The organism is Amycolatopsis sp. NPDC049159 (genome assembly GCF_040648295.1).
In the GTDB taxonomy this organism is placed as follows: domain Bacteria; phylum Actinomycetota; class Actinomycetes; order Mycobacteriales; family Pseudonocardiaceae; genus Amycolatopsis; species Amycolatopsis pretoriensis_A.
Map to the genome: position 1 here is coordinate 1 of NZ_JBEZDL010000015.1, position 55763 is coordinate 55763.

Sequence of the window (55763 nt, forward strand, 5' to 3'; positions counted from 1 at the left end):
CTACTCGCTATGACAAGTTGGCCATCGTCTATCGATCAGCGGTCGTCCTGCACGCCGTGATCACCTGGACCAAAGCATTGTCAGACACGGCCTAGCTGTCCCGCCCGGACGCCGGCCGGCTCAGTAGCACCCCGGCTCGCCCTGGGTCCAGATCCACACGCACTTCGGCTGCGGCTTGCCCGTCGCGGACGCCTCCGGCGCCACCACCGCACCGAACGCCAGCACCGTCAGCGCCGCCGCGACCACTCCGGTCACCATTCTCTTGATCATGTCGTCCTCCCCGCGAAAGCGATCTCTCTGCTACGTGACAAGTTAGGCGGCGATGTCTTATGCCGGGAGAGCAAGTCCGGCCACTGTCCGGATCCGGTCACGCGGGGCGCGGCGGGTGCGGACGGTGGCCGGTCGGTGGCTCCTCCGCCGGCTCCGGGCTCCCCACCCAGTGCAGGTTGTCCGGTTCGGGCCACCAGCCCGGCGGGGCGGGACGGGCGCCGCCCGTCTCGCCCCACCAGCGTGGTGCCGGTTCGTCTGCCATGCCGGAAGCGCTCGGCTAGGCGCCGAACGGCTGGGCCGACAGCAGCGTCTGCGTCCAGCCCTTCGTGTCGACCGGGTCGGTGCCGAACCCCTGGATGTCCGAGCCGTCGAAGTCGAACGGGTTGTGGTCGTGGTAGCGGTACAGCGCGCCGTCGCGGGTCTGGCCGTAGTACAGGCCGTAGCCCGGGGACACGATCTGGTCGAACGTGCTCCAGCGGTCCGCCAGCGTCGTGCCGGTCCAGGTGTTGTCGGCCGCGATGTGGTACGAGCGCAGGACGCCGGTCGTGCTGATGCCGATGAGCCAGTCGTCGCCGGTGGCGGCGATGGTGCGCATGGTGAACCCGGTGCCGATCACGGCCCGCTGGCCGATCTGGTTGCTCGCGGGCTTGGGCCGGGAAACCACGTAGGACATCAGGGTGCTGCCGGCGATGCCGTAGAGGTGGCCGTGGCCGTCGTAGGTCAGCATGTCGTGCGTCCAGCCGCTGCCGAGCGCGACGGGCGTGCCGAGCTGCAGCGAGTTGTTGTTCGTGATGACGTCGACGCGGTAGAGCACGCCGGCCGGCGAGGTCGCGAGCACGGTGTTGAAGTTCAGCGTGGCCAGCGCCTTGGGCGTGAACCCGAGGTTGTCGCTCGAGACGAGGGTCTTGGTGCGGTCGCCGGTCTGGGAGTTGATGGTGCTGTAGGTCAGCCGCCCGTCGGACAGCGCGCCGTAGACCGACACCGTGGTCGCGGCCGGGCTGCTCAGCTCGTCGACGATGCGCTGCGCGTCCGCGGCCTGCGGCTGGTAGCGGTCGGGGAAGGCGGAGCGCTGGACCCGCTGGCAGACGTCGCCGATCGCGGCCGTGCGCCAGCTGCCGTTCGGGTAGAAGCCTTCCATCACGTCGAGGAACGCGTTGGTGGCCCAGGCCGGGTTGAGCCGCTGCGACTCGGTGCCCCAGGAGTCGAGCTGCTGGAACAGGCCGAGGCTGCTGTGGTCGACCTTCTCGCTGATGTTCTCGACCAGTGATTCGACGATCGTGGTGGTGATCGCGATGACGGCGGCGCGCTCGTCCAGCCCGCGTGCCTGCACGGCGTCGATGACCGCACGGGCGCAGGACACCCGGTACGGCGTCATGTGGCCTTTCAGCGCGCCGGTCAGGACGCTGTTGAGCCGGGTGGCCGACGCGGTGTCGGCGGCGGTCGGGCCGCCGGTGACGCAGGCCGCCGTCGCGTAGGCCGCCAGCTGCTGCATCCGGACGGCCATGGCGTCGGACTCGGTGGTGGCGCTCGCGGCGGTGGCGCCCGCGGTCAGGATGGACAGTGCGGCGAGGCCCGCCGCGATCGCTCTCGTGCTGAGGCGCATCGGAACTCCAGGGTCGGTGGGGCGGTGCCGCGGCCGAGGCCGCGGCACCGCCGGTGAAGGGGGAAGGTCAGGCGCCGGGCGGGGAGACGTAGCCGGAGATCAGCTGCTCCTGCAGGCCGGAACGCGCGGTGTCGGGGTCGATCACCCGGCGCGTCACCTTGTCGCTGACGTTGCCGCCGACGACGGTGAGCGTGCCGTCGGGGTGCACCGCGGTGATCACGTCGACGTGCCCGCCCGTGGTGCCGTTCGGCGGGCCGTAGATGACCCAGTCACCGATCTTCGGGCTGCCGTGCGAGCTGCCGGTCCGCGACTTGAACAGGCCGTGGTCGACACCCCACGAGCCGAGGCCGCGGGCCACCCACGTGCCGCGCGGTACGTCCGCGACGCCGGCCGCCGCCCACGTCCAGGTGGCGAACATCGCGCACCAGTCGTTCGCGCCGTGGTTGCAGCCGTCGTTGTACTTGTCGCAGTTCGCTTCGGTGGTGCCGACCTCACCGGTGGCGAGCGAGGCGATCTTCGAGCGCAGCGGCTTGACCGGGGTGCTGCTGGTGCAGCCGGCCGGGTCGGCCGAGAGCAGGTACTGCGTCCAGCCGCGCGAGGCGACCGGGTCGTTCAGGTGGTAGGCGATGTCCGTGCCGGACCCGTCGGTGGGGTCGTCGTCCTCGTACCAGTACATGGCGCCGTCGGGGTTCTTGCCGTAGTACAGGCCGCCGCCGGGGGAGACGAGGTTTTCGAAGCTCTGCCAGCCGGCGTCGTCGAGCTGCCCGCGGGTGTAGGTGGTGCCGGTCGGCGAAACGGCGTAGCTGATCAGTTGCCCGTCGGACGCGGTCGCGATGAGCCGGTCGTCCCCGGCCGCCGAAAGCGTCTTGAGCGCGAAGCCGCCGCTGCCGATCTCACGGCGCTGCCCGATCTGGTTCACGCCGGGCTTGGGCGCGGAAACGAGGTACTGCAGCAAAGAACCGGCGGAGGTCGTGCCGTAGAGGTGCCCGTGACCGTCGTAGGACAGCAGGTTGTGGGTCCAGCCGTGCTGGAGGTCGATCGGGTCGTCGAAGGTGAGGCTGCCGCTGTTGGTTACGACGTCGACGCGGTAGAGGACACCGGTCGTCGAGGTCACGAGCAGCGTGTTGAAGTTCAGCGTGGCCAACGCTTTCGCGGTGAACCCGAGCGCTTTCGAGGAGACGACGACGTGCGTGATGTTGCCGTTGTCCGGGTCGATCGTGGTGTAGCTGAGGCGGCCGTCGGGCAGGACGCCGTAGACCGAGACCCCACCGGCGCACGACGCGGCGGCGGAGGCGGGAGCGGCGGTCACCGCGGCCGTGGTGAGACCGCTCACCAGCACGAGGAACGCCAGCGCAGCGGCGCGAACTCTGGTTCGGAACATGGGAAAACCCCTCGTAGAAAGGAAGATTGGCGTCGGCCGCGGCCCCGGGAAAGGCGGCTCGACGCGGCAGAGCTTATGAGGGGTTCCGGTGGCAGCGCATGAGCGAATGCGGCCATTGTCCGCATGCGGACACCGGCGTCGCTCAGTCCGCGGGGTGCGCCGACGGGCGTTGTCGCGGCGGCGGTGGGGGCAGCGGCAGGTTCGGGTCGACCTCGATGCCCGCCGCGCGGAGCGAGTCGTCGAGGATGTGCCAGATCCAGCGGGTGAGCAGGTCCGCGAGCTGCGTCTTCGTGATGCCTTCCGGGGCTTCGAGCCACTGCGCGGTGCAGGAATCGACGAGACCGACGACGCCGAAGGACAGGACGCCGGCGATGCGCGTGTCGAGCTGGAACAGCGTCAGGTAGTACTCGAACACCTGGCTGAGCTGGCGCGCGATCACGGTCTTGACGTCGGCGATGGCGTCTTCGCCCTCGCGGCGCCCGGTCTGGGCGTGCAGGATCAGGTAGCGGTACAGGTTTCCGTGGTCGGCCAGCCAGCCGGTGTGGGCGTCGACCGCGGCCGCGATCATTTCCCTGGCGCTGCCCTGGGGTTCCCAAACGGGTTGCAGCGAAGCGGTGATCTCCTCGGCGGCCCGGTCGGCGACGGCCCGCGTCAGGTCGGCCGCGTCGTCGAACTGGCGGTACAGCTGCGGGCGGGCCACGCCGGCGGCCTCGGCGATGTGGGCCGCCGACACGTACGGGCCGTGTTCCTCGATCGCCCGCAGCGCGGCCTCGACGAACTCGCGGCGCCGGCGTTCGCGCTGCCCGGTCCAGCGCGCCGCGCGACCGTCGCCCGCTCGGGAAGACCTCACTTCGAGGAGCGTACCGGGCCGCAGTTAGGGGCTACGCCGTTGTAACTGTTACTTTGTGCGCCATCGAATTACCGAGAGTGCCGAATGGCTGAATCGGAGTGTGCGATGGGCGAGGCCGGCCACGAGGACCTGCCGCCGGATCGGCAGCTGCTCGCCGACTTCCGCGCCGGGAAGCCCGGCGCGGGCGACCGGCTCTTCCGGCGCCACGCGGCGGCGTTGCGCCGGGTCGCGGCGGGCTGGGGCAGACCGCCCGCGGACCGGGACGAACTGGTGGCCCAGGCGTTCACGGGCGTCCTGGCCGTGATCCGCGCCGGCGGCGGGCCGAAGGACCACCTCCACCCGTACGCGGTCGCGACGATGCGCGACCTCGCCGCTCGCTGGAGCCGGGAACGGGCCGAGCCGGCAGGCGCGGCCGGAGCCCGGCCCGGCGACCTGGTCCGGTCCGCTTTCCCCACGCTGCCGGTACGCTGGCGGGTCGTGCTGTGGAGCATCGTGGCCGAAGGCCGCACCCCGGCCGACCTGGCGCCGGTCATGGGCCTCTCGCCGAACGGCGTCGCCGAGCTGGCCGGCCGCGCCCGCGCGGGGCTGCGGCAGGCCTACCGCGAAGCCCGGCAACTCCCCGTACCCCGGACGCCCGCTTGCCAGGAAGCCCTGCGCCAGCTGGAGATCTGGCTGCGCGGTGGGCGGCACGACGGCTGCGCCACGACGGTCGCGGCGCACGTCGCCGCGTGCGCGTCCTGCCGGCGAGCCGGCTGCGAAGAGCTCTTAGAGGTGTCTTTCCCCGCGCGACAGGAACTCCGATGAGCCAAGCGGAAACCACCGACTCGAGCGCGGTGCCGTTGCCGGCCACGCCCATCTTCGACTCGATCGTCGCCGAGGTCGGCCTGCGGTGGGTGGACACCGCGCCGGCGACGGCCGACGTCGCCCCGGTCGAAGGGGACAGCGACCCGGGCGAGCGGGGCCGCCACTCGACCGGGTGGTTCAGCGTCGAGGAATGACCACTCCACCGGTCCGAAGCTGACCTCACCCCGCGCGGGTTACCTCATCCGGCGGATCTTTCGCGCTCCTTGCGTCACGGGCGGCGACCGGCGCCGTCGAATTCCCGAGACCAGCGGGAAGGCGTGCGCAGTGGCCGATCGAGACCACGTCGACGAGATCGACGGAGCCGTCAGGAATCTCCGCGCCCGCTGGCGGATCGCGAGCATCACCAGCGGCTGGCGGTTCCCCAGCGACTGGGCGGTCCCCGAGGTGGACGCGGTGTGCGGCGCGGCACTCTTCCGCGGGGACCTGGCCGGCGCGCTGCGGAACCTGGGCCGCTCGCGCGCGTGGACCGGCGCGGGGCTGGACGAGACGTTGTACGACGTCGCCGCGTTGCACGCCGTGCTGGACCGCGACTCCGACGCCGACGGGCTGGTCTCCGCCGATCCGCACGCGGCGCCGTTCGCCATGCTCCGCGCCGTCGCGGTGGGCTGGGCCGATCTCACCGGCGACGTGCCCGACCGCGGGGCGACCGAGTCGTTCAGCGGCCTGGCGACGGAAGGCTACCTGCGGGTGCGGCTGGGGGAGGTCTACCGGCGCGTCACGCGGATCGACCCCGGCGCGGGGGAGTGGCCCGTGCTGCTCGCGGTCAGCGTCGATCTGTCCACGGTGGACGGCTGGTCCCGCCCGATGGCGATGGTCCTGGTCGCCGACGTCCTCCGCCGCGTCTTCGACAGCGGGGAAACCACCGCTTCGCTCGGCTGCTCGACCGCCGTCGTCCTCGCCGACCGGGAAACCGCGGTGGCGCACCGGATCACGAGCGCGCGCCGCCAGATCGCCGATCGGCTGCGCGGTGATCCACAGCTGGTCACCGCGGCGCACCCGGAGGTCCGGGTGCACCGCCTGCCCGACACGCTGCCCGCGGCACACGACCTGCTGCACCGGATCGCCGGCCGCTGAGACCGCGTTCCCCCGGGCGGGGGATGCGGTCGAAACGGCCCGGTGGCACGTCGTTTCGCTTGCACGGCAGGGATTTCCGGGCGCGAGGTGCCTGCGCGGCGCTCCGGTGCGCAGTGCTAGAGTCGCCGGGCCCGGGAGGTGGCACTCCCGTCGGCCAGGGGGGAACCTGTCTTTCGCTGTTGACCTAAGGATTGCCGGAATGGAAGAACGGGCTGCGCTCCAGGCGGCCTCCCGTCGTCGCATCGCGAACGTCAGCCGCAGCTTGGCGGACGCGCGGCTGGCGGCCGACGACGACGTGGTCCGGGTGCACGCGGCGCGGTTGGAGCACGCCTTCGACCTCGCGCTGCGGTCCACCTTGGACGAAGGGCTGCCGAAGCTGGGGCGTGACGTGATTCCCCGGCCCCGCAAGCTGTAGCCGCGCCGGAATGTCCACTTTGTACGGCTGCGCTCACCCCAGCCGGGCGGCGCGGGTCAGCAGGTGGCGCCGCTCGGGCTCGCTGGTGGTGCGCCGGGCCGCTTCCTGGTAACCGGCGCGCGCCGCGCCGGGGTCGCCGGCCAGCTCCAGCAGGTGGGCCCGGACGGACACGAGGTGGTGGGAGGCGCCGAGGCGCTCGTCGGCCGAAAGGGCGTCGAGCAGGGCCAGCCCGGCCGCCGGTCCGTGCACCTCGGCCACCGCCACCGCCCGGTTGAGCGTCACCGTCGGGTTGGGTGCCACGTGCTCCAGAACCGTGTACAGGGCCAGGATCTGCCGCCAATCCGTGTCGCCGGCGGTCGCGGCTTCGTCGTGGACGGCGGCGATGGCGGCTTGCAGCTGGTACGGGCCGACCGGGCCCTCCGCCAGGGCGCCGGTCACCAGCGCCACGCCCTCGGCGATGGCGACGGCGTCCCAGCGCGTCCGGTCCTGTTCGCTCAGCGGCACCAGCGATCCGTCCGCGGCCGTGCGGGCTTCGCGGCGGGCGTCGGTCAGCAGCAACAGTGCCAGCAGCCCGGTCACCTCGCCGTCGCCGGGGACCAGCCGGTGCAGCTCGCGGGCCAGCCGGATGGCTTCGGCCGTCAGCTCGGCCCGCACCAGCCGCGTTCCCGACGTCGCCGTGTACCCCTCGTTGAAGACGAGGTAGACGACGTGGAGCACGACGCCGAGCCGCGCCGCCTGCTCGGCCGGCGGCGGCAGCGCGAAAACCGCCCCGGCGGCCTTGATGCGCTGCTTCGCCCGGCTGATGCGCTGCGCCATGGTCGCCTCGGGCACGAGGAACGCGCGGGCGATCTCGGCGGTCGACAGGCCGCCGACGGCCCGCAGGGTCAGCGCGATCTGCGACGGCGGCGTCAGCGCCGGGTGGCAGCACAGGAACAGCAGCGTGAGGGTGTCGTCGGGGTACGCCTCGCCGCCGTCGGGCGGGGCCGGCGTGCGGATCGCGTCGGCCTCCTCCCGGCGGCGGCGGGCGGCGTCGCTGCGCACCTGGTCGGCGAGGCGCCGCGACGCCACCGTCACCAGCCAGGCCCGGGGGTTCTCCGGCCACCCCTCGACCGGCCACTGGGTGCTGGCCGCCACCAGCGCCTCCTGGACGGCGTCCTCGCACGCGTCGAAGAGGCCGTAGCGGCGCACCAGCACCCCGAGCACCTCCGGGACCAGCCGCCGGACGGCCTGCCAGCCGGTCACGGTTCGACGTTCGCCTCGTGCATGAGCGGCCGGACCTCGACACCCCAGTAGCGCGCCGACGGGCTGCGCGCCGCGATCTCGAGCGCCCGGTCCAGGTTGTCGCAGTCGATGATCGAGAAGCTGCCCAGGAACTCCTTGGCCTCGGCGTAGGGGCCGTCGGTCACCACCGGTGTCCCGCCGGTGACCCGGACCATCTTGGTGTTCACCTCGTCGGCGACGCCGTACGCGCCGATCAGCTCACCCGACTCGAACAGCTCCTGGTTGAGGGCGTCGGTCTCGCGGATGAGCTCCGCGAGCGTCTCCGCGCCCACCGAGGTGAAGGCTTCCTCGTTGCCGTAGATCAGCAGCATGAACTTCATCGCTCGCTCCTCTCAGCCCCGGCCCGGCCCGACGAGTTCGCCGCCGGCACCGCGGTCGTCCAGCACCAGTTTCGACCGCCCGGCGACGGTATAGCGGATGTGCGTCACGCCGGGCGCGTCGACGACCCGGGCCGGGACCAGCTCGATGCCGTCGTCCGCCCCGAGCCCGAGCCCGGCGTCGAACAGGCGCTGGCCGTCGCCCAGCAGCACGGGGGCGATGTGCAGCTCGAGCTGGTCGAGCAGCCCGGCGGCGAGCACCTGCCGCAGGAGCTCCCCGCCACCGGCGACCGCCACGTCCTTGGCGCCGGCGGCGGCTTTGGCCAGCTCGACGGCCCGCTCGAGCCCGTCGGTGACGAAGGTGAAGGACGTCCCGCCCCGGCGTTCGAGCACCTCCCGCGGCCGGTGGGTGACGACGAAGACCGGCGCCTGGAACGGCGGCTCCTCGCCCCAGGGGACTTCGCCGGCGTCGAACATGCGCCGTCCCATGACGTAGGCACCGGCCGCGGCGAAGGTCTCCGCGACGATTTCGGAGTCGACCGACTGCTCGCCGCCGGCGAAGCCCTGCCGCTCCCGCCAGGCCATGGCGTCGACGGCCCAGCGGGTGACGCGGAAGAAGCCGGGCGCTTCCGGGCCGCCCATCCAGCCGCTCATGTCGCCGGGATCCCGCGGGTCGCGCGGTCCGGTGTAGAAGCCGTCGAGGGACACCGACATCTGGGCGGTCACCTTGGTCATCGTTCGCACCTCTCGTGGGGGCGGCCCGGTTCGGCCGCCGCTGCCCCACAGTCGGAGCCGCCGGCCGGTTCTCGACATGCGCCGCGGAAAAATTTCGCGCGGCCGCGAAATCAGGATGCGGGCAGCTCGACGAGCTGGGTCAACGCACCGGCGTCGGCCGTGCTGTGGCGGGCCGGCTCGGTGAAGAACCGTGCCACGTGGGCGGTCGCGAGGTGGGTCCGGAAGTCGTCGGTGTCGGCGTAGATCTCGTAGAGGTGGAACGCGGCGGGGTCCGCGGCGTCGCGGTAGGACCGGAACTCCCGGCAGCCGGGCTCGCGCCGCACCGCCGCGGTGAGCGTCGTGATCGCGGCGGCGAGGTCGTCCTCGTGACACCGGCGATCTCGGGCATGAACCGCCGGTCGCCGGTGGTCACGGGACCACGACCGGGGTGCCGGGCAGGGCCAGGCGGACGTCGACCTCCGGGGCGATCCGCGCGACGGCGTCGGCGTAGTGCCGCGGGTCCCGGTCGCCCTTGGTGATCATCCGGTCGCCCAGCCGGCCGCTGTGGAAGGAGTAGTGGTGCGGGACGGCCACGGCCGGCTTCAGCGCGGCCGTCAGCCCGGCCGCCTCCTCGGCGTCCATGACCACCTGCCGCAGGTTCATGGGGCGGATGCACAGGCCGTTCGTCGGCAGGATCGCCAGGTCGACGGGGCCGAACCGGTCCGGGATCGTGTCCAGCTCCGGCACGCGCAGCGAGTCGCCGCCGAAGAAGACCGTGCGGCCGCCCGCTTGGAGGACGAACGTGACTTCGTGGACGCCGTGCTTGCCGGGCGTCGCCGTCACGGTCAGGTCGCCGACCGTCGCGGCTTCCCACGCCTCGACGGTGCGGACGTCGCGGAAACCCTTGTCCCGCGCGATCGCCGCGACGGTGCCGGGCCCGACCAGCGGGGTGGCGAGGTCGAAGCCGCCGGCGACCAGTCCGTCGAGGTCGCAGTGGTCGTAGTGCTCGTGGCTGACCACCACGGCGTCGACGCGGCCCAGCGCCTCGACGGTCGAGGCGACCGGTTCGCCCTGGTAGTAGGTCGCGGTCTGGGTGAACCACGGGTCGGTCAGCACGCGGATGCCGCCGAACTCGATCAGCTGGCAGGCGTGCCCGATCCGGGTCACGCGCAACGGGGTGCTCATGGTGGTTCTCCTTGCGAGGTGGGTGGTCAGTGGTTGCCGAGGTCGAGCAGCGCGCCGAGCAGTTCTTCCGGCGTCTCGACCTGCGGCAGGTGGCCGGTGCGGGGGAGCAGGGTGAACACCGACATCGGGATCGCGGCGGCGTAGGCCTTCCCGTACTCGGGGTCGACGATGCCGTCGCTTTCGCCCCAGATGACGTGCACGGGGAGCTCGATCTCCCCGAGCCGCGCGGCGAGCGCCGGGTCCGTCATCGCCGGGCCGGCGTACCCGACCAGCGCGCGCACGTCGGGGCTCGGTCCGGTGCCACCGCCGCTCGGCGGCACCGGGGCCTTGCTCGGGTCGTGGAAGGAATGCGCCCGGATCTCCGCCGGGGCGAGGCCGCTGATGTCGGTCAGCGGGTGGCCCTCGACCTCGATGCCGATCGCGTCGATGATCACCGCGCCACTGACCCGGGGGCTCTTCAGCAGGGCGATTTCGGCGGCCAGCCAGCCGCCGAAGGAGTTGCCGATCACCGTGACGTCGGTGAGGCCGAGCTCGTCGAGCAGCGAGACGTACATCCGGGCCAGCGCGGTGACGTCGGTGAGGCCGTCGGCCTTGGGGGTGCCGCTGAAGCCGGGGTGGGTGGGCAGCAGCACGCGGGAGTGGGTGCGTTCGGCGAGCAGATCGGCGAAGCCGGTCATCGTCGCGACGCCGCCACCGCCGTGCAGCAGCAGGTACGGACGGGTGCGGTCACGGTCCTGGAGGGTCACTTCGCCCAGGTCGAGCGCGTGGGTTTCGGTGCGGGCGGGCCGGAGCGAACCGGCGGCGGGGAGCGTCATGGTTCTCCTTGGTCTGGGCTACCTAAGGAAGCTTATATAAGGTTCCTTAGATAAGCAAGCTGGCCTCGGCTGAATTAGGGTGAGCGCATGAAGTACCGACCCGGTGACGTCTCCCTGGCCGTCAAGCGCCTGCAGTACCGCCACCACCGCGCGTTGAGCCGGGCATTGGCGCCGCTGGGGCTCTCGCTGGTGCAGTGGGACACGCTCCGCCACCTGCACGCCCGGCCGGACGCGTCACTGCACGACCTGGCGGTGCTGACGTTCCAGACCGACCAGTCGTTCGGCTCGCTGGCCACGCGGATGGCGGAGCGCGGCTTGATCGAGCGCGTCCCAGGGCCCGGGCGGGCGGTGCGGCACCGGCTCACGGCGGAGGGTGCGCGGTTGCGAGCCGAGGGGCAGGAGCTCGTGGACGCCGTGGCCGAGGCGTCGTTCCGGGAGTTCTCGCCCGAGGAGCTCGACCAGCTGGGCGATCTGCTGGGCCGCGCGCTGGGCCCCGACCCGACGGCCTAAGTGGCCCCCGGCGCGATCTGCCGGGGCCTGAACCGAGGGGTCGAGTCTCGAACCGTGAGGCTTACGTCCAGCGCGACCGGGCGGCGCGGGCGGCGAACAGCAGGTGCGTTGGTCAAGTCGACGGAGATCTCGCTGACGTCCGGCCGGCCCGGTCAGTCCTTTCGTGCGCCCACCACGGCCAAGCCGGCGAGGAGCAGGATCGCGGCGAGGCCGAGGAAACCGGCGTCCAGGGTGACCGCGGTGGCGATCGAGCCCACCAAGAGCGGGCCGCCGGCGTCGCCGAGTTCGCGGCCGACCTCGGCGGCGCCCATGGTCTGGCCGAGCCGCTCGGGGGGCGTGCGCGCGGCCAGGTGCGCGAAGCCGAGCGGCGTCGCCACGCCCACGCCGGCGCCGACGGCCACCGCCGCCACCAGCACCCCGGCGACGCCGGGAACCGCCGCGGCCACAGCCATCCCGGCCGCGGCCGCGGTGAGGCCGGTGGCCATGCCGACGCCGTCACGCAGTCGTCCCGCGTCCCGGGCGCGGCCCGCCCACGGCTGCACCAGCGCCGAGCACAGCGCCAGCAGCGACACGGCGGTGCCGGTGAGCAGCGGGGTCAGCCCGGCGGCGGCACCCGTGACCGGCAAGAAGCCCACGCCGACCGCCAGCGCCGCGGTCGTGGCCGCGAGTGTCGCGGTCGGCCGGAGGAACGAAGGCGCCCCGAGCCGGCGGGCCAGGTCCAGCACGGTCTGGCGGGCGCGCGGCAGCGGGGGAGCGGCCGGCACGCTCAGTGCCGCCCAGCCGGTGACGGCGAGGGCGAGGACGGCGAGAGTCCCGAACAGCAACGAGAACCCACCGAGGGTGATCAGGACGCCACCGAGCAGCGGGCCGGCGGTGTAGCCGACGCTCTTCCACGCGCCGTACCCGCCGAAGGCCCGGCCTTGCCGCTTGGCCGGGGACAAGCGGGCGACGAGCGCACCGGCGGCGGGGGAGAACGCGGCGGCGGCCGCGCCCTGGCCGAGCCGGGCCAGTCCGACCGCGGCCGGGTTCCCGGCGAGGACGAACGCGGCCGACGCGGCGGCGAACGCGAGCAGCCCGCCCAGCAGCACCGGGCGGGGCCCGATCCGGTCGGCCAGCGAGCCGAACACCGGCTTGAGGACCACCTCGGCACCGTCGTAGACGGCCAGCAGCAACCCCAGCGTCAGCAGGGAAGCGTGCTCGCCACCGGTGTAGGCGCCGAGGCTCGCGGCGATGCTGTGCGCACCGAACGCCGTCACGAACCCCGCGGCGTACAGCGGCCGCAACGCGGTCGAGGCGTTCCGGGGTGCGGTGGTCGGCTCAGCCACGGGGTCGGCTCACATCTGGTGCAGGGCTTGGAAGACGAGCTCGGTGTACTCGGCGAGCCGGTCGGCGCAGTGCTTGAGCCGCAGCTCGGCCGGCGCGGCCGACGGCGCGCCGAAGACGTCGCGGACCTTCAGGTCCCGGTACCACCGCCGGAGCCGCTCGAGGCTCTGTTCCTCCTCTTCCAGCTCGGCCATGGTGAACTTTCCGACGCGGATCTCCTTGTCGATCTCGGCGTCGAACTTGCCGCAGTCGGCCAGGAACTCCCGCCACTCGTCCTCGCGCTCGGCGGTGAACAGCTGCTCCAGCCGCGTGCCGTCGCGCTCGCTGCGCCCGGCCGCGTCGAGCACCACGACCTCGCCCTCGCCGCGCTCGGCGAGCTCGACCACGCGGCGGACGCCCGCGGCGAACGCGGTCACGTCCGGCACGGCCCACGTGCCCTGCCCGAGCGACAGCGCCCCGATCCGGCGCAGCTCCCGCCACACCGCGACCCGGTGCCGCGAAGGTGCCGCCGGCACCTTCACCACCAGTACCTGCCACTGGCCCGGCGGATCCGTCACGAGACGAAATGTATCACGTGTTACATCGACCGAGGTGCGGCGAACGGACCCCGGCGGGGTGGGGAGAGGCGCCTCCCCACCCCGCCGTCACTCCGCGGGAGGCCAGATCGCCGGTGTCGGGGTGGTTTGCCGCAGCAGCGTCAGCGCTTGCTTGGCGGCGAGGGTGAACAGCCCCATGGTGATGTCCGGCTCGCCGAACACGACGAGCAGGAGCGAGCCCTCGACGGGGAACACGCAGACGTACCCGGAACTGCCTTCGAACATCGCGCAGCGGGCGTCGCCGATCCGGGCCTGGGCGGTGAACTGCGCCGCGAGGCCCGCGGCCGCCGCCGACATGGCGGCGACGCTGTCGGCCTCGACGCCGGTGGTGTCGTCGGCCAGCACCAGGCCGTCGTGGGTGGCGACCAGCAGGCCGGCCACCTGGTCGACCTGGTCGCGGATCCGGCGCAGGGCCGCGAGCGTGCGGGCCGCGTCCGGGGGTGGGGTTCGGGCCGCCGGCTCCGGTGGCGGGCCGCTGTCGGCGGCCGGCGGGGTGCGGACCGGCAGCGGTGCCGGGGTGTGCTGGTGGTGGGTGTCGGCAGCTCTCATACGGACAGGCTGGCTTCGATGCGCTTGAGGCTGTGGCGGGCGAGCGCGAGGTTCGCCCGTTCACGGTCCAGGACGAGGTAGAGGAACAACGTGGAGTTGCCCCGGGCCGTCAGGGGCCGGATCACGTGGTACTGGCGGTGCAGCGTGATGAGGATGTCTTCGATGCTGTCGTCGAGCCCGAGGGAAGCCATCACCCGCAGTTTCGCGCGGACGACCTCGGTGTTGCCCGCCGCCGCGATGTCCAGGTCGAGCCAGTCGCCGCCACCGAGCGAACCGAGGGACATTCCGCTGTCGTAGTCGACGAGGGTGGCGCCGACGGCGCCGGGAATGTTCATCGCTTCTTTCAGCGCGAGGTCGATCGTCATGAAAAAGACCCTCCAGTGGGTGATTGCGCAGGCATGTGACCGTATGTGTCCGCGACGGGGATGAGTACGACCGTTCGGAGCAATTTTCGTAAGTGTTGATTCCGGTGAACAGTTCGCCTGCGCAAGTACTTTGTCCGGCATTTATTTTCACGACGACACGACCGGCGCTGAAAATGCAATTTGCATTCGGCAAACGGCTCAGGCGGGTGTTTCGGCGGTGGCGGTCAGGACCGCGCGGCCGAGGATGTGGCCCGCCACGGTGAAGCCGAGGACGGCCGGGGTGGCGTCGGCCGGGACACCGATCGAGTCGACGTCGAGGGCGTGCACCACGACGAAGTAGCGGTGCGGTCCGTGCCCGGCGGGCGGTGCGGCACCCAGGTAGCGCGGCACGCGGGCGTCGTTGGGCAGCTGGAACGCGCCCTCCGGCAAGCCGGCGCCGATGTCGTCGCCGGCACCCTCGGGCAGCTCCGTCACGGCGGCGGGGATGTCGGCGACCGCCCAGTGCCAGAAGCCGGAGCCGGTGGGGGCGTCGGGGTCGTAGACGGTGACGGCGTAGCTCTTCGTGCCCTCCGGTGCGCCGCTCCAGGACAGCTGCGGCGAGAGGTCCTGGCCGCCGGGGACGCCTGAGGAGAACTGCGCACGCGGCCAGGCGGCACCGTCGGCGACGGTGGTGCTGGTGACGGAGAAGGCGGCGGCTTCGGGGAGCCGGGCGAACGGGTCGTTGAGGGTCATCCGAGGTCCTTCCGAGTGGAATGTCATCGACGATAGCACAGATAATCGATTATCGTTCGCAACATCTACACTGCGGGCATGGGTCAGATGCTGTCGGAGCAGGTCTACGCGCACCTGCGGGACGCGATCATGCGCGGGGACTACGCCCCCGGCGAGGCGCTCAAGCCCCAGGACCTCGCCCGGGACCAGGGCGTGAGCCTGGCCGTCGTGCGCGAGGCGCTCGTGCGGGTGGTCGGCGAGGGCCTGGCCGACCGGCTGCCGAACCGCGGCTTCGCCGTTCCGGCTGTTTCCGACCGGCGCTGGCAGGAGATCACCGAGGCGCGCCGGACCGTCGAGCCGGTCGTGCTGCGCCTGTCCATCGAACGCGGCGACGTGGATTGGGAGGCCCGCGTGCGGGCCGCGCACCACCGCCTGGCCCGCACGGAGCCGTACGCGCCGGGCGAGGGCGAGCACTACAGCGGTGCCTGGTCCGAAGCCCACCGGGCCTTCCATCGCACCCTGCTGGAAGGGTGCGGCAACGCCGCCCTGCTCGAGACCTTCGACCGGATGTGGGCCGCGAGCGAGCTGGCCCGCCGCTGGTCCGCCCGCCGCGCGCCGGACCGCGACGCCCTCGGCGAGCACCGCGGCCTGGAAGAAGCGGCCCTGAACCGCGACGCCGACACCGCGGCCGAGCTGCTCGTCCGGCACCTCACCTTGACCGCGGTCGCGCTGGAGAGCTGACCGGGAATTCATTTCGGCCGGGTATTCGGGTGCCCGAGGTAATTTGGTCGTGCAGTCGCGAGTCCGGTCGACTTCGGAAGAGCCGGAAAATCATTTTGCGCCGGCCGGAGGTGTTCGTTTCGCGCGTGTTCGTCACGGACGGCCCTCACGCCGGAACACGAGATGCAGGTCGGGCAGGCGGTCCAGCGATCCGGTTCGCCGTCGGCTGCCGGGCCGCGATCACCCACGTGTGGTGCGAACACCCCACAGCGCGGTGCTCGCCGCCGCATTACCGTGCTGGGCAGTGAATCGCAGACCAGCTGCGAGGTCTCGGCTCTCACCTCCCTCGCCCGAAAGGTGTTCCTGCCATGCGCGTTCGGTTCCTCCTGCCCATCCTCGCCCTGGCGGCCGTCTTCGTGGCCACTCCGGTTTCCGCCGCTCCGGCCCAAGCGGCCGACGCCTGCTACTCCTGGGGACGCACGCTCGCGCAAGGGGCGTCCGGCGACGACGTCCGGCAACTGCAGATCCGGGTCTCCGGCTACCCGGGCTACGGCGGCGTCCTCGCCCTCGACGGCCAGTTCGGTCCGGGGACGAAAGCCGCGGTCACGCGGTTCCAGCAGGCGTACGGGCTCGGCGCGGACGGCATCGCCGGGCCGGCGACGTTCGCGAAGATCTACCAGCTGCAGGACGACGACTGCACGCCGGTCAACTTCACCTACGCCGAACTGAACCGGTGCAACTCGACCTGGTCGGGCGGCAACGTGCCCGCGGCGACGGCGAAGGCCAACGCCCTCGTCTCGATGTGGAAGCTGCAGGCGATGCGGCACGCCATGGGCGACCGCCCGATCGTCGTCAACGGCGGCTTCCGCAGCGTGGCCTGCAACAACGCGGTCGGCGGCGCGGCGGCGAGCCGCCACCTCTACGGTGACGCGGTCGACCTCGGCGCGGGCGCGCAGGGCTTCTGCGCCTTGGCGCAGCAGGCTCGCAACCACGGCTTCAGCGAGATCCTCGGCCCGGGCTACCCGGGCCACAGCGACCACACCCACGTGGCGCACCGCTCGACCCGCTTCTGGTCGGCGTCCTCCTGCGGGATCTGACGCACCCCGCCCCGGGGGCGCACTCGGGCACGCTCGGTGTCCGGGCAGACCTGATCCCCGGGGGCACCGGGTGCGGTCCGTCGGCTGCTGTCAGCTTCGGGTTGGTTGCGCCCGTGAAGGATTCGACGACGGTCTGGGAGTGGCTGCCGGGCGAGGTCGAACCGGTCGCCCGCCTGGTCAGCTCCGCCGGCGAAGAGCAGTTCCACGCGGTCGTCGCCGACGTCGTCGGCAGCCCGGCCGAGCTGGTGGACGAGGACGGCCGATCGCTGTGGGGCGTCGGGCAGTCCGGCGGGGACGGGAGGCCGCTGCGCTTCCCGGGCCAGTACTTCGACGCCGAGACCGGCCTGCACTACAACCTGCACCGCTACTACGAACCGGAGACCGGCCGCTACCTCTCGCCCGACCCGCTCGGCCTCGGCGGCGGGCTCAACCAGCACGGCTACGTGGCGAACCCGACCGGCTGGCTGGACCCGGCCGGGCTGGCGGGCGGCAAGTGCAAGGGCGGCAAGGCGAACAACCCGACCCTGAACACCAACGTCACCAACTGGGGCAAGAAGGGGCAGCCGGTCTTCAACGGCAACGCCAACGTCCCGGTCACGCGGATCAACGACAAGCGGTTCGTCGGGATGCTGGAGAACCTCGCCAAGGGCCGCGGCGAGGAGGCGCGCCGAGCCCAGGAACTGCTGCGGCAGATGCAGGAGAAAGGCTGGCAGCAGACCGCGGGCATCCACAAGGGCGGCCTCGGCGGCGCAGCCGGCGGCGCCGACCCGCGGCCGCACATCACGGTCAACGTGGGCAAGAAGGGCTACCACGTCCACGTCGGCGAGAGCCACGGCAAGCTGTTCGGCCAGGACATCACGCCCGACCCGTTCCGCTAGCGGGGCCCGGGCTTCCCGCGCCGAAACGTCGCCGGCGGGGAAGCCCGGACGCGCTCAGCGCCGGACGAGCTCGACGACCGGGATGAGCCGGTCGACGTTGGCCTGGTATTCGCCGAACTGCGGGCGCTTCTCGACGTTCTTGGCGTAGATCTCGTCCCGCTCGGGACCGGTGATCTCGGTCGCCCGGACGGGGAAGGTCTCGTCGCCGAGTTCGACGGTCACGTCGGGGTGGGCCATCAAGTTGTAGTACCAGCCCGGGTTTTCCGGCAGGCCGGCCTTGCTGGCGAAGACGAACAGGCGCTCACCCTCGGCGTAGACCGCCAGCGGGGAGATGCGCTCGGTGCCGGACTTGGCCCCGAAGTGGTGCACCAGGATGAGGCTCTCACCGGCGAACCCACCGCTGAGCTCACCGCCGTTGGCGCGGTACTCGTCGATGACTTTGGCGTTGATCTCGTCGAAATCGGGCATGCCCGCCATGGTATCGGCTGACGACGGTCCGTGTTCGCCGCTCGCGGCCGGACGCGGCCCAAACGGCACGCTCGAAGTAGCCGGGCGGGCGTCCACTGGGGACGGTGCCGGCCCTCGCGGGGCGAGGGCCGGCCGTCGTGCTCGGCTCGCCGGCTCAGAACCAGTGCGCGCGGCCGCCGACCTTGCGACCGGTCCCGCCGAGGATCGCCAAGGCCACGCCCGCGACCGCGAGCACGATGCCGATCGTGTACAGCACCGGGATGCCGATGACGAAGCCGAGGATGATCAGGATGACGCCGAGGATGATCACGGTGGAACTGCTCCTTCTTCCGAGAGGCCGGCACCCGGGGTTGGCGCCGGCTCGACCCGCGCCGGGGATGCCCGCGGAACGGGCTTCCCAAACATGTGTTCTCACTCGAAAGAATGGCGCGCGTCACTCAGCCCGCGCTGACCACCGACGACTGCGCCCCGGGCAAGCGCCACATCGAGGTTTTCTCAGTAGGGACGGGTGCGGGTGCGTGTTGCCCCCATGTGATCTCCTAGGGTGCCACCCTCGATGTGGCACGTGAACTGGCCCTGTTCGTCGACGGCGTGCTGCAAGCCGAACGCCAGGACCGCGGCACCCGCCGCAACCGACGAGCGTTGACCCCCTGCTACCAGGCAGTGCTGATCCTGCGCTGGTTCCGTGACGCCACCCCCGTGCACCGGCCCGCCACCGACAACGCCATCAGCGTCGCCACCGCCTACCGCTACCTGCACGAAGGCGTCACCGCCTTGGCAGCACAAGCTCCCGACCTGCACCAGATCCTCACCGCCCGCCGCCGCGCCGGCGACACCCACCTGATCCTCGACGGCACCTTGATACCCGCCGACCGGATCGCGGCGACCATGATCAAAACCAAAGGCAAGAACCGGGGAGACACCGTGCACCTGTGGTACTCCGGCAAGCACCGCGCCTTCGGCGCCATCACCCAGGCCACCTCGTGCTCACCCACCATGAACACCAACACCGCTACTGAGAAAACCTCAATGTGGCGTTGGTTGCGCTGGACGCACCCAACGCCACATTGGGGCGCTCGGCCCGACCTTCGGACAACCGCCGTGCGGCACCAGACACCCTCCGGACCAGGCCCTTACGCCGCGCGGGCCACCTCGTCGCCGCGGTAGGGGCCGGGCTTCGGGCGGGGCTTCCCGCCGGGCAGGGCCAGCCGGAGGATCGTCCGGTGGACCGTGCCGAGCTGGCGGGACAGCGGGCCCGTGTTGTACGGCAGGCCGTAGCGGCGGCAGATGTCCCGGACCCGCGGCGCGATCTCCGAGTAGCGGCTGCTGGGCATGTCCGGGAACAGGTGGTGCTCGACCTGGTAGCCGAGGTTGCCGCTCATCAGGTGGAACAGCGGGGAGCCGGTGATGTTCGCCGCGCCGACGAGCTGGCGGACGTACCAGCCGCCGCGGGTTTCGTCGCGGACCTCGTCCTGGCCGAACGTGTACGTCTGGTCGGGGAAGTGGCCGCAGAAGATGATCGAATGCGCCCACAGGTTGCGGATGATGTTCGCGGTGAAGTCCGCCCAGAACGTCGCGGCGAACGTGCCGCCGCCTTCCTTGCGGACGGCGGCGAGCTGGGCCCGCACGGCGCCCCGGAAACCGCGGCCGCGGGCCCGGTCCGCGAGCACCCGGCGCCGTGACCGGGGTTCGGGCCGCACGAGCCGTCCCACGGCGGTCGCGGCGAGCGCGCTCACCAGCGGCCAGCCGACGTAGTCCTTGAGGATCTGGTCGCGGGCCTTGCCCGAGATGCCCTTGATGTCGTGCCACACGTCCTTCAGTGGCTTCTCACCGGCGCGGATCGCTTCGACGTCGAGGTCGTGGACTGCCACGCCCCACTCGAAGAACGCCATCAGCAGCAGGTTGTAGAACGGCTGCGCCAGGTACGCCGGGTGCCACTTCTGGTGCGGGTCGATGCGCATGATCTCGTAGCCGAGATCCTTGTCCTTGCCGCGGATGTTCGTGTACGTGTGGTGGATGTAGTTGTGCGAGTGCTTCCACGCTGCCGCGGTCGACGCCGTGTCCCAGTCCCATGTGGACGAATGGATGTACGGGTCGTTCATCCAGTCCCACTGGCCGTGCAGGACGTTGTGCCCGATCTCCATGTTCTCCAGGATCTTCGCGACGGCCAGGCAGCCGGTGCCCGCCGCCCAGGCCGCTTTGGACCGGGAGCCGAGCAGCAGGGCGCGGCCGGCGACGGCGATCTGCCGGTGCAGCCGGATCACGCCCTTGATGTACCGGCGGTCGCGTTCGCCGAGGTCGGCGCGCACCTGGTCGTGGATGGCGTCGAACTCGCGGGCGAGTTCGTCGAGCTGGTCCGCGCTCAGGTGGGCGAACGGGTGGGTTGTCGAGGACATGGGTTCCCTTCTCGCTCAGAGTTCGACCGTGACCCGGCCTTCGGCACCGTGCACGCAGGTGCGCACGATCTCGTTGTGCTTCTCGCTGACGACGTTCGTGCGCAGGTCGCGGATGCGGCCCTCCCGGATCGGCAGGACGCACGTGTGGCACACCCCGACCCGGCAGCCGAAGGGCATGTCGACGCCCGCTTCCTCGCCGGCGACGAGGATCGGGGTGCCGGGCGGGCAGTCGGCGTCGAGGTTGCGGTGGGCGAAGCGCACCGACCCGCCGGCTCCCTCGGCACCTTCGCCACCGACGATCGGCTGGAACCGTTCGTGGTGCAGCCGCTCGACGTCGCCGTGGCGCTTCCAGTGCGCCTGCAGCGCGTCGAGGAGTTCGCCGGGGCCGCAGGCGTAGCACTCCCGCTCGCGCCAGTCCGGGCACAGGGTGTCCAGCTCGGCCGGGGCGAACCGCCCGTCCCGGCCGGTGACGCGCAGTTCGAGCCGGAAGCCGTCGTGCTCCTTCTCGAGCGCCTCCAGTTCTTCGCCGAAGATGACGCCGGTCGCGTCCCGTGCCGAATGGACGTGCACGACGTCGCGCAGCCCCGGGCCCGGCGCCAGGTGCCGCAGCATGCTCATGACCGGCGTGATGCCGCTGCCGGCCGTGACGAACAGCAGGCCGCGGTCGAGCCGCTCGGGCAGCGTGAACGCCCCTTCGACCTCGCCCAGCCGCACGAGCTCACCGGGCCGGGCCCGCTCGACCAGGTACGGCGAGACGACCCCGCCGTCGACCTTCTTGGGCGTGATCGAGATGAGCCCGTCCGCGCGGTCCGGGCTCGACGTCAGCGAGTACGCGCGCCAGTGGTGCACGCCGTCGATCACCACACCCAGCCGCACGTACTGGCCGGGCCGGTGCCCGACCCAGTCGTAGCCCGGCCGGATCAGCACGGTGGCCGCGCCGCCCCGTTCGGGCTCGACCCGCTCGACGAGCCCGCGCAGCTCCCGGGTCGACCACAGGGGGTTGATCAGTTCGAGGTAGTCGTCCGGCCGCAGGGGCGTGAAGAGCCACCGCAGCGCGCGCAACGCCCGGCGCCGCAGCGGCGACGCCGGGGGACGCATCCCCACTTCGGCCATCACGCACCACCCCGGGCGGGGGCTTCACCGGACAAGTCGAAGGTGACCATGCCGATTGAGTGTACAGGCGTGCACTCAACTCGCAGGCTGAACGTCCCGGCGGTGGGCTACGGGCGCGCCAAGACGGCCTTCGCGGCAGTGAGCTCCTGGTCCAGCTTCGTGCGGATCCCGGTGAAGTAGCTCGAGTGCTGCGCCACCGCCGCGGTCTGGAACCGCACTTCGGCGGCGTGCCAGGTGTCGACGAGCGCGCTCTTGTCCTTGCAGGTGACGTCGGCCGCCGCGGTCGTGGTCTCCGGCTTCGACGGACCGGCGGACCCGTCCGCCGACCACTTCGGGTCCGCCATCGCCGCGAGCGGGTCGGGGTAGTCGAGCCCGGCCTGGTGCATGCACGTGCGCCAGGAGTCCAGCGCCGCCGCGACCGGCGGCTGCTTGAGGGTGTCGTACAGCGACGAACGGCCGGTCTGCACCAGCAGGGCCTGGTCGGCGTTGCCGTCGGCGCCGAGGGCCTTGGCCGCCTGGGGCCCGCACCCGTTCTCGCCGAACGCGGCTTCCTTCGCGCCGTCGCTCAGGGTGCGGTCCTGTTCGTCGTAGGCGCGCTCGAGGCTCACCGGGGTCAGCAGGCCGGCCGGCACGTGGTAGCCGAACTCGGCGATCTTCGCTTCCACGACGCCGTACCGGCGGCGGTTGCGCAGGTCCGGCGCGTCGGCGGGGCGGTGGATCGGCTGCCACGCGTACCCCTTGACGCGCAGGCAGTCGGCGATCAGCACGTCTTCGGCGTCGGAGATCGTGTACAGCTCGGCGTCGGAGAACGAGTACGCGTCCAACGGCAACCGGAGCGCCTTGACCTGCTCGGTGGGCGCGAGCGGGTCGGTGGTCCGCGGGACCCCGGCGGGCGCGGGGGCACCGCAGCCCGCGAGGACGAGGGTGACGCAGACGAGCAAGGGCAACCGCGGCATCGGGATTTCCTGTTCTGCCGGAATTCAGCGGTCGGCGGGGTGGCCGGCGCACGGCCGGCCACCCCTTTGTGGTGCCGGTCAGATGCGTTTGAGCGAACTGGCCTTGTTCGAGAAGCCGTTGTTCCCGAAGTCCGAGTCGTAGGAGAACGCTTGCGCGGTGTAGGTGAGCGCGCCGCCGCAGCCGGGGAGGTCCCACAGCCGCACCTGGTGGTTGCGGTAGTTCCGCATGGAGTTGGCGTTGTTGGTGATCCCCGCCCCGAGGTTGGTGCAGGTCGTGGTCGGGGCGTACCGGTACTCGCCGTCGTGGTAGTCGTGCGTCTGGTACAGGCAGAACGTGCTGGCGGGGCAGTCGGCGAACGCGGGCCCCGCGGTGGCGAGGCCCACGAGCACCGGCTGGATGCCCACGATCAACGCGGCCGCGACGATTTTCCGTCTCATTTCGGTTCTCCATCTGTTCGGACTGGTTGTCGAGCGCTCTTCGGCGTTCCTCCATTTCGTTGCTGCGCCCCACCAGATTCGCTGCGGAAAACCACGTTGTTACTCGTCTCACCCATTTGGCCCGAGTGAATGTTTCGGCCGGAATACCTGGGTTGCTGCTGGGAAAAGCACCGACTTCGGCGACGACGTGGCGATTCCCGCGTGCGCGGTCACTTCCTCCGGCGGCCTGGGAGCAACGCGACCGCCGCCGCCAGGAGGGCCGCGCCCAGGAACAAGCCGATCGCCCAGGCGATCTTGCCCGGATTCCCCTCGAAGCTGTAGTTCAGTCCCTCGAAGGCCACCTGGAGGATGCCGATCACCGCCACCGCGCCGAGCAGCTTGTTGCGCAGGCTGTCGGCCCGCTGCTGGCGTGCCGTGCGCAGGTCGTCGACCGCGGTCTCCATGCGTTCCACGTCCCGGACAACGGCCGCCCAGTACTGCTCGCGCTGGTGGATCCCGCGCCCGGCTTCGATCGCTTCGTAGAACGCGCTTTCCGTGCTGTAGCGCAGGATGTTGAAGTAGCGGTGCCGGTGCACCTCTTCGAACGTGGTCAGCCGGAATTCGCGGAACCGGTTGAACGTCTCGTCGCTGTGGGCGCTGGGGCGTCCCCGGCCGGGAACGCGGACCCCGAGCAGGTCGACTCGCTCGAGGTGCTCGATGAGGCCGCGGACCTGCTCCTCGTAGCGACGGACCAGGTCCTCGTTGTGGAGCGTCATCAGGTGGACCAGGAACAGGTACGGGCACGTCCCGATCCAGCCGCGCCCGGCGCTGAGGCTGCGTGACCGGTCGACGACCTCGTAGACCGCGGTGGGGGAGACGTACAGCGTCAGGCTCCCCGGGTCGTCTTCGGTATCCGGCAGCGGGTAGACCGGTTCGGTGCCGTCCAGGACCTCGGCGACGTCCTGGCGGAGGAAGTCGATCACGTTCTGGAAGTAGCCCGACAGGAAGTAGCGGGCCAGGTCGTCGGCGTCGCACCGGTCGAGCACGCACTGGTCGTAGACGAGGAACCCGTCGTCCGCCCCGGTCGGCTCGACCGCGTCGAGCCCGGCCGGCCGGTCGCGGTGGTCGGGGCGCAGGAGGTGGAAGAAGTAGGCGTCTTCGAGCACCGAGACGCAGACGGGCTGCCAGTTCGCGACCGGCCCGCCGGGGGTGTCGCCGTCCAGCAGCGCGTGCGCCAGCCCGGTGCCTTCGACGGCTTTCGCCGGCGCGGAGGACGACGTGGTCAGGATCCGCTTGAACAGGTCGGCGACGTCGATGGTGAAGCGGTGCCGGATGTAGCCGGACAAGGACCGCTCGACGCGCCGCGGGTCGTACTGCGACGTCGTGATGACGGAACCGGCGTCGAGTTCCTGCGTGGTGGGGACCAGTTCGGTCGGAAAGAGCACCTTCTGCAGCACGGAGAGCGCGTAGTAGTCCGCCGCCGTGTGCCGGTAGGGGATTTCGAAGGAGAGGTGGTAGGACAGCGACAGGTTCGAGTGCGCCACCCAGAAGGCGCGGCAGTGGACACCCTCGAACCGCGCGGGCCGGTCGAACTCCGCACACAGGTCGCTGCCCTCGGTGGACCACGCGATCCGGCTGGGTACGCCGATGTCGATCGAGTCGCTCAGCGCCGGGCGGTGGTCCCGGCGCGGGTGCGGGCTGCCGGACTGGATGAGGAAGTCGTCGACGAACAGGCCCCTCTTGCGGTCGGCGATGTCGTCGAACATCGGCTCGACGGCGCGCGACAGGCCGCTGTTGTGCGGCTGGGACCGCAGCACGTCGAACAGCTTCTTGTCCCAGCGCAGGGCGGACGTCTGCGTCTCCAGCGCCGACCGCAGGCGCTCGTGCCGGATCAGGAACGAGGTGGTGAGGTGCAGCTTCCCGGCGTGCCGTCGAAGCTCGTCGCGTGCGTGCTCGGCTGACTGGTTCACAGGCCCCCTCGTCGGGTTCCGGGTCCGCCGGCGGACGGCACCCTCCGGGGGTGAGGTCGTTCCGGAGCCCGCGCCGGTTTCGCCCCGCCGTAACGGTTCGGCCACGATGGCCGGAGGTCACGGACCGGCGAGGCCGATCGGCACTGTCGCCGCCACCCCCTGGGCGTGGCGGCCGTCGAGGCGGTCCACCGACAGTGCCCACTCACCCGCCAACCGGGTCAGCTCCGCGGCCGCGTGGTCCAGCTCCGCGGTGCTCGCCGCCGCGAGGCGGAGGGTGGCTTCGGTGCGGGTGGGTGCCGTCGCGGTCGGGCGGTGGGCGGTGACGGCCACCGTGACCGCCGCGCGCGGGAGCTTCGCCGGCAGCCAGCGCAGCAGCTGGGGCGCCACCCCGGGCGGTAGCTCCGCCCAGCCGCCGAGCCGGAACGTCGCCTGCGCGATCTTGCCGCTGTGCCAGTACCGCCAGTCCTCGCGCACCTGCCCGCGGCCCGCGTTGACGTGCGCGAGCGAGGCCAGCGTGCCCAGCAGCTCCGGTTCGGTCAGGCCGTGGGCGGGCAGCCCGTCCCGGCGGAGCCGGCGCTGCACCCGCCGCACGGCGTTGCCGAGCGCTCGCTGGACGTCGGTGTCGTGCTGGACGTCGACCGTGCGCAGCGCCTGCAGTGCCAGCCACACCCTCGGCGGACGGTCCCGCGGGATCCCCGCGTGGTGGACGACCTGCGCCGCGACCGCCTCGGTCTGTTCGTGCGGCGGGGGGAGCAAGGTCTCCGGAGACGGCATCGCCGGGTCCCGCCCGGCCGTTTTCGGTTGCAGTACCACGGTGATCCCGGCCGCGCGGCTGAGCAGGAAGCCGGTGTCGCCGGTGGTCCCGGTCGCTTCGGGCGAGAGCAGCCGCAGCAGCTCGCGACCCGCCTCGGCCGGGCCGCGCAGGTCGCGGGTCCGGTTCCGCAGCAGGTAGTCCGAGCCCACCACCAGCCACGCGGACAGCCAGCGGCCGTGCACGCGGACCGTCGTCAGGGCCACGACCACCGCCGCCGGGATCGCCACGGCGACGAGCACCGGCCACGGCCGGGTCGCGGCCAGCACCAGCGCGACCAGGACGACCTGCCCGCAGACGATCCGCGCGGCGCCGAGCGCGCGCGGCCGTCCGGTGGGGCGGTGGTGCGCCGGCGGGGGAGTCCGCGGCGGGCTCGGCGGCGCCACGGGCGCCGGGACGCGCGCCGGGGACGACGGCTGCCGTGCCGCGGACAACGCGGCGAGCGCGGCCTCTCGTGCCGCCGCGCGGGAAGCCGCGTCCGCGCCGGCCGTCGCGCCGAACGCGGCCGGCCGGGTGGCCGCGGGGTGCGCGGGCGGTGGCGCGGGCGCGCCGCGGTACCCGTTCGCCCGAGCCGCGCCGGAATCCGTCATCGTGCCCCTCCTCCTGCCGGTCCGGGGGCCAGGTTCCCCGGTGGAGCTGAGGTTTCGATGACATCGGTGCGGGTCACGGCGTTTCATCGAAATTTCATGATCGGGCCCTAGCGTCGGGGCCATGTATGTCGACGTGGCCGGGGAGGGCACGGAGAAGAAGGGCCGCGGGCTGGGTGCCGCCGCGCGGACCCGGCTGGTGGTCGCGTTCCTGGTGGCCGGGTGCCTCGCGCTGATCGGGGTGGCCGTCGCCGGCCGCGCGCCGATGCCGTCGGACCTGGAGTACGTCCAGTCCGGGCACTGGGTGTACAGCGATGCACTCCAATCGGCGCTGCACGTCGACGGCGGCGCGGGCCAGGTCGACGCGCGGGCGGGGGTGCCCGCCGGGCCGGGCAGCCAGGTCGTGCAGGGCGGCCGGTCCGGCTATGTCGTCGACCGGTCGCGGATCAGCATGTTCGACAAGTCGACATTGGGTGTCGAGAGCGCGATCGCGCCGCCCGCCACCGAAACGCCGTCGGTGCTGGAGGTCGCGGGCGGGCCGTACCTGGTCTACCGCAACGCCGGCCGGATCGTCCGGCTCGGCGACCCGGTGGCCACCGTCGCGGCCGGCGGCCCGCTGTCCTCGCCCGTCGCGACCACCGACGGAACCCTGTGGGTGTACCGGATCGACACCGGCTCGGTGTGCGAACTGCCGCGCGGGGCCGCCACCCCGACCTGCCCGGCGCAGCTGCCCGCCGGGCACAGCGGGCTGCCGGCGCTCGTCGACGACCGGCCGGTGCTGCTGGACGTCACCGCGGACACGCTGAGCCCGGTGAGCAAGGACGGCCTGGGCGAGCCGGTCGCGATCGGCGTCAAGCTGCCCCCGACCGCCTTGGTGGCCGACACCTCGGTCGACGGGCGGCTGGCCGTCGCCGACCCGGACCGCAACCAGCTGCACCTGCTCGACACCGCCGGGCTCGGCAAGGACGGGCCGGCGGGCCACCCGGTTTCGGTCGACCTGCCCAAGGACGGCCGGTTCAGCGGCCCGGTCGCCACCGCGCACGTCGTCGCGCTGGTCGACGAGACCCGCAACGAGGTCCGGACCTACGACAGCCGGGGCTCGCTCAAGAGCACCAAGAAGGTTCCCGGCGCCGCCGGGCGGCCGCGGCTGGCCCACGGCCAGGACGACCGCGTCTACGTCGACAGCGCGGACGGCTCGCACGTCTTGGTCGTCGACGGCGAAAGCGGCTCGGTGGCCGACGTGGCCGTCGACGAGCAGGCGCGGCACCAGGCCGCCACCCCGCCGCCGGCTCCGCCGCAGCCGTCGGACACGGGTTCGGCGCCACCACCGCAACAACAGCAGCAGCAGCAACAACAGCAGCCGCCGTCCCGGCCCGCGCCGCCGCCGGTCGCGAGGGCGACGCCGCCGGGCGCGCCGCGCAACGTCAACGCGTCCGCCTCCGACGGCGCCATCAAGGTGACGTGGTCGGGCGCGGCGGACAACGGCGCGCGGATCACCGCGTACCACGTGTCCTGGCCGGGCGGGTCGACGACGGTCGCCGGCTCGGCGCGGCGCGCCACCGTGAGCGGGCTGGACAACGGGAAGTCCTACGTAGTCACGGTGTCCGCCGAGAACTCCGCGGGCACCGGCCCGGGCGCCAGTGCGAAGGCGGCGGCGCCGGGGCAGGCGGCCGGCGCGCCCGCGGTCACCCTGACCGCCGCGCTGGGCGGGAAGGTGTCGGCGAGCTGGTCCGCGCCGGACCTGCACGGAGCGGACCTGGTGCACTACCTGGTGAGCGCGACCGGTGCGGGGGAACGCCAGGTTTCCGGGACGTCGGCGCAGTTCTCCGGGCTCACCGGGTCCGTCACGGTCACCGTCCGCGCGGTGACCAGGTACGGCTCGGGCGCCGCGCTCACCGGGAGCCCGGGCAAGAAGACGGTGCGCGTGCCCTCGGGCCCGCCGACGGTGAAGATCACCCACGTCCAGGGCCGGGGCGCGCCGGACCAGCAGATCATCGTCACCGTGACGGCGAACGGCAACGGCGCGGCCGCGACGTGCAAGGCGAGCGCGCTGGGTGGCTCGTCCCCGTCCGTTCCGTGCAGCGGCACCACGAACCTCACCATCTCGAACATCTACTGGGTCGGCGCGATCCCGGTCGACGTCACCATCACGACGTCGGCGGGCACCGGCTCGGACCACTTCCAGGGCACTCCCGCGTTCGTGGTCGTGCTCGGCCCGCTCGCGCTGCTGGGAACGCGCCGCCTGCTCAAGAAGACCGGAAAACCCGAGGCGAAGAAGGAAACGTGACCCCGACTCCCAAGGCCGCCTACGAGCTGATCGCGGAGAACGTCCAGACGGTCGTGCGCGGCAAGCCCGAACTCGTCCGCCTCGCCGTCGCCGCGCTGTTCGCCGAAGGGCACCTGCTCATCGAAGACGTGCCGGGCCTCGGCAAGACGACGCTCGCCCGCTGCCTGGCGCGCAGCGTCGGCGCGAGCTGGAACCGCATCCAGTTCACGCCGGACCTGCTGCCCGGCGACATCACCGGCGTGATGGTCTACCACCAGAACGCCGAGCGGTTCCAGTTCCACCCCGGCGGGATCTTCGCGAACGTCGTGCTGGCCGACGAAATCAACCGCGGCACGCCGAAGACGCAGTCCGCGCTGCTGGAGGTGATGGCCGAGCGGCGGGTGACGGTCGACGCGGTCAGCCAGGACGTGCCGCGGCCGTTCTTCGTGGTGGCCACGCAGAACCCGATCGAGCTGGAGGGCACCTACCGGCTGCCGGAGGCGCAGCTCGACCGGTTCCTGATGCGGCTTTCGGTCGGCTACCCGGACCACGACGCCGAAATGCGGGTCGTGATGGGGGACTGCGCCGGGGTGACGCCGGACGAGCTGCGGCCGGTGCTCGACCTCGCCGCCGTGCAAGCGGTGATCGCCGAGGTCCGGAAGTCCCACCTGGCCCCGGAAATCGTGTCCTACGCCGTCCGGCTGGCCACGGCGAGCCGGACGCACCCGGCCGTCCGCTACGGCGCCAGCCCGCGCGGCAGCATCGCGCTGATCCGCGCCGCGCAGGCGCTCGCGGCCACCCACGGCCGCGACTTCGTCACGCCCGACGACGTCAAGGACGTCACGCACCCGGTGCTCGGGCACCGGCTCGTGCTGACGCCGGACGCGGAGCTGAACCAGCGGCTCACCGCCGACGTCGTCGACGAACTGCTGGCCGAGACGCCCGCGCCGGCGGCCACGGCGGGGCGGTAGCGGTGCGGCTCACCCGCCGCGGGGTCTTCGTGCTCGCCGCCGCGGTCGTGCTGTACGCCGTGGGCGAGGCGGCCGGGTACGCGCTGTTCCGGGCGCTGGGCGGGATCGCGGCGGCCGCGGTGCTCGTGGCGGTGGCCGTCGTCCGGTTCCGGCCCGACGTCGAGGTCGAGCGCACCGTGCTGCCGGACCGGATCGAGCGCGGCGAACCCGCACTGGCCACGCTGACCGTCCGCAACACCGGCACGCGCCGGCACGGCGGCTTCGCGGCGGGCGACCGCACGGGTGCGGAGACGCACGGCGTGCGCGTGCGCCCGCTGGCGCCGGGCGCGTCGGCGACGTACCACTACGAGCTGCCCACCACCCGCCGCGGCCGGCTCGAGGTGGGCCCGCTGGTGCTCGACCGGCCCGACCTGTTCGCCCTCGCCCGCGGCGAGCGGGCGATCGGCGGCACGGCGAGCCTGTGGGTGCACCCGCGGCGGCACGCGGTGCGCCCGGCGCGCGCCGGGCACCCGCGCCACCACCACGACGGGCCGATCACGGACCCGCCGTTGCGCGGCTCGGCGGACCTGCGCGCGGTCCGGCAGTACGTGATCGGCGACGAAGTCCGCCACCTGCACTGGAAAGCGTCGGCCCGAACCGGGCGGCTCATGGTGCGCGAGTACGCCGACCCGGCCCAGCTGCGCTGCACGGTCCTGCTCGACACCCGCCCGGCGGCACTGACGGCGGCCGCGTTCGAGGAAGCGGTCGAGGTGGCGGCGTCGCTGCTGTTCGCGTCGGCGACGGCCGGGCAGCACTGCCGGCTGATCACGCCGACCGGCACGGACACCCCGGTGGACAGCGGCCTGCGCGTGGCGAGGGTGGTGCTGGACGAGCTGTGCCTGGTGACGCAGGACGGCGCTGACGATGCCCCGCTGCTGCCGGCGTCGTTGGCGGCCGGGCGCCGTCCGGGCGGGGTCGTGGTGGTGGTGACGGGACCGGACGCGGATCTCGGCCCGGCCCGGCGCTGGCACCCGGACACGGTGATCCGCCTCGGCGCGCGGTCGGTCGCGGGGGCGGGGCAGATCTCGGCGGTGGACGCGGCGGATGCGGCGGCGCGGTGGAACGCGCTGATGACGGGGACAGCGTGACGGCACGACTGGATCGGGCCACGGGCGATCGCCGTGTGGCCGGACGGTGGAGCCGGGCGAAGCGGTCTGATGGTGGGGGCGTTGTGACGAGGGGAATTGCGGGCCGGGCGGTACAGCCCGGCGTCGCGGGCGGTCCCACGGTGGCGCGTAGGGGGCGCCGCCGTGGGAACGACCGCACCGATGTCGGGCGGGCCGCCGGGCGCGAGGCCGGGGTCGGGCGGGGCGTCGGGCGCGGGGCCGGGGGTGATCGGTCTGCTGGGCGCGAAGCCGGAGCCTGGTGGGCCGCCGGGCGTGGGTCCGGGGTCGGGTGGGCCGCCGGGCTCGGGGCCGGGGTCGATCGGCCGGCCGTCGCCGGGGTGCTCGGCTCCGCGGCGGTCGCGGGGCTGCTCTTCACCCCGGTCTTCGGCTTCACCGCGGTGCTCGTCCCGGTCCTCGTCGTCGTGGCGCTCGCCTACGCCTGCGCCGAACTCTGCGCCCGGTGGCCGAAAGCGGCGCCGTACCGCCCGCTCCTGGTGCTCGCCGTCGGGATTCTCGGGCTGGCCGAGGCGGTCGCGTTCCCGACCACCCTCGCGGGGCTGCCGACCGGGGAGACGCTGGCCGTCCTGGCCCGCGGCGCCACCGAAGGCTGGCTGCTCACCCTGCAATCCACCTGGCCGGCCCGGCCGGTCCCGGAGCAGCTGCTGTTCGTCCCGCTCGCGGTGCTGCTCGCCTCGACCGTCGGCCTGGAAGTCCTGCTGCGGCTGCGAAAGCCGCTTCTCGCGCTGCTCCCGGGCGTGCTGGTGGCCGCGCTTTCCCAGTCGTACCAACCCTTGTCCGGCCCGGTCGCGGTGGGGGCGGCCGTGCTCTACGCGGGTGCCGGCGCGCTGACCCTGTGGTCCCGTCCCGGCGGATCGAAGCCGGCCTGGCTCGTGGTGGCGACCGTCGCCGGGTTGCTCGCCGGGGCCGCGGCGCTGGGTGCGCTCGACCCGGCCGGGCGCGATCCCGTCCGGCTCACCGACCGGCAGATCGCGCCGCTCGCGCAGCACGGGCTCGGCAACCCGCTGGACGAGGTCGGCGACCGGCTCGCCCGGCCCGGCCCGGAAGTCTTCCGCTACCGCAGCGACGCGCCGGTCGACCGCTGGCGGCTGGCCGTCCTCGACGGCTTCGACGGCGCCAACTGGTCCACCGACCTGCGGCTGCGCCGGCTCGGGGAGCGCCTCGACAGCGCGTCCGGCGGCACCACGCGCACCGCCGACGTGCAGGTGACCGGGCTGCCGGGACCGTGGCTGCCGAGCCAGCCGGTGCCGACCGGGGTGACCGGCGTCGACCCGCTCGTCGACCAGACGGCGGGCGCGCTGCTGCTCGACCCGCCCGGCCGGGACCCGCGGTACCGGCTCACGTGGTCGTCGCCCGACGTCGACGCGGCCCGGCTCGAGGGCGCGGAGGTCGACGCGAAGGCCGAAGGCGGGCTCGGTGAGCTCGGCCAGGTGCCCCCGGACGTCGAGCAGCTGGCCCGGGACGCCGTGCGCGGCTTGCGCCCGACGTTCCAGTCGGCGTTACAGCTCGAACGGCTCCTCAGCACGCACTACCAGGTCGCCGTCGGCGCCGACCTGCCGACCGGGCACGGCTGGCCGCAGCTGCGGCGGTTCCTGCTCGACACGCGGCGGGGCACGAGCGAGCAGTTCGCCGCGGCCTACGTCGCCCTCGCGCGGCTGACCGGCATCCCGGCGCGGCTGGTGGCCGGGTTCGGCGGATCGTCCGAAGTGGACGGTGACTTCCGGGTCGTGCGCAACCGGGACGTGCTGGCCTGGCCCGAGGTGGCCGTCGCCGGCGTCGGCTGGGTGCCGCTCGACCCGACGGCCGCCGCGGCCAAGACCGGCCAGCAGACCGGTCTCGCGAAGGCGACCGCGCTGGCTCGCCGCCAGCTGCCACCGGAGCAGTCGCTGCAGCCGCCGCAGCTGCCACCGGGACACCAGGAGGCCGACGACGACCCGGTGGCCACCGGCGGTTCGCTCCGCTGGGACCTGGTGGCGGCGACCGTCGTGGGCGCGCTGCTCGTCTGCTGGCTGTGGGGAGTGCCGCTGGCGAAGGGGATCCGCACCCGCCGCCGTCGCCGCTCGACGGGCGCGGACGGCGTCCTCGGCGCGTGGGCGGAGGCCCGCGACCGCCTGCGCGCGGACGGCGTGCCCTACCGCGTCGGCATGACCCCGCGCGACCTCGCCGAGCTGGCGGGCGAAGGCACGAAGGAGCCGATCACGCGGCTGGGCAAGGTGCTCGACATGGCGCTGTGGTCCGGGGTTCCGGTGACGGAAGGCGCGGTGCGGAGGGCGTGGCAGGAGGTGGGCGAGCTGCGCCGGAGCCTGGCGACGCGGCCGTGGACGATCCGCCTGCGCTCGGCACTGGACCCGCGCACGCTGCTACCCCCGGCCCGGCGCCGCTGACACCGCGGTCCGGGCAAGCGCCCCAATGGGGTTGTTTCATCGTGGTTTGTGCTGGTCATGCTGGGTTGACCAGCTGTGGTGACGGTCAGACACCTGCCACCCGGGCAGCGTCACGGACGCTCTGCTCGTGCCGGGGCAGCACCAGCAGACCGTAGCAACGTGGTGGCATGCCCGGTGCCATCCGGAGCTTGTCCAGGACCCGCCAGGCTTTGAGAGCGGCGACGCCGCCCTCCACCGCGCACCGCATCGGCGAACGCCGCGTTCGCCTGCTGGGCCTTCGTCAGCGGCCGGCGGGCTTCGGCTTCATGGGGAGTGGGCACGATCTGTTCACAGGCTCCAGCGCAGATACCGCAATTGCGGGTGGTGCGGATGTCTCTGTGCCAGCCGTGGAAGCCCGGCGTTGGGTGCGTTGGACGCACCGAACGCCACATTGGGGCGCTCGGGGCCGGCCGGTCACGAGGTGCAGCGGCCGCCGCGGATCGGGACCGGGGTGGTCGTGTACACGTTCTTGCCGTCGGTCGCCCGGATCTGGAAGCAGTAGCGGCGGGCCGGGTCGATCGGGACCTCCATCGCGCGCTGGCGGTGGGCGACCAGGACCATCGTGTCGATGCGCTCGCCCGCCACCACCACGGCGAAGTCGAGGTCGCCGTCGGCCTGCCAGGTCAGGCGGACGTGGTCGCCGAGGTCGGCCGGGCTGTCCAGCGTGAGGTGGACGTCGGGGACCGGGCCGGCCGTGGTGTTCGCGGGCTGCGCGGCCGGTGCCGCCGGGAGGGCGTGGCCGGTCACCTCGGCCGGGCCGGTGAAGAACGGCAGCACGGCCAGGCCCGCGACGACGACGCCCGCGCCCGCCGACACCACCGCCCGGCGCCGGGACGGCGAACCGGTGGGCTCGGCCGGGCCGCCGAACGTGCGGATCAGCGTGCGCCCGCCCGGGGCCGGCGCCGCCGGGGCGGGCCGGGGGACCTCGGCGAAGTCGTCGAACTCGACGTCGGCCGCGACCGGCTCGGCCTCGGCGGGCTCGGGCCGCGCGGGTTCCTCGGCCGGAACCGGTGGTGTGCCGCCGTTCCGGACGTTCTCCAGCAGCGCCACGACGGCCGCCGCGTCCGCCGGGCGGTCGGCCGGGTCCTTGGCCAGCAACCGGGTGACCACATCGGACAGTCCGGGTGGGACGTCGCCGGGGAGCGGAGCGGGCGGTTCCCGCAGCACCCGCAGGATCAGCTCGCCGTGCCGTTGCCCGGTCCGGCGCGGGAACGGCGGGGTCCCGGTCAGCGCGCCGTACAGCACCGCGCCCAGCCCGTAGAGGTCGGACGCGGCCGAAAGCGTGTCGTCGCGCAGGGTTTCCGGCGCGGTGTACTCCACCGCGTGCGCCGGGTCGCGCGGGAACCGGCGGCGCAGCGTCTGCCCGAAGTCGGCGAGGACGAACTCGCCCGAAGCGCGGTAGAGCACGTTGTCCGGGGTCACGCCGCCGTGCCGGACGCCGGCGCCGTGGGCCGCGGCCAGCGCCGACGCGATCGCCGTGCCCAGCGCCAGCACCGCGTCGGCGGGCAGGCGGACGCCGGACGCGAGCAGCGCGCCCAGCGAACCGCGGCACAGCTCCATCCGGACGCCCGCGCGGCCACCGGGGTAGTCGACCACGCCCAGCGGCGGCAGGATCGACGGCGCCGGCCCGGTGGCGGCCAGCGCTTTGCGCTCGCGCTCCAGCCCGGCCAGGGTTTCGCGGTCGAACGGGCCCGGGAACACCTTGACCGCTTCGCCGGTGGCCCGGACGGCGTAGACCGTGGCGATCGGGCCGTCGGCGAGCAGGTCGACGGCGGCGTGCTCGATGCTCATGCCGCCATTCTCCCGCACGAAAGCCGTGCGGTGGGCCGTTTCGCGCGGCCGGTTCCGGCCGTCGTCACCCATTCGCGCGCGCGGTGGCCGAGGCTTTTCCCATGCAGACCGCCGGCCTCGTCAGGCTCACCGTCGCCACCCCGCACCGGCGCATCGACATCGCGCTGCCGGAACACGCCGCTGTGGCGGAAATCCTGCCCGGGCTGCTCGCCCGCGCGGGCGAAGGGCTCGCCGACGATGGTGTCCCCGGCGGCGGCTGGTCGTTGCACCGGGCCGACGGGACGGCGTTCGACCTCGACCGGACCCTCGGCGCGCACCGGGTGCGCGACGGCGAGATCCTGCACCTGACCCCGCGGCGGACGGACTGGCCCGAGCTGGAGTACGACGACCTGGTCGACGCGATCGCCACCGGCTCCGGCCACACCGGCCGGGCCTGGGGCCCGCGGCACACCCGGGTGGCCGGCCTGGCCGCCGGTGCCGCGGCCCTGCTGCTCGGGCTGGTCGCGGTGCTGCGCGCCGGGCCGCCGTGGCCGGGGCCGGGGCTGTGGGCGCTGACCGCGGCCGCCCTGCTGCTGACCGCCGGGGTGGTGCTCGCGCGTGCGATGCGGGACGCCGGCGCCGGGGCGGTGCTCGCCGCGGCCGCGCTGCCGTACGCGTTCGCCGGGGGCGGCCTGGTGCTGGCCGGCGGCGCCCCGATCACGGACCTGTCCGCCGGGCACCTCGTGCTCGCGGGCGCGGCGCTGCTGGCCGCCGCGCTGGCGGGCCGCCTCGGCGTGGCCGCGGCACCGGCGGTGTTCACGGCGGCGGCCACAGCCGGATTGCTTGCCGTGCTCGGCGGCTGGCTGGCGACGCTCGACGACCTCGCCGGGTACCGCGCGGCGGCGGTGCTCGGCGGTGGCCTGCTCGCGCTGTCCGGCGCGTTCGCCCCGCTGGCCCTGCGCCTCGCCCGCGTCCCGATGCCGGTGCTGCCGCGCAGCACGGCCGACCTGGTCCGCGACGACCCGCAGCCGCCGCTCCCGCTCGTGCACAGCGCCGTGGCCCGCGCGGACGGCCTCCTCACCGGCCTGCTGGCCGGGACGTCGGCGGTCGTGTCGTACTGCCAGGTCGTGCTCGTCCGCGCCGGCGGCACCGCGGCGATCGTGCTGGTTTCGGTGCTGGCACTGGGGTTCCTGCTGCGGGCGCGGCTGTACCCGATCGTGCGGCAACGGGTTCCGCTGCTGCTGGCGGGAACGGCCGGCGTCGGCTGCCTCGCGCTCGGCCCGCTGATGACCGGCGGCGCGTTGGTGCCGGCCGGGCCGCTGGCGTTCGCCGTGGCGGCCGGCGCGACCGCCGCCGGGGTCCTGCTGAGCACCCGGCGCGCGAACCCGTACCTCGGCCGGTTCGCCGAGTACGCCGAAATCCTGCTGATGGTCGCGATCGTGCCGGTGGTGTGCTGGGTGCTCGACCTGTACACCGTCGTGCGCGGGCTGGGGGGCTGACACCGTGGCGTCCAAAAGGGACCAGCTGCAGGCGTACCAGTTCCTCGTGCAGCGGGCGACGTCCGCGCTCGTCACGCGCGAGACCGATCCGGAGCAGCCGCCGTTCCGGCGCACCGGGAGCGCGACGTTCGCCGGGGTCGCGCTCGGCATCGTGTCGCTGGCCGGCGCCGGCGTGTACGGGCTGGTCGTGCCGGGCGGGAACACGGCCTGGCGCCAGGATTCCGCGGTGATCGTGGAGAAGGAGACCGGCACCCGGTACGTCTACCTCGACGGGCGGCTGCACCCGGTGGCCAACTACGCGTCCGCGCTGCTGCTGCTCGGCGACCACAAGGCCACCGAGCAGGTGTCGCGGGAATCGCTGGCCGGCGTCCCGCGCGGGCCGCGGCTCGGCATCCCCGACGCACCCGACGCGCTGCCCGCCCCCGACCGGCTGCTGACCGGCTCGTGGTCGCTGTGCTCGGCGCCCGCGAGCGACCTGGCGGGCACCCGGATCGAGGAGTCGGTGCTGCTGGCCGGCGCGGCCCCGGCCGGCGGCGCGCAGCTGGGCGACCAGGCGCTGCTGGTGGAGCTGGTGACGAACGGGGACCGGTATCTCGTCTGGCACGGGCACCGGCACCGGATCGAGGACTACGCCGCGGTCGGCACCGGCCTCGCGCTGACCGCCGAGCCGTGGGCGCGGGTCGGCCGGCCGTGGCTGGACGTCCTGCCGGAAGGCGCGCCGATCGGCCCGATCCCGGTGGCGCGGCCGGGCGAACCGTCGAGCGCCGTCCCGGGCCGCACCGACCTGCGCGCGGGGATGCTGCTGGTGGTCCGCCCGTCCGGTGGCGGCGAGCAGTACTACCTGGCCGAACGGGACGTCCTGCGCCCGATTTCGGTGCTGCAGTACGACATCCAGCGCGCGGCCGCCCAGACGCCGGCCGCCTACCCCGGCGGCGACCCGGTGGCGGTCACGCTCCCGCCGTCGCTGGCCACGACGTCCCACCGCCTCGACCCGGCCGACGACGCCGAGGGCGCGGCCCCGCCGGTCCGCCCGCCGATCGCGCGCCTGCAGGACCGCGAAGCGACGGTGTGCGCGACCTTCGAGCCGGGTGCCTCGTCGCCCGGCTTGCGGGTCGACCCGGTCTTGCCCCCGGCGGACGCGCTGTCGGCCACTGCCCGCCGCTCGCCGGCCGGAACCCCGCTGGCCGACCGGGTGTACGTGCCCCCGGGCAGCGCGGCGGTGGTCGAAGCGATGCCGTCGGCGCAGGCGCCCTCGGGAACGCTGACCCTGGTGACGGACATGGGCCGCCGGTACTCGCTGGCGGCACCGGAGGTGCTGAAGATGCTGGGCTACCCGGCGGATCGCGTGCTGCGGTTGCCGGCGGGGTTGGTGGCGCGGTTGCCGGAGGGCCCGGGCCTGGACCCGGCCGCGGCTCGCAACCAGGCCGTGGGCGGCTGACGGGCGTTGGACGGCCGATTCGCGGCTACCCGGCGGATCGGGTGCTGCGGTTGCCGGCGGGGTTGGTGGCCTGGCTGCCGGAGGGCCTGGACCCGGCCGCGGCTCGCAACCAGGCCGTCGGCGGCTGACCGACCTCAGACAGCCGACTTCCGGTACAGGTCGAGGATGTCCGTGTCGCGGTCGCGCCACCTGTCGAAGAGCACGTCGGGGTCGTCGTCGTGCGCGTGGACGTACTCGAACTCCGCGCGGGTGCACGGCAGCAGCGTGACCAGCTGCAGCGCCGGCTCGCCCTGGTCGTCGCGGTAGACGTCGAACTCCGCGTCGGCGAACGGGTGCGGGGCCGCGAGCAGGAACGCGATGCCGGTGCCCGGGATCAGCGGCTCGGCGTTCACGTAGCCGCTGCCGTACGGGTAACCCCGCTGCCGCTCGATCGCCTCGCGTGCGATCACGTGCGCGAGGTAGCCGGCTTCGTCCTCGTGGTCCGGCAGCGCGGAGACGACGAACTCCTGCGGCAGCGGGGCGGCGATCCGCTGGAACCGGACCCCCGTGGTCGCCGCCGAGATCATCCGCACCGTCGGGTGGGCGTGGAAGCCGATGGCGAACCCCCGGTTGCCGCCGCCGGGGAGCTGGGCGCCCTGGCCGTGGGTGACCGGGCCGAGGTGGTGTTCGACGTGCGGGAGCAGGCCGTCGAACCGGCTCGGGTCGGCGTGGGGATAGCTCATCGCCCGATCCTAGGCACCGCGGCGCCCCCGCACGGGTGCACCGTCCGGGGGCGTCGCAATCAGCGGCCGGGCTGCCAGAGCTCCTCGTCGAGCAGCTGGACGGAGTCGGCGTCGGTCTCCCCAGTACGGCGGCCGCGGGGGAGGGTGAAGCCGGCGTCCGGGTTCCCGTTGGCGGAGCGGCCGCGCAGCTTCGCGGGCACGCCGTCGGTCGCGGCCGCGGCCCGGCGGCCGGCGCCGCCCCGGCCGGTGGGCTGCTCGGGCGAGCCGGGGCGCAACGTCCCGGCCGCCGCGCCCGAGCCGCCGTGCGGCGGCATCATCGGCGGCATCGAGCTCCCGGCCGGTTTGGCCGGCGCCGGGGCCGCCGTGCCGGGCCGGACCTCCGAAGCCAGGCTGGGCGCGCGTTTGCCGGCGACCGGCTTGGCCAGCGTCGGGATCGCGCCGAGCCCGCCCGCCGCGCCGAACATGCCCGGCAGGCCCGACGCCACCGGTGCCGCGCCGCCGCCCCCGGGCAGGCCGCCGAGAGCCGCGCCGGACAGCGGGAGCGCCGTCGCCGGGGACAGCCCGGCCAGCGACAGCCCCGAAGAGACGTCCTGGCCCAGCCCGGGCAGGCCGGGCAGCGGCGAGTCGCCACCGGTACCGCCGCCGCTGCCGACGCCCGCCGACTCGGCGAGACCTTCCAGCTCGGTCAGCGCGCTCATGCCGGCCTCGGCGGCCTTGACGAAGTCCGCGGGGGAGTTGCCTTCCGCGGCCGCCTTCGGCGTCGGCATCAGGTCGCCGGGGGACTGCATCCCGGACGCCGCGACGACCTTCAGCATCGACACGTCGAACTGCGCGCCGAGCGCGTTCATCCGGAACGCCGACGCCTGCTGCGCCGCGATCTTGGCCGGGATCGCCGTCAGCGGGTTCAGGTCCGCCGCGCAGTACGCCGCGTAGCACGTCATGACCTCGGCGAGCGCGTCCGAGATCGACGAAGCGAGCGTGGTCAGCGTCTCGGCCGGCCGGGCCGCGTCGATCCGCTCACCCCACATCTTCAGCTCGGCCAGCGACCGCTGGGTCTTCTCCTCGTGCGCGCGGCCGGCGTCGTCCTGCCACTCCGGGGTCAGCCGGCCGGCGCGGGTGTTGAGTTCCGTGCTCGCGGCGTCGATCCACTCGCGGCACTCGGTCCACATCTTCGCCGCGTCCAGCAGCACCGGCACCTTGGCTTGCTCGGCCTGGACCATGTCCCGGTGCAGTTCGATGGGCAGCAGGTTGTAGGGCACGACCATGGCACTCTCCTCAGGCGGTCTTGTCGGACGGGTGCGGAACCGTGCCCGCGGTCTTCTTGAACAGGTCGGCGCCCTGCTTGATGACCTTGGTCGCCGACGTCGCGAGCGTCAGCGCACTGGCGACGTCGGCGGCGGTGTACCCCGCGGCGGCGGCCTTGACCTTCGTGCTGTCGGTGACCATGTCCTCGGTCACCTTCGTCAGCAGCGCGGCCATCGCGGCAGTGGCGGCCTTGTCGAGCACCGACATCGCGATGCCCTCGAACAGCCCGGTCAGGTTCGGCGGCGTGCCGAGCCGGGCCAGCGAAGGCGGCATCGCGGGCGCGGTGAGCTGCCCGGCGTAGGTGCTCATGGCGTCGGTGTCGCCGTTGATCTGCTGTGCTGCAGCCATTTCCCCTCCTCAGTGACCGGCGCGGGATCGCGGTGCGCCGTCGGTCTTGTCCACTTGCCACAGCTCTTCGTCGAGCAGCTGGACGGTGTCGTTCCCGGTGTCCCAGCGCCGTCTCGACGCGGGTGGTGGAGCCGCTTTCGCACCACGCCGCCCGGCCCGCCCGAGCAGCGGAACGCCCGGAGTGGCAGCGGGTTTGCGGGACCGCCCGGTGGCCGGGTGTTCGGCGTCCCCCGGCTTGATCCCGCTCGGCGGCTTCCCGCCACCGCCGCGCTGCTGCATCGGCGGTGTCATCCCGGGACTGCTCGCGGCGGCCGCCGCACTGGTCGCGGCCGCGGTGCCCAACGCGGGGATCGCCGCCGCCGTCGTCGTCGTCGAGCCGGGATCCACCACCGGAGCCGGCATCGGCGCGGGCGCGGGGAAGCCGGCCGCACCGAAGCCACCACCGCCCGGAACGCCGCCGCCCCCGGCGAGGCTCGGCAGCCCGGAGTCGCCCGGACCGCCGTCACCGAGCGCGCTGAGCCGGTCCGCGACCTCGGCGGGGGTCGGCGAGCCGATCTCCGCCGGACTCGGCGAGTCCCCGGCGCCGCCCGCGAGCTGCTGAAATCCCTGGAGCGCTTGGCTGGCCGCGTCCAGCGCGTTCGGCGCCTCCTCGAGCGCGGCCTTGAGCGGGTCTTCGGCGGTCGGTGTGTCCGGAGTGGACGGTGGCGCGGCCGCCGGTGCCGGGCTCGGGGACGCCGGAGACGCGGTTCCCGGCGCGCCCGCCGCCGGCCGGGGGTTCACGGACGGCCCGGGCGGATCTTGGGCCGCGCTCCGCGGGCCTCGCCAGCCCAGGCCCGTGGCTTTGGTCAGTGCGGCGGTCGCGGCCTCGTACCGGGGCTTCAGGCCGTCGATCTCCTTCATGACGTCGCGGTAGACGTCGTCGAAGTCTTCGGACTGCTCCTTGATCGACTTCCGGGCGAAGTCGTTGCGCAGCTGTTCGACCTTGACGTGCGCTTCGCAGATCCCGCGCGACAGGTCGGTGAGGCACCGGATCACCGTCGAGGGCAAGTCACCGCCGGTGGGCGGCAGTCCCGCGGTCAGCACCAGGTTGGCGAGCCCGCTCGGATCGACCCAGCTGCGCATGATCGAGGTGTCCCGGTCGGCCCGCGCCCGGAACTCCCGGCCCGCCGAGTCCGGCCAGCGGTCGGCAGCGGCGAGGGCCGACGCCTGGGCGTACAAGAGGTTGGCGTGCCGCGAAATCCACTCGCGGCCCTTGGTCCACATAAGCACGGCGGAGTCGAGCCTGCCGACGTGCCGGAGGCGCTCGGCGGTGATTTCCCGGTACCGCGCCTCGATGGCGGACGTGTCGACGCACTGTTCGATCGGACCTCCCACGGGAACCCCTCACCGCCCCGGCTCGGGTGCCGGGTCGAGGGCCGTGAACTCGGCGCGGGCCTGTTCGTCGGCGTCCACGTACGCCTTCGCCGTCCGGTGCACGAACGAGCTGTAGATCTTGAACCCCTGCTCCACCTGGGCGATGAACTCCTGGAGGGCGTGCATGCTCTGGTCGTCCGCGCCCGTGAGGTTGTCGCACCAGGGGCTCCCGAGGCCTCCCTCGCACGGGAGCGCCGGCTCGCGATGGCTGACCTCCACGGGGACCGGGTCCCGTTCGAGGCTGCCCAGCAGCACCCGGGAGAACTCCCGCATGGCGTCGGTGTCGCCGTCGATGTCACCACTCATGGTCCACTCCTGTTCTCACGTCGTCGGGGGGTGCCAGGCGAGCTGGACGAGGCCCTTGCCGCCGCGGCGGTCGACCAGCCAGCCGCGCCCGGGCGGGAGGACCTGGGCACGCATGTTGCCCAGCAACGGGCCTTCGTCGCGGTCGCCGGACATCATCAGACCGGGGGTGCCGACTTCGCGGAGCCTGCCGAGGAACGGCTCGAACAGCCCGCGCCCGGCCCCGCCGGTCCGGCGCGCCAGCACCACGTGCAGGCCAATGTCGCCGGCCTGCGCGACCAGGGGCAGCAACGGCATCAGCGGGTGCGCCTTGTGCGTGGCCACCATGTCGTAGTCGTCGACCAGCACGAAGATTTCCGGGCCCTGCCACCAGCTCCGGGCCCGGAGCTGCTCGGGTGTGACGTCGGCGCCGGGCAGCCGCTTGGTCAGCGCCTCGGCCGTTTCGGTGAGCAGGCCGCCGCTGTGCTCGTCGTTGACGCCGAAGCCGAGCAGGTACTCGTCGGCGATCTCGCCGAGCAGGCCGCGGCGGTGGTCGACGACGATGATCCGGGCCTCGCCGGGCCGGTACGCGCCCTGGATCCGCTTGGCCAGCGCGCGCAGGAACGACGTCTTGCCGCTTTGGGTGTCGGCCAGCAGGAAGAAGTGCGGGTCGGCGGCGAAGTCCAGGCGCATCGGGGAGAGGTCGCGCTCGTGGATGCCGACCGCGAGCCCGGCGTCCGCCCCGGTCAGCTCGTCCGCGGCGGGCAGTTCGTCGTAGGCGAGGACCGCGGGCAGCAGCCGGACCGACGGGGCCGGCTCGCCCGGCCACGACGTCCGGACCGCGTCGACGAGGGCCCCGGTGCCGTCGGCCAGGTCGGCGGCCGAGGACACGCCGTCGACGCGGGGCAGCGCCAGCAGCATCTGGTGCCCGGTCGGGGAAATCCCGCTGCCGGGCGCGTCGGCGGGCACGCTCATCGCGGCCCGCCGGTCGATGATCGAGTCGATCGGGTCGCCGATCTTCAGCTCCAGCCGGCTGGCGAACAGGTCCCGCATGTTCATCCGCAGGTCGAACGCGCGGGCACAGCTGGCCACGACGTGGACGCCGTAGGACAGGCCGCGGGCGGTGATGTCGCCGACCGCCTCTTCGAGCTCGGCGAAGTCGGTGCGCAGGGTCTGCCAGCCGTCGATCACCAGGAAGACGTCGCCGTGCGGGAGCTCGGGGAACCGGCCTTCCGCGCGGAGCCTGCGGTAGGTGGCGATGCCGTCGATCCGGTGCTCGGCGAAGAGGCGTTCCCGCCGGGCCAGCAGGTCCGCGACCTCGGCGACCGTGCGCCGCACGGCCCCGGTGTCCAGCCGGCCCGACACGCCCGAGACGTGCGGTAGCCCGGCGATCGACGCGAGCGTGCCGCCGCCGAAGTCCAGGCAGTAGAACTGCGCTTCGCGCGGGGTGTGGGTGAGCGCGAGGCTTGTGATCAGCGTGCGCAGCGCGGTGCTCTTGCCCGCCTGCGGGGCCCCGAGCACCAGCACGTGCCCGGCGGCGCCGGAGAGGTCGAGGACCAGTGGGTCGCGCCGCTGCTCGAACGGCCGGTCCACGATCCCCAGCACCGGCCGCAACGCGCCGGGCGCGCCGGTGGTGAGCCCGCGCCGGGGGTCGACGGCGAGCGCGGGGAGCAGCCGGTCCAGCGTCGGCGAGTCCGACAGCGGGGGCAGCCACACCTGGTGCGCGGGCGTGCCCTGGCCGGTCAGCCGGTCGACCAGGATGTCCAGCAGGGTCTCGCCGGTCAGGGGCTCGTCCACGGGTTCGGGCTCGGCCTCGCCGGTGTCGAGCTCGTCGGCGACGTAAGTGGTCGTGTACTCCCGCAGCGTCAGCTGGTCGGCCCGCGTCACCGGCCGCACGCCCCCCGTGGCGGCCCGCTGGTGGACGCCGGAGACGTAGGCGGAGCGGAACCGGTCGAGCTGGTCGGTGCCGACCTTCAGGAACCCGTGCCCGGGCGCGCGCGGCAGCCGGAACGCCTCCGGGTGGCCGAGCACCGCGCGGCTTTCCATCTCGGAGAACGTGCGCAGCCCGACCCGGTAGGACAGGTGGCTTTCCAGCCCGCGCAGCCGGCCCTCGTCGAGCCGCTGCGAGGCGAGCAGCAGGTGCACGCCGAGCGAGCGCCCGACGCGTCCGATTTGGACGAACATGTCGATGAAGTCGGGCTTGGCGGAGAGCAGCTCGGAGAACTCGTCGCAGATCACCAGCAGCGTCGGCACTTCGGGCAGCGGGGCACCGGCGACGCGGGCCTTCTCGTAGTCCCGCAGGGAAGCGAAGTTCCCCGCCGCGCGCAGCAGCTCCTGGCGGCGGATGAGCTCGCCGTTGATCGCGTCGGTCATCCGGTCGACCAGGTGCAGCTCGTCGGCCAGGTTCGTGATCACGGCACTGGTGTGCGGCAGCGCGTCCAGCCGGGCGAAGGTCGCGCCGCCCTTGAAGTCGACCAGCGCGAAGTTCAGCGAGTTCGGCGGGTGGGTGACCGCGAGCGCCAGCACGAGGGTGCGCAGCAGCTCGGACTTGCCGGACCCGGTGGCGCCGATCAGCAGGCCGTGCGGGCCCATGCCGTCCTGGGCGGACTCCTTGAGGTCGAGCTCGATCGGCGTCCCGTCGGCCTGGATGCCGAACTGGACGCGCAGCCGGTCGCGGTTCGGCCGGGGCACCCAGGTGTCGGCCGGGTCGAACGCGTACGGGTCGCCGAGCCCCAGCAGTTCGGCCAGGCCCAGCTCCGCCGACATCGGCGCGTCCCCGCCCCGGCCCACGGTCAGCCGCAGCGGGGCGAGCTGCCGGGCGAGCCCTTCGGCCGCGAGCGGCCCCAGCGCGTCGGCGGTGCCGAGCGGGGCCTCGCCGTCGATCGTCTCGCTGACGAGGTCGCCGCCGTCGTCCACCGCCAGGACGACGGTGGTCCGGTCCAGCGCCCGCGGCGGCATGGTCGTCAGGTCCACCACGGTGACGCCTTCGACGCCGCCGCCGGTCATCAGGTGGTCGGAGCCGGCGACCGAACCGCCGTCCAGGACGACCACCAGGTGCGGGCCGGGCACCCGGCCGTCCGACTCCGGGTCGAAGCGGGGCCGCTTGGCCAGCTCCTCCTCGAGCACCGACTCCAGCGCGGGGATCGTGGGCGCCACCAGGCGAAGCGGGCCGAGTGCGTCGGTGCGCTCGGCGTGCAGCGCGTGCGGTAGCCACTTGACCCAGTCCCAGTCGGCGCGGCGGTCGTCGGCCAGGCAGACGGCGATCCGCAGGTCGTCCGGCGACTGCAGGGTGGCCAGCTGGGCCAGCAGCGCACGCAGCAGCCCGAGCGCGGCCTCGCGGTCGCCGCGCAGGTGGATGCGGCTGAACCCGGTGACAGCGATCGCGAGCGGCAGCCGGTCGACCGTGCTGTAGGTGGTGATGAACCGGCGCAACGCGAGCGCGGACAGCGGTTCGAGCTCCTCGAGCGGCTTGGTGTCCGGCGCGACCAGCGTGGTGGCCGGCCCCTGCGGGCCGCGGCCGATCCGGGCGACGCCGAAGTCCTGGTCGTCCTTGCGCCGTTCCCACAGCCGGTAGCTCGCGGCCAGCGACCACAGCGCCGCCGGGTCCGGGTGCAGGTACTCCATCGCTTCGCGCTGGCGACGCACCGAACGGCGCAGCCGCAGCCGGTGCTGGGCCAGGTGCCGCAGGTACTTGCGGCGCGCGTGCCCCATTTCCCGCCGGCTCGGGCCGCCGCCCTGCAGCAGGCCCATCGCGACCATGCCGAGCATGCCGACGCCCATCAGCCCGTAGACGGCGTAGCGGACGGACCCGGCGGCCGAACCGGAGAACATCAGCATCATCGCGCCCGTCGTGCCCACCATGGGCAGGACCATGAGCAGCTGCGCCCACTGCCGCGCGGGCGGCGCCGGGATTTCCGGCGGCGCCTGGAGGATGAGTTCGCCGGAGGGCAGCTCCGGCGCGGGCCGCCGGGCCGGCCGCTTGACCACGATTGTCGCCACTCCATGAGCGTCCCTTCCCAGCGGCGTCCGGTGGGGGCGATGACCGGAACAAGACGCGCGCCCGTGGCGGCGCCGTTCCCGCCATAACCTGGCCGGGACAGGAAAGCGTTGTGTCGCAATCCAATCGGAGGGAACCCGCGATGTACGGTTCGTCAGGGGGAATCGACGGCGACGTCGACGCCATGCTGCGGCAGGCGAAGACGTCGTCGGAAACCGCCACCAATCTGCAGAACAGTTCTCGGCACGTGACGAGCGCCGGGGCCGACCTGCGCTCGGCGAGCAGCGGCCGGTGGGCCGACGGGTTCGCCGACGCCGACCAGAGCCGCCAGACGGTCGTCGACCACCACCTCGCCCCGAAGTACGTGGCGGCCTCCGACGCGATGCACCGCGGCGCCGGCGGCTACCAGGACGCCGACGAGGCGGCCAACCAGGAGGCCAACCGCGTGAGCTACCAGGCCGGCGGCTTCGGCATCTCGGCCCAGATCTGACGGAGGGGAAACGGCAATGAACCGGATCACCGGCAACAGCGAGTCGATCCAGGGCACGGCGCAGACCGTGGGCCAGGGCGCGCACCAGAGCCGCGAACACACCGACGACCACCACCACGGCGCGGGGTTCCTCTACGAGAACGAACTCACCGACGGGTTCGGCTCGAGCTACTACGAGGTCGTGGGCAACGTCCAGGCGAAGGCCAACGAAGCCTGGGAGCAGCAGAACGCGCAGAGCCAGGGCCTCATCCGGGCCGACGACCACCTGATGAGCGCGGTGCGCGCCGCCGAGCAGGCGATCCGCGGCATCTGAGCACGGGAACGCGAGCGGCCCCGGGAGCGATCGGCTCCCGGGGCCGCTTTCGGCGTGCCGCACCCCTCTTCGACCACCCGCTGGACCACGCGCGCGGCTCGCCGGCGAGCTGCGGCCTGCTCGACTCGGCCCGCCTGGCGAGCGGCTGCTGCTCGACCTCCGCTTCCCGGCGATGGGCACGTTGCCCGGCCCGCTTTCGGCGTGCCCGATCCTTCAGACGAGGAAGACCTGTTCCGGCGGTTCGGCGGACGCGGGTTCGGCGGGTACCGGTGCGGCCCAGCCCGCTCGCCAGCGCCGTCGCTGTCCGCGGGGCAGGATCGCCGCGAGCAGCCCGGCCAGCACCAGGGCACCGGCGACGGCGATCGCCAGCCCCTTCGCGGTGGCGGCCGTGTCCTGCTCCCGCGCCGCCTGGTCGAGCCGCGCCCGATCGGGCGGCTGGGGCACGAAAGCGGGCAGCAGTGCGGGTTTCGCCGGGTCCAGCCCGTCGGTCACGGCGCGGTACGGGTCGACCAGCCCGGCGCCGAAGGCGTGGCTGCCGCGGCCACCGCGGGCCGGGCTCGCGGTCGCCACCAGCCGCTGCGCCACCTCGGCCGCACTGAGCTGCGGCCACGCCGAGCGCACCAGCGCCGCGGTCCCGGAGACGAACGGCGCGGCGAAACTCGTGCCGTCCACGTAGGCGTGCCCGCCCGCGCGGGTCGTGGTCAGCACCTTGGCGCCGGGCGCGACGATGTCCACGTACGGGCCGATCTGCGAGCCGGACAGCCGGGCACCGTCGATGTCGACGGCCCCGACCCCGAGCACCCCGGCGTAGGCGGCCGGGTAGGACGGCAGCTCGCCGCTCGGGTCCTTCTGCGCGTTGCCCGCCGCGGCCACGACCAGCACGTCCCGCGCCACGGCGTAGGCGACCGCGTCGCGGATCACCGGGAAGTCGTCGTGGCCGGCCAATGACAGGTTGAGCACCTTCGCGCCCTGGTCCGCGGCGTAGCGGATGCCGTTCGCGACCACCTGCGGATCGATCCGCAGCGACTCGCCCTGGTCGCCGACGTCCCGGTCGCTGATCCGCACCGGCAGGATCGCCGCGTCCGGCGCCACGCCGTGGAACCCGATGCCGGGCACCGGGTCCGCGCCGATGATGCCGGCCACCCCGGTGCCGTGGGAGACGCAGTCGAACGCGCCCGGCAGCGCGCCGGCGAGGTAGAAGTCGCGTCCTGGCAGCACTTTTCCCGGCCGGCTCAGCTGCGGGTGATCGGCGTCGACGCCCGAGTCGACGACGGCGACGAGCACGCCCGCGCCGCGGCTGTGCGGCCAGGCCCGTTCCGGGGAAAGCGCTTGCTGGGCCCACGGCTGCGCCGGCACGGCGGGGTGTGCGGGCTCCGTGTCGTGGCAGGCACCGGCCGGTGGCGCCGCGTGCGCGGGCGGTGCGACGAACAGGAGCAGCGCGACCGCGGCCAGCGCGGCGGCGAGGTGACTTCGTCGGTTCACGTGCGCCATCGTCCGCCGGGCGCCTCGGCGCCGGGCCGTCGTGGCGACAACCGGACACCCGTTCAGCGGCCACCGAAGTGGTGCAGGACCTCGGCGAACTGCTCGAACGGCGGGGCCGGGTCGCCGTCGAACCGGTACCAGGCGGCGGTGTGCTCGCCGGAACCGAGGAGCTTCACGCGCGCGGCCGGTGCGCGGTGGGCGTGGGCGACTCCGCGGCCGGCCACCAGCTCGGGTCCGAAGAGGACACCGTAGGGCAGGGCGGTCGCCACGCCGGGGGAGCGCAGCCCTTCCCGCCGTCCGGGGTGCGCGCCGACGACCACCATCCGGGCCGTCCGGGCGGATTCCGCGGCCAGCGCCTCGATCGCGGCTCTCGCTACCGTGCCGGCTGCCGGGCCGCTCAGCTCGACGTCTTCGACGACCACACCGTCCACTTGCGACACCCGGAGCCGCCCGGTGGTGCCGTGCCCGACGACGACCACGGACACCGGCCGGGGAAAGTGCTTTCGGACGTGCTCGGTGAGGTCGCCGGTGGACCACGGCTCGGTGACCGGCTCGGCCACGCCCCAGCCGAGGGGCGGGCTGCCGGAGAGCACCCGCATCGCGGTCTCGGTGCTCGCACCGATCCGGGGCGGCCGGCAAGTGAGGATGCGTACCTCCAGGTCACCGGACCCGGGGATGGGCGCCTCCGCGACGACGTCGCCGTCCCGGACGAACCGGACTCCGCTCCAGGCCAAGGGGAATCCCCGGAAGCCGTCGCGGTCACCCGCGACCCAGTCGCCGCGGGCGTCCCGGAGCAGCAGTTCCAGCGGGAAGGTGAGGCGGCTGTGGGCCGGGGTGCGCAGCTGCAGCGCCCGCCCGTCGCGCGTGGCCGTCTTGGCCGCGTCGATCACCGACGCCGTGGCGGGCACGACGTCGCGGTGCTGCTCGACGACGAGGGCCTCCGCGGTGGTCACCGGCTCGACCACGGGCGGCCCCCGGTCGCGACGGCCAGTGCTTCGGCGAAGGTCCGGGCGACGGCTTCGGCCTCGACGTCGTCGTCCGGCGCGCGGCCTTCCACCCACCACACCGGGGACGGCACGTCGAGGCCGAGCAGCCGGTCCACCTCGCCCGGCACCCGGACCAGGCGGGCGCTCTCGACCGTCAGCAGGCGCCGGCCGCCGGAGTGCCGGACGCCGATCAGCTGCCGGTCCGCGTCGAGGTCCACAAAGGACCCCTCGCCCGCGGTCAGCAGCGCCGCGATGACGGCTTCGGGACCGGGTTCCCGCCGGCACAGCGCGACGACGTCGAAGGTCATGCCCGTCATCGTCGGGTGCGCCGGGGCGCGGAACACCGCCGTGGCAAGAACAAGTCACGCGGCCGTCCGGCGTCGTCGGCGGCGTGAGACTGGGCCGGAGACGTCCCCCGGAGGTGGCCGTGGATTCCCCGTTCCCGTTCGACCTGCGCGCCGATCACGCGCGCCTGGCCGGCGACATCAGGTCGACGCAGCAGCGCATGGCCGAAATCCGGGCCACGGCCGAGTCCGACGACGGGCTGATCGGCGTGACCGTCGGCGGTGCGGGCGAGCTCCTCGAACTCACGCTGGACCCGCGCATCTACCGCACCACGGACGCGGCGGCGCTGGCGCGGGACATCGCCGGCACCGTGCACCGGGCCGTCGAACGCGCCGAGGAGGAGGGGCTCGCGATCGTCGCGAGCCTGCTGCCCCCGGACGCCACCCCCGCGACGACCGACCTGCGGTTCGACCCGCTGCTGCACGAGCTCGACCGCCGGAGCGCGCGATGACGGGCATCGACCACGACCATGACGGCCGCATCGACATGGACCCCGGTGAGACGACCGCCCGGCTGGCCCGGCTGCGCGGCGCGGGCACGGCGCTGGACGCGGCGTGGCCGGGGTGCCGCGACCGGATCGAGAACCCCGGCCGGCTGGGCGGCGGCCCGCTCGGTCAGGCGTTCACGACCGTCTACAACGGACCGAAGCAGACGATTTCCGATGCGATGGCCCAGCTGACCGGCGCGTACCAGACCCTCGCCGGCAACGGGGACCAGGCGGTACAGGTCTACGAAGCCGCGGACCGCGCGGCCGCCGCCGAATTCCTCCGGTGACCCGCGCCCGGCGATGACGGACCTCCTCGAACCGGACGGCGAGCTGTGGCGCTGGGCCGTCGCGCACGGCGGCCTGGCGAAGGACTCGCTGTGGCCGCCGGACAGCGAAACCGACGCCCACAACCTCGCCCAGGCGTGGACGGACGCGGCAAAGGCGCTGCGCGACGCCGTCCAGAACTCCGACCAGGCCGCGGCCGACGTGCGGCAGGTCTGGACCGACGCGGCCGGGTTCGAGCTGTACTACTCCGTCCATTCGCTGAACCACGGCGGCGGTGGCGGCGAGTCGGGCATCGCCGACCTCGCCACCGCGATGGACGCACTGGCGGCGCTGAGCCAGGACTTCTCGAACAAGGTCAGCAGCGCGAAGTTCCTGATCAGGGCGTACATCGCGCTGAACGAAGACCTGTTCGCGCGGTGCACCAGCACGGCGGCGCGGCTGGTGTTCGCGATCAACGTGGCCGGCCAGGTGGCGAAGATCCAGAAGGACCTGGCCGACAAGTTCGGCAAGCCCCCGGAACCGAAGAAACCGAAGAAGCCCCACGGCTTCTGGGGAAACGTCGGCGAGTTCTTCGTCGGCATCGGCGAAGGTGCCAAGGAGATGGTCCTGGGCTTCGGCGCCCTGGCCGGCTACGCGGACGGCCACTGGTCGTGGTCGACCGCCGGCCAGGCCTGGGGTGGCTTGGGCAAGTTCGCCTTGGCCGCGGCGACGTATGCCGTTCCCGGACTGTCCTCTTTGGACCAGACGTACGGCCTCCCGGGCTTCGAGCGCGGCGAGATGGGCCGCACCATGGTCGACGCGGGCAAGTCCCTGGTCGCGTGGGACGACTGGAGCGACGACCCGGCTCGCGCCGGCGGCAAGGCGACGTTCAACATCGTGAGTTCGGTGCTGGGCACCAAGGGCGCGGGCGCGGCGATGCGGGGCGCGGGCGCAGCGGCGGCGGGCAGCCGGGTGGGCGCGGTCGCGGCGGCGGGGCGCGTGCTGGAGACGACGGGCTCGGCGATCACAAAGATCCCGACGGCGACGGAGGTGGCGGGGAAGGTCGTCCGCAAGATCCCGGGGGTGGAGGGGGCGCTCTCGCGGGTGGGGCTGGGGCGTCCCGCGCCCGATTTCGGCGAACCGGCCGTGCGGCGAGAGGGCGGGACGACGGAGCGGCCGCCGGAGGATCCACCGGGTGGGGGACCGCCGCCGGAGAACGTACCTAGCAGGCCACAGAACCGGACGCCGGCCGAGCACCCGCCGGAGCGGGAGCGTGCGCCGGAGGAGGACGCACCTTCGGAGCGGCCTGCTGACCACACGCTTTCGGAGCGGCCGGTCGAGCACGGGCCGTCGGAGCGCGCCATTGAGGGTGCGTCGGCGGGGCGGCCTGTCGAGCATGGGCCCTCGGAGCGGGCCATTGAGGGTGCGTCGGCGGAGCGGCCGATCGAGCACGGGCCTTCGGAGCGGGCGGTGGAGCGGCCCGCCGAACACGTGTCTCCCGAGCGGGCGGCGGAGGGGGCGCCACCGGAGCGGGCGGCCGAGCAGGCGTCGTCCGGGGGCAGGGCAGAGCCCGCCGCACAGCCGGGGTCCGTCGGGGAGACGCTGGGCCGGGAAGCGGCACGACACGAGCCGACGCCGTGGCGCGACGCGAAGGCCGAGCTGGACCCGCGTACCCAACAGGCCCACCTGACGGGTTCGCTGGCCCCGGAGCGGGAAGCGCACGCAACCGCCGGAGTGGACCGCGACCACTTCCTGGAACAGGAACGCTGGGCGGGCGCCAGTTCCCCCGAGCCGAAGACGCCGACGCAGAAGGTGGCGTTCGCCTTCCTCCGGGGGATCGGTGTCCTGCACACGGGCATCGACATGATCGCGGGCCACGACTTGCTCCCGACCAGCAAGCTGACCCCGTTGCACCCACCCAAGGACCACAAGCCGAAGACGCACGAGGAGAAGCCACCCGAGCCGGCACCGGAACCGAAGCCCGACGACCCGGGCCTGCCACCGAAGCCGGACGAAAACGCCATCGCGCACGTCGACCCCGAGACGCTGAAGGTCGACCGCATCGACCCACCAGCCGAGGCAAAACCCACCCCGGAACCCACCCCGGCCGGCGCGCCACACCCACCCGCCGACATCGACAGCGCAATCAACCCGACCGCCGGCCGCACCCCGCACCCGAACACCGGCCACGGCCCCCACCACGAGCCACCGGATCCGGACGCGAGTCACGGTCCGCACCACGACGGCCCACCAGACCCGGACGCCGGCCACGGCCCCCACCACGAGCCACCGGATCCGGACGCCGGCCACGGCCCCCACCCCGACGACCCACCAGACCCGGACGCTGGTCACGGCCCCCACCACGAGCCACCGGATCCGGACGCGGGCCACGGTCCGCACCACGACGGTCCGCCGGATCCGGACGCCGGCCACGGCCCCCACCCCGACGACCCACCAACCCCCGACGAGGTCAACGCCCGCCACGCGGAGAGCACGCCGTCGGGCAGCTCCTACCACGCCGGCGACCCCGACCTGGGCGACCTGCCCCACCGCGTCCCACCCGACCCGCACGGCCGCCACACCGTCGACGTCCACATCACCCCGGACGGCCGCGCCCGCATCGGCGACCACCACTACACCCCCAAGGAATTCGCGGAAGTCCTCCGCCGCAACGCCGACTACGACGGCGGCCCGATCCGCCTGATCGGCTGCGACGCGAGTTCCAACGCCTTCGCCCACGGCCTCGCGCGCGAACTCGACACCGAAGTACTGGCCCCGACGAAACCCGCCTGGACCGACTCCCACGGCCGCGTCTTCTCCTCCGACTTCGAGATCGGCCCCGACGGCCGGATGCGTCCCCGCATCCCACCCGACGGCGAATGGAACACCCACCACCCCGACGGCACCACCCACCCCGCGAGCGACGGCTTCGCCCCGGACACCCACCACGACGTCGACGCGGACAGCGCGCGCCACCGCGGCAACGGCGAGGCGCCCGATGACTGGCGGGACCGGCCGGGGCCGAACGGCAAGCCGCACAGCGAAAACATCAAGAACCCGAAGTACATCGAGGAGAACTACTACCGGCGGGTCAACCCGGACGGTTCGGTCGGGCTGTGGCGGCGACCCGGCAGGATGAACGCGAACCCGCCGCACCCCGAACTGGACCTCGTGGACGGCAAGCCCGCGTTCAAGAAGGACCGCCCGCCCACCGAGTCGCTCGGGTACGACGAAGGCCGTTCCGGGCACTTCCCGCCGGAGCACGTGCCCGGGGAACACTTCGACACCCGGAACTGGCGCGAGCGGGACTACCACGACATCGGCGAGAAGATAGCTGATCGCGAAGCCAAGAAGCAGGTATACGACCGTACCCCCGCGGACTCCGACGGCTGGGTCGAGGCGCACAACGCCAAGAACAACGCGTCCGAGTCCCTCGGCGAAGAAGCGTCGAACCACGCGATCCGCGACCAGGTGCACCGGCGGTTCGGCGAGGCCTTCCCGGACGAGGAGTTCGACTTCCGGCCCCACCCGGACTCGGCTCCGGGGGACCAGCGGTTCCAGCTCGTCGACGCCCGCGGCGACGTCCGAGCGGAGATCACGCCCCACCACCCGACCGACGGCGGCAAGCCGGGGAACACCAACTTCGACCAGATCTGGGAGGTCGACTACAAGAACGGCGGTGAGCCGCACTACGTCGTCCACGAGGCGAAAGGGCCGGGTGGCAAAGCGAGCGAACGCTACCTGCCGCTGGAAAACCGCACGGTCAAACAGGGCCACCCCGACTACTTCGACGACACGCTCAAGAACATGAGACGCGGCGACAAGAACCTCGCCCACGCGCTGGCACTGGCCAAACTGGACGGACGGCTCGATTACGTCGAGGTCCGCGCGCGAGTGGACGAGTCGGTCACACCGCACGTCAACCTTGGTTACGATCACAAGCCGTACAACGGCTACGGATACCGATCACCCGAGCTCGGAACCGAGCCCGTCCCGCCGGAGGAACGACCGCGATGACCACCGTGCCGAGGCACCCCACCGACGAGAGCGCCGCGTGGGAGGAGATCGAAGACCTGTCCCCGCAAGTCATCACCTTCCTCGACCGCGTCGGGAAGAACGCCGCCGCCCTCAAGAACCTTCAGCAGACGACACTCATGCTCACGCAGTGGCGGACGGTCGTCGATCCGGTCGCCGGTCAGCTGGAGACCTGGGAAGACCTTCGCATCGCGGCCCAGGCCGCCACCGCGGTCTTCACGGCCGCGGACACCGGCGAAGGGCAGCCGGTCGAGGCCGTGGTGGCCAAGCCGGTGCGATTCGCCGCTACCGGACCGACGTCGGCCGCGAACCCCGGTGCCTGGCTCAACGCAGCCTGGCTGGCCGTGATCGACCGCAACGATGACCTCATCCAGCGGCTCTGCGCCGTGTCACCGGAGACCCTCCGCGCAGCGGGCACCGAACACGACGCCTACCTGGATCCGTGGGTGGAGACCGTGCGGACGTTCCTGGCCCACCGCGAAGTGACGCCGGAGCTGTTCGGCGCGGCCATGGACGGCACCGACCCGGACAACGCCCGGGTCACCCCGCCCCAGGTCATGCTCCAGCTGGTCTACCCGCCGATCAAGACGTTCTATTACCTGCTTCGCCGCGACCAGGCGCAGTTCACCTCGGCCCTGACCGACACGGTCCGGCAGCACCGGACGTTCTGGAGCGCCGACGGGCTCGCCGATTCCCCGGACGGTTTCCTCGCGCTGGCGCCGCTCGCGATCGCGGTACTGGCCCGTTCGGTCGGGATTTCCGTCGACGTCGACTCGGAGTACCTGCCGCGGAACTTCGTGGACGGCATCCGCCCGGTCGGCGCGTGACGGGCTAGACCGCGCTCACCGGGAAGCGCAGCTCGAAGATCGCTCCGCCCTCATCGGCGTTGTAAACCGACAACGTCCCCCCGTGCGCCTCAGCCACCCACCGGACGATCGACAACCCCAGCCCCGACGAGCCGCCCGTGCTCGCGAACCGGTCGAACGCGTCCTCGGTCACCGTCGTGTCGATCCCCGGACCGTGGTCCGCCACCGTCACCGTGCCGCCCGCCACCATCACGTGGACGATCGCCGGGGCGCCCGGCTGGCGGCCGTACCTCAACGCGTTGTTGAGCAGGTTCCCCACCGCTCGCTGGACCAGGGCCGGGTCGGCGTTGACCTTCGTCGGGGCCGTCGTCACCGTGACCTGGGCGCCGTCGGGCTCCGTGTCCTCGACCACGCCCGCCACGAGCTGGTCGAGCCACACCGGCTGGATGCTCAGCTGCTCGACGCCGGCCGCGAGGCGGGCGCGGACCAGGAGGTCGTCGATGATGCCGCCCATCCGCGCCGCCAGGCGGACCGTGCGGGGGAGCAGGTCCGTGCGCTGGGCCGGGTCGAGCATCGCCGTCTCGGCCAGTGCGCGCAGGGCCGCCACCGGGGTGCGCAGGTCGTGCGCGGTTTCGGCCAGGAGGACCTCCTGTTGCTGCAACGCCGACGCCGCCGGGCGGATCGAGCGGCCGGACAGCACGTGGCCCGCGAAGCCGAGCGCC

The 55763-nt window shown here is 73.2% G+C and carries 54 protein-coding genes and 1 pseudogene (1 of these 55 running past the window's edge); 21 read left to right on the forward strand and 34 right to left on the reverse strand.

Going from position 1 to position 55763, the window contains the following annotated elements; genetic code table 11:
- Positions 1-120: 120 nt before the first annotated feature.
- The 4 genes from AB0B33_RS26550 to AB0B33_RS26565 all read right to left on the reverse strand — a co-directional run bounded on the left by AB0B33_RS26550 (position 121) and on the right by AB0B33_RS26565 (position 4104).
- A complete protein-coding gene (locus tag AB0B33_RS26550) occupies positions 121-270 on the reverse strand; it encodes a hypothetical protein (RefSeq protein ID WP_360776635.1) in 150 nt (49 codons plus the stop codon).
- A gap of 277 nt (positions 271-547) precedes the next feature.
- Positions 548-1873, reverse strand: a complete 1326-nt coding sequence (locus tag AB0B33_RS26555; RefSeq protein ID WP_360776637.1) for a tachylectin-related carbohydrate-binding protein — start codon at positions 1871-1873, stop codon at positions 548-550.
- A gap of 67 nt (positions 1874-1940) precedes the next feature.
- Positions 1941-3254 carry a tachylectin-related carbohydrate-binding protein gene (locus tag AB0B33_RS26560; protein ID WP_360776639.1) on the reverse strand — a complete coding sequence of 438 codons (1314 nt, stop codon included), beginning with the start codon at positions 3252-3254 and terminating at the stop codon, positions 1941-1943.
- A gap of 142 nt (positions 3255-3396) precedes the next feature.
- Entirely contained in the window at positions 3397-4104 is a 708-nt protein-coding gene (locus tag AB0B33_RS26565; protein WP_360776641.1) for a TetR/AcrR family transcriptional regulator, read from the reverse strand.
- A 105-nt stretch (positions 4105-4209) separates the two neighbouring features.
- Between AB0B33_RS26565 and AB0B33_RS26570 the strand changes: the two genes are divergently transcribed.
- From AB0B33_RS26570 to AB0B33_RS26585, 4 genes are all read left to right on the forward strand, one after another.
- The gene (locus AB0B33_RS26570; protein ID WP_360776643.1) at positions 4210-4908 is read left to right on the forward strand and encodes a sigma-70 family RNA polymerase sigma factor; all 699 of its coding nucleotides are present in this window, start codon (positions 4210-4212) and stop codon (positions 4906-4908) included.
- Positions 4905-5102: a hypothetical protein gene (locus tag AB0B33_RS26575; RefSeq protein ID WP_360776645.1), complete on the forward strand. Its 198-nt coding sequence runs from the start codon at positions 4905-4907 to the stop codon at positions 5100-5102. The genes AB0B33_RS26570 and AB0B33_RS26575 overlap by 4 nt, the downstream gene beginning before the upstream one ends.
- A 130-nt stretch (positions 5103-5232) precedes the next feature.
- Positions 5233-6042 (forward strand): GGDEF domain-containing protein, encoded by an 810-nt coding sequence (locus tag AB0B33_RS26580; RefSeq protein WP_360776647.1) that lies wholly within the window; start codon positions 5233-5235, stop codon positions 6040-6042.
- Between the two features lie 199 nt (positions 6043-6241).
- On the forward strand, positions 6242-6457 hold the full coding sequence (locus AB0B33_RS26585) for a hypothetical protein (protein WP_360776649.1): 216 nt from the start codon (positions 6242-6244) through the stop codon (positions 6455-6457).
- Positions 6458-6490: 33 nt separating this feature from the next.
- Here AB0B33_RS26585 and AB0B33_RS26590 read toward each other — a convergent pair whose 3' ends face one another.
- The 6 genes and pseudogenes from AB0B33_RS26590 to AB0B33_RS26615 all read right to left on the reverse strand — a co-directional run bounded on the left by AB0B33_RS26590 (position 6491) and on the right by AB0B33_RS26615 (position 10769).
- Complete coding sequence (locus tag AB0B33_RS26590; protein ID WP_360776651.1) at positions 6491-7699, reverse strand: DUF6596 domain-containing protein; 1209 nt, start codon at positions 7697-7699, stop codon at positions 6491-6493.
- Positions 7696-8058, reverse strand: coding sequence for a YciI family protein (locus AB0B33_RS26595; RefSeq protein ID WP_247022612.1), 363 nt, complete (start codon positions 8056-8058; stop codon positions 7696-7698). The genes AB0B33_RS26590 and AB0B33_RS26595 overlap by 4 nt, the downstream gene beginning before the upstream one ends.
- A gap of 12 nt (positions 8059-8070) precedes the next feature.
- Entirely contained in the window at positions 8071-8790 is a 720-nt protein-coding gene (locus tag AB0B33_RS26600; protein WP_247022613.1) for a dihydrofolate reductase family protein, read from the reverse strand.
- A gap of 110 nt (positions 8791-8900) precedes the next feature.
- A pseudogene (locus tag AB0B33_RS26605) lies at positions 8901-9146 on the reverse strand (antibiotic biosynthesis monooxygenase); the annotation flags it as partial.
- Between the two features lie 52 nt (positions 9147-9198).
- A complete protein-coding gene (locus AB0B33_RS26610; protein ID WP_360776653.1) occupies positions 9199-9954 on the reverse strand; it encodes an MBL fold metallo-hydrolase in 756 nt (251 codons plus the stop codon).
- Positions 9955-9980: 26 nt separating this feature from the next.
- Positions 9981-10769 carry an alpha/beta hydrolase gene (locus AB0B33_RS26615; protein WP_360776655.1) on the reverse strand — a complete coding sequence of 263 codons (789 nt, stop codon included), beginning with the start codon at positions 10767-10769 and terminating at the stop codon, positions 9981-9983.
- An 87-nt stretch (positions 10770-10856) separates the two neighbouring features.
- On the opposite strand from AB0B33_RS26615, the gene AB0B33_RS26620 reads away from it, so the two are divergent.
- A complete protein-coding gene (locus AB0B33_RS26620) occupies positions 10857-11279 on the forward strand; it encodes a MarR family transcriptional regulator (RefSeq protein ID WP_360776657.1) in 423 nt (140 codons plus the stop codon).
- 152 nt (positions 11280-11431) lie between these two features.
- On the opposite strand, the gene AB0B33_RS26625 is transcribed toward AB0B33_RS26620, so the two are convergent.
- The 5 genes from AB0B33_RS26625 to AB0B33_RS26645 all read right to left on the reverse strand — a co-directional run bounded on the left by AB0B33_RS26625 (position 11432) and on the right by AB0B33_RS26645 (position 14844).
- A complete protein-coding gene (locus AB0B33_RS26625) occupies positions 11432-12604 on the reverse strand; it encodes an MFS transporter (RefSeq protein ID WP_360776659.1) in 1173 nt (390 codons plus the stop codon).
- 9 nt (positions 12605-12613) lie between these two features.
- Positions 12614-13159, reverse strand: a complete 546-nt coding sequence (locus AB0B33_RS26630; protein WP_360776661.1) for a Chromate resistance protein ChrB — start codon at positions 13157-13159, stop codon at positions 12614-12616.
- Positions 13160-13246: 87 nt separating this feature from the next.
- Positions 13247-13747 carry a roadblock/LC7 domain-containing protein gene (locus AB0B33_RS26635; RefSeq protein ID WP_360776663.1) on the reverse strand — a complete coding sequence of 167 codons (501 nt, stop codon included), beginning with the start codon at positions 13745-13747 and terminating at the stop codon, positions 13247-13249.
- Complete coding sequence (locus AB0B33_RS26640) at positions 13744-14112, reverse strand: hypothetical protein (RefSeq protein WP_247022624.1); 369 nt, start codon at positions 14110-14112, stop codon at positions 13744-13746. Before AB0B33_RS26640 ends, AB0B33_RS26635 begins: the two co-directional genes overlap by 4 nt.
- Before the next feature lie 198 nt (positions 14113-14310).
- On the reverse strand, positions 14311-14844 hold the full coding sequence (locus AB0B33_RS26645) for a YbhB/YbcL family Raf kinase inhibitor-like protein (protein WP_360776665.1): 534 nt from the start codon (positions 14842-14844) through the stop codon (positions 14311-14313).
- Between the two features lie 87 nt (positions 14845-14931).
- Here AB0B33_RS26645 and AB0B33_RS26650 point away from each other — a divergent pair, with 87 nt between their 5' ends.
- From AB0B33_RS26650 to AB0B33_RS26660, 3 genes are all read left to right on the forward strand, one after another.
- The gene (locus AB0B33_RS26650) at positions 14932-15564 is read left to right on the forward strand and encodes a GntR family transcriptional regulator (RefSeq protein WP_360776983.1); all 633 of its coding nucleotides are present in this window, start codon (positions 14932-14934) and stop codon (positions 15562-15564) included.
- Positions 15565-15911: 347 nt separating this feature from the next.
- The gene (locus AB0B33_RS26655) at positions 15912-16640 is read left to right on the forward strand and encodes a D-Ala-D-Ala carboxypeptidase family metallohydrolase (protein WP_247022628.1); all 729 of its coding nucleotides are present in this window, start codon (positions 15912-15914) and stop codon (positions 16638-16640) included.
- 113 nt (positions 16641-16753) lie between these two features.
- Positions 16754-17518, forward strand: a complete 765-nt coding sequence (locus tag AB0B33_RS26660) for an RHS repeat-associated core domain-containing protein (RefSeq protein WP_360776667.1) — start codon at positions 16754-16756, stop codon at positions 17516-17518.
- 54 nt (positions 17519-17572) lie between these two features.
- Here AB0B33_RS26660 and AB0B33_RS26665 read toward each other — a convergent pair whose 3' ends face one another.
- A complete protein-coding gene (locus tag AB0B33_RS26665; RefSeq protein WP_247022630.1) occupies positions 17573-17986 on the reverse strand; it encodes a nitroreductase/quinone reductase family protein in 414 nt (137 codons plus the stop codon).
- 154 nt (positions 17987-18140) lie between these two features.
- A complete protein-coding gene (locus AB0B33_RS26670) occupies positions 18141-18296 on the reverse strand; it encodes a hypothetical protein (protein WP_247022631.1) in 156 nt (51 codons plus the stop codon).
- A 248-nt stretch (positions 18297-18544) separates the two neighbouring features.
- Between AB0B33_RS26670 and AB0B33_RS26675 the strand changes: the two genes are divergently transcribed.
- Positions 18545-19153: a hypothetical protein gene (locus tag AB0B33_RS26675; RefSeq protein ID WP_360776670.1), complete on the forward strand. Its 609-nt coding sequence runs from the start codon at positions 18545-18547 to the stop codon at positions 19151-19153.
- On the opposite strand, the gene AB0B33_RS26680 is transcribed toward AB0B33_RS26675, so the two are convergent.
- From AB0B33_RS26680 to AB0B33_RS26705, 6 genes are all read right to left on the reverse strand, one after another.
- Entirely contained in the window at positions 19120-20382 is a 1263-nt protein-coding gene (locus AB0B33_RS26680; protein ID WP_360776671.1) for an acyl-CoA desaturase, read from the reverse strand. The two genes, AB0B33_RS26675 and AB0B33_RS26680, sit on opposite strands and share 34 nt — an antisense overlap.
- A 15-nt stretch (positions 20383-20397) precedes the next feature.
- Positions 20398-21495 (reverse strand): ferredoxin reductase, encoded by a 1098-nt coding sequence (locus AB0B33_RS26685; RefSeq protein WP_360776673.1) that lies wholly within the window; start codon positions 21493-21495, stop codon positions 20398-20400.
- 107 nt (positions 21496-21602) lie between these two features.
- Complete coding sequence (locus AB0B33_RS26690) at positions 21603-22451, reverse strand: hypothetical protein (protein WP_360776675.1); 849 nt, start codon at positions 22449-22451, stop codon at positions 21603-21605.
- A 78-nt stretch (positions 22452-22529) separates the two neighbouring features.
- Positions 22530-22889: a peptidase inhibitor family I36 protein gene (locus tag AB0B33_RS26695; protein WP_247022635.1), complete on the reverse strand. Its 360-nt coding sequence runs from the start codon at positions 22887-22889 to the stop codon at positions 22530-22532.
- Positions 22890-23098: 209 nt separating this feature from the next.
- Positions 23099-24838 carry a hypothetical protein gene (locus tag AB0B33_RS26700; RefSeq protein ID WP_360776677.1) on the reverse strand — a complete coding sequence of 580 codons (1740 nt, stop codon included), beginning with the start codon at positions 24836-24838 and terminating at the stop codon, positions 23099-23101.
- A gap of 117 nt (positions 24839-24955) precedes the next feature.
- Entirely contained in the window at positions 24956-26239 is a 1284-nt protein-coding gene (locus tag AB0B33_RS26705; protein ID WP_360776679.1) for a type VII secretion protein EccE, read from the reverse strand.
- A gap of 121 nt (positions 26240-26360) precedes the next feature.
- Here AB0B33_RS26705 and AB0B33_RS26710 point away from each other — a divergent pair, with 121 nt between their 5' ends.
- The 4 genes from AB0B33_RS26710 (at position 26361) to AB0B33_RS26725 (ending at position 33020) form a co-directional block, all read left to right on the forward strand.
- On the forward strand, positions 26361-28523 hold the full coding sequence (locus AB0B33_RS26710; RefSeq protein WP_360776681.1) for a fibronectin type III domain-containing protein: 2163 nt from the start codon (positions 26361-26363) through the stop codon (positions 28521-28523).
- Positions 28520-29473, forward strand: a complete 954-nt coding sequence (locus AB0B33_RS26715) for a MoxR family ATPase (protein ID WP_360776683.1) — start codon at positions 28520-28522, stop codon at positions 29471-29473. The genes AB0B33_RS26710 and AB0B33_RS26715 overlap by 4 nt, the downstream gene beginning before the upstream one ends.
- A 2-nt stretch (positions 29474-29475) precedes the next feature.
- Entirely contained in the window at positions 29476-30600 is a 1125-nt protein-coding gene (locus AB0B33_RS26720) for a DUF58 domain-containing protein (protein WP_360776685.1), read from the forward strand.
- A 140-nt stretch (positions 30601-30740) separates the two neighbouring features.
- Positions 30741-33020, forward strand: coding sequence for a transglutaminaseTgpA domain-containing protein (locus AB0B33_RS26725; protein ID WP_360776686.1), 2280 nt, complete (start codon positions 30741-30743; stop codon positions 33018-33020).
- A 453-nt stretch (positions 33021-33473) separates the two neighbouring features.
- On the opposite strand, the gene AB0B33_RS26730 is transcribed toward AB0B33_RS26725, so the two are convergent.
- The gene (locus AB0B33_RS26730; RefSeq protein ID WP_360776688.1) at positions 33474-34850 is read right to left on the reverse strand and encodes a protein kinase; all 1377 of its coding nucleotides are present in this window, start codon (positions 34848-34850) and stop codon (positions 33474-33476) included.
- A 101-nt stretch (positions 34851-34951) separates the two neighbouring features.
- Between AB0B33_RS26730 and eccD the strand changes: the two genes are divergently transcribed.
- The gene (gene eccD / locus AB0B33_RS26735; protein ID WP_360776690.1) at positions 34952-36328 is read left to right on the forward strand and encodes a type VII secretion integral membrane protein EccD; all 1377 of its coding nucleotides are present in this window, start codon (positions 34952-34954) and stop codon (positions 36326-36328) included.
- Between the two features lie 4 nt (positions 36329-36332).
- On the forward strand, positions 36333-37766 hold the full coding sequence (eccB, locus tag AB0B33_RS26740; protein ID WP_360776692.1) for a type VII secretion protein EccB: 1434 nt from the start codon (positions 36333-36335) through the stop codon (positions 37764-37766).
- A 134-nt stretch (positions 37767-37900) separates the two neighbouring features.
- Here eccB and AB0B33_RS26745 read toward each other — a convergent pair whose 3' ends face one another.
- The 6 genes from AB0B33_RS26745 to eccCa are packed head-to-tail and all read right to left on the reverse strand — an operon-like array spanning position 37901 to position 45835.
- Positions 37901-38488, reverse strand: a complete 588-nt coding sequence (locus tag AB0B33_RS26745) for a suppressor of fused domain protein (RefSeq protein WP_360776694.1) — start codon at positions 38486-38488, stop codon at positions 37901-37903.
- 59 nt (positions 38489-38547) lie between these two features.
- Positions 38548-39753 (reverse strand): hypothetical protein, encoded by a 1206-nt coding sequence (locus tag AB0B33_RS26750; RefSeq protein WP_360776696.1) that lies wholly within the window; start codon positions 39751-39753, stop codon positions 38548-38550.
- 10 nt (positions 39754-39763) lie between these two features.
- Positions 39764-40141, reverse strand: coding sequence for a hypothetical protein (locus AB0B33_RS26755; protein ID WP_247022652.1), 378 nt, complete (start codon positions 40139-40141; stop codon positions 39764-39766).
- 9 nt (positions 40142-40150) lie between these two features.
- On the reverse strand, positions 40151-41515 hold the full coding sequence (locus AB0B33_RS26760) for a hypothetical protein (RefSeq protein ID WP_360776698.1): 1365 nt from the start codon (positions 41513-41515) through the stop codon (positions 40151-40153).
- Between the two features lie 9 nt (positions 41516-41524).
- Positions 41525-41860: a hypothetical protein gene (locus AB0B33_RS26765; RefSeq protein ID WP_360776700.1), complete on the reverse strand. Its 336-nt coding sequence runs from the start codon at positions 41858-41860 to the stop codon at positions 41525-41527.
- A 15-nt stretch (positions 41861-41875) separates the two neighbouring features.
- Positions 41876-45835: a type VII secretion protein EccCa gene (gene eccCa / locus AB0B33_RS26770; RefSeq protein WP_360776702.1), complete on the reverse strand. Its 3960-nt coding sequence runs from the start codon at positions 45833-45835 to the stop codon at positions 41876-41878.
- Between the two features lie 140 nt (positions 45836-45975).
- On the opposite strand from eccCa, the gene AB0B33_RS26775 reads away from it, so the two are divergent.
- Together AB0B33_RS26775 and AB0B33_RS26780 are read left to right on the forward strand one after the other, a co-directional pair.
- On the forward strand, positions 45976-46323 hold the full coding sequence (locus AB0B33_RS26775; protein ID WP_247022660.1) for a hypothetical protein: 348 nt from the start codon (positions 45976-45978) through the stop codon (positions 46321-46323).
- A 16-nt stretch (positions 46324-46339) separates the two neighbouring features.
- Positions 46340-46636: a hypothetical protein gene (locus tag AB0B33_RS26780; protein WP_360776704.1), complete on the forward strand. Its 297-nt coding sequence runs from the start codon at positions 46340-46342 to the stop codon at positions 46634-46636.
- A 213-nt stretch (positions 46637-46849) separates the two neighbouring features.
- Here AB0B33_RS26780 and mycP read toward each other — a convergent pair whose 3' ends face one another.
- Genes mycP through AB0B33_RS26795 form a run of 3 tightly spaced genes read right to left on the reverse strand, consistent with a single transcriptional unit; the run spans position 46850 to position 49412 of the window.
- Positions 46850-48127: a type VII secretion-associated serine protease mycosin gene (gene mycP / locus AB0B33_RS26785; protein ID WP_360776706.1), complete on the reverse strand. Its 1278-nt coding sequence runs from the start codon at positions 48125-48127 to the stop codon at positions 46850-46852.
- 53 nt (positions 48128-48180) lie between these two features.
- A complete protein-coding gene (locus AB0B33_RS26790; RefSeq protein WP_360776708.1) occupies positions 48181-49071 on the reverse strand; it encodes a DUF6177 family protein in 891 nt (296 codons plus the stop codon).
- The gene (locus tag AB0B33_RS26795) at positions 49068-49412 is read right to left on the reverse strand and encodes a hypothetical protein (RefSeq protein WP_360776710.1); all 345 of its coding nucleotides are present in this window, start codon (positions 49410-49412) and stop codon (positions 49068-49070) included. Before AB0B33_RS26795 ends, AB0B33_RS26790 begins: the two co-directional genes overlap by 4 nt.
- Before the next feature lie 119 nt (positions 49413-49531).
- Between AB0B33_RS26795 and AB0B33_RS26800 the strand changes: the two genes are divergently transcribed.
- The 4 genes from AB0B33_RS26800 to AB0B33_RS26815 are packed head-to-tail and all read left to right on the forward strand — an operon-like array spanning position 49532 to position 55062.
- Positions 49532-49900 (forward strand): YbaB/EbfC family nucleoid-associated protein, encoded by a 369-nt coding sequence (locus AB0B33_RS26800; RefSeq protein ID WP_360776712.1) that lies wholly within the window; start codon positions 49532-49534, stop codon positions 49898-49900.
- On the forward strand, positions 49897-50223 hold the full coding sequence (locus AB0B33_RS26805) for a hypothetical protein (protein ID WP_360776714.1): 327 nt from the start codon (positions 49897-49899) through the stop codon (positions 50221-50223). Before AB0B33_RS26800 ends, AB0B33_RS26805 begins: the two co-directional genes overlap by 4 nt.
- Positions 50224-50236: 13 nt before the next feature.
- Positions 50237-54217 (forward strand): hypothetical protein, encoded by a 3981-nt coding sequence (locus AB0B33_RS26810; RefSeq protein ID WP_360776715.1) that lies wholly within the window; start codon positions 50237-50239, stop codon positions 54215-54217.
- On the forward strand, positions 54214-55062 hold the full coding sequence (locus AB0B33_RS26815; RefSeq protein ID WP_360776717.1) for an immunity 49 family protein: 849 nt from the start codon (positions 54214-54216) through the stop codon (positions 55060-55062). The genes AB0B33_RS26810 and AB0B33_RS26815 overlap by 4 nt, the downstream gene beginning before the upstream one ends.
- Positions 55063-55066: 4 nt before the next feature.
- On the opposite strand, the gene AB0B33_RS26820 is transcribed toward AB0B33_RS26815, so the two are convergent.
- Positions 55067-55763, reverse strand: partial view of a HAMP domain-containing sensor histidine kinase gene (locus AB0B33_RS26820; RefSeq protein ID WP_360776719.1) — the 3' portion only. Its footprint extends 554 nt past the window's final position; 697 of the gene's 1251 nt are visible here — the last part of the coding sequence; its start codon lies beyond the right edge, outside the window; its stop codon occupies positions 55067-55069.

Bases quoted from the DNA above. Each gene is read 5' to 3' on its own strand.
- AB0B33_RS26730 (WP_360776688.1), bottom strand. From the start codon at position 34,850: ATGAGCATCGAGCACGCCGCCGTCGACCTGCTCGCCGACGGCCCGATC.
- AB0B33_RS26620 (WP_360776657.1), top strand. From the start codon at position 10,857: ATGAAGTACCGACCCGGTGACGTCTCCCTGGCCGTCAAGCGCCTGCAG.
- AB0B33_RS26550 (WP_360776635.1), bottom strand. From the start codon at position 270: ATGATCAAGAGAATGGTGACCGGAGTGGTCGCGGCGGCGCTGACGGTG.
- AB0B33_RS26640 (WP_247022624.1), bottom strand. From the start codon at position 14,112: ATGACGATCGACCTCGCGCTGAAAGAAGCGATGAACATTCCCGGCGCC.
- AB0B33_RS26750 (WP_360776696.1), bottom strand. From the start codon at position 39,753: ATGGTCGTGCCCTACAACCTGCTGCCCATCGAACTGCACCGGGACATG.
- AB0B33_RS26645 (WP_360776665.1), bottom strand. From the start codon at position 14,844: ATGACCCTCAACGACCCGTTCGCCCGGCTCCCCGAAGCCGCCGCCTTC.
- AB0B33_RS26745 (WP_360776694.1), bottom strand. From the start codon at position 38,488: ATGAGCTATCCCCACGCCGACCCGAGCCGGTTCGACGGCCTGCTCCCG.
- AB0B33_RS26595 (WP_247022612.1), bottom strand. From the start codon at position 8,058: ATGAAGTTCATGCTGCTGATCTACGGCAACGAGGAAGCCTTCACCTCG.
- AB0B33_RS26600 (WP_247022613.1), bottom strand. From the start codon at position 8,790: ATGACCAAGGTGACCGCCCAGATGTCGGTGTCCCTCGACGGCTTCTAC.
- AB0B33_RS26810 (WP_360776715.1), top strand. From the start codon at position 50,237: ATGACGGACCTCCTCGAACCGGACGGCGAGCTGTGGCGCTGGGCCGTC.
- AB0B33_RS26805 (WP_360776714.1), top strand. From the start codon at position 49,897: ATGACGGGCATCGACCACGACCATGACGGCCGCATCGACATGGACCCC.
- AB0B33_RS26585 (WP_360776649.1), top strand. From the start codon at position 6,242: ATGGAAGAACGGGCTGCGCTCCAGGCGGCCTCCCGTCGTCGCATCGCG.
- AB0B33_RS26650 (WP_360776983.1), top strand. From the start codon at position 14,932: ATGCTGTCGGAGCAGGTCTACGCGCACCTGCGGGACGCGATCATGCGC.
- AB0B33_RS26775 (WP_247022660.1), top strand. From the start codon at position 45,976: ATGTACGGTTCGTCAGGGGGAATCGACGGCGACGTCGACGCCATGCTG.
- AB0B33_RS26555 (WP_360776637.1), bottom strand. From the start codon at position 1,873: ATGCGCCTCAGCACGAGAGCGATCGCGGCGGGCCTCGCCGCACTGTCC.
- AB0B33_RS26655 (WP_247022628.1), top strand. From the start codon at position 15,912: ATGCGCGTTCGGTTCCTCCTGCCCATCCTCGCCCTGGCGGCCGTCTTC.
- AB0B33_RS26560 (WP_360776639.1), bottom strand. From the start codon at position 3,254: ATGTTCCGAACCAGAGTTCGCGCCGCTGCGCTGGCGTTCCTCGTGCTG.
- AB0B33_RS26705 (WP_360776679.1), bottom strand. From the start codon at position 26,239: ATGACGGATTCCGGCGCGGCTCGGGCGAACGGGTACCGCGGCGCGCCC.
- AB0B33_RS26765 (WP_360776700.1), bottom strand. From the start codon at position 41,860: ATGAGTGGTGACATCGACGGCGACACCGACGCCATGCGGGAGTTCTCC.
- AB0B33_RS26610 (WP_360776653.1), bottom strand. From the start codon at position 9,954: ATGAGCACCCCGTTGCGCGTGACCCGGATCGGGCACGCCTGCCAGCTG.
- AB0B33_RS26635 (WP_360776663.1), bottom strand. From the start codon at position 13,747: ATGAGAGCTGCCGACACCCACCACCAGCACACCCCGGCACCGCTGCCG.
- AB0B33_RS26685 (WP_360776673.1), bottom strand. From the start codon at position 21,495: ATGGCCGAAGTGGGGATGCGTCCCCCGGCGTCGCCGCTGCGGCGCCGG.
- AB0B33_RS26815 (WP_360776717.1), top strand. From the start codon at position 54,214: ATGACCACCGTGCCGAGGCACCCCACCGACGAGAGCGCCGCGTGGGAG.
- AB0B33_RS26570 (WP_360776643.1), top strand. From the start codon at position 4,210: ATGGGCGAGGCCGGCCACGAGGACCTGCCGCCGGATCGGCAGCTGCTC.
- AB0B33_RS26575 (WP_360776645.1), top strand. From the start codon at position 4,905: ATGAGCCAAGCGGAAACCACCGACTCGAGCGCGGTGCCGTTGCCGGCC.
- AB0B33_RS26680 (WP_360776671.1), bottom strand. From the start codon at position 20,382: ATGTCCTCGACAACCCACCCGTTCGCCCACCTGAGCGCGGACCAGCTC.
- mycP (WP_360776706.1), bottom strand. From the start codon at position 48,127: ATGGCGCACGTGAACCGACGAAGTCACCTCGCCGCCGCGCTGGCCGCG.
- AB0B33_RS26795 (WP_360776710.1), bottom strand. From the start codon at position 49,412: ATGACCTTCGACGTCGTCGCGCTGTGCCGGCGGGAACCCGGTCCCGAA.
- AB0B33_RS26695 (WP_247022635.1), bottom strand. From the start codon at position 22,889: ATGAGACGGAAAATCGTCGCGGCCGCGTTGATCGTGGGCATCCAGCCG.
- AB0B33_RS26690 (WP_360776675.1), bottom strand. From the start codon at position 22,451: ATGCCGCGGTTGCCCTTGCTCGTCTGCGTCACCCTCGTCCTCGCGGGC.
- AB0B33_RS26665 (WP_247022630.1), bottom strand. From the start codon at position 17,986: ATGCCCGATTTCGACGAGATCAACGCCAAAGTCATCGACGAGTACCGC.
- AB0B33_RS26780 (WP_360776704.1), top strand. From the start codon at position 46,340: ATGAACCGGATCACCGGCAACAGCGAGTCGATCCAGGGCACGGCGCAG.
- AB0B33_RS26710 (WP_360776681.1), top strand. From the start codon at position 26,361: ATGTATGTCGACGTGGCCGGGGAGGGCACGGAGAAGAAGGGCCGCGGG.
- AB0B33_RS26755 (WP_247022652.1), bottom strand. From the start codon at position 40,141: ATGGCTGCAGCACAGCAGATCAACGGCGACACCGACGCCATGAGCACC.
- AB0B33_RS26615 (WP_360776655.1), bottom strand. From the start codon at position 10,769: ATGACGCTCCCCGCCGCCGGTTCGCTCCGGCCCGCCCGCACCGAAACC.
- eccD (WP_360776690.1), top strand. From the start codon at position 34,952: ATGCAGACCGCCGGCCTCGTCAGGCTCACCGTCGCCACCCCGCACCGG.